The 52,339-nt window shown below is 66.9% G+C and carries 60 protein-coding genes (2 of these 60 running past the window's edge); 40 read left to right on the forward strand and 20 right to left on the reverse strand.

Annotated features, from left to right (window positions below; translation table 11 throughout):
- From ACSQ3N_RS12770 to ACSQ3N_RS12875, 22 genes are all read left to right on the forward strand, one after another.
- Positions 1-643, forward strand: partial view of a hydantoinase B/oxoprolinase family protein gene (locus ACSQ3N_RS12770; protein ID WP_436146417.1) — the final stretch only. 1,070 nt of this gene lie to the left of the window's left edge; 643 of the gene's 1,713 nt are visible here — the last part of the coding sequence; its start codon lies beyond the left edge, outside the window; it ends in the stop codon at positions 641-643.
- A complete protein-coding gene (locus ACSQ3N_RS12775) occupies positions 640-2,682 on the forward strand; it encodes a hydantoinase/oxoprolinase family protein (RefSeq protein ID WP_436146418.1) in 2,043 nt (680 codons plus the stop codon). The genes ACSQ3N_RS12770 and ACSQ3N_RS12775 overlap by 4 nt, the downstream gene beginning before the upstream one ends.
- Complete coding sequence (locus ACSQ3N_RS12780) at positions 2,679-3,317, forward strand: cysteine hydrolase family protein (protein WP_436146419.1); 639 nt, start codon at positions 2,679-2,681, stop codon at positions 3,315-3,317. Before ACSQ3N_RS12775 ends, ACSQ3N_RS12780 begins: the two co-directional genes overlap by 4 nt.
- A complete protein-coding gene (locus ACSQ3N_RS12785; RefSeq protein WP_436146420.1) occupies positions 3,314-4,720 on the forward strand; it encodes an FAD-dependent oxidoreductase in 1,407 nt (468 codons plus the stop codon). The genes ACSQ3N_RS12780 and ACSQ3N_RS12785 overlap by 4 nt, the downstream gene beginning before the upstream one ends.
- 5 nt (positions 4,721-4,725) lie before the next feature.
- Positions 4,726-5,589 carry an isocitrate lyase/PEP mutase family protein gene (locus ACSQ3N_RS12790; RefSeq protein WP_436146421.1) on the forward strand — a complete coding sequence of 288 codons (864 nt, stop codon included), beginning with the start codon at positions 4,726-4,728 and terminating at the stop codon, positions 5,587-5,589.
- A 94-nt stretch (positions 5,590-5,683) separates the two neighbouring features.
- The gene (gene msrA / locus ACSQ3N_RS12795) at positions 5,684-6,226 is read left to right on the forward strand and encodes a peptide-methionine (S)-S-oxide reductase MsrA (RefSeq protein ID WP_436146422.1); all 543 of its coding nucleotides are present in this window, start codon (positions 5,684-5,686) and stop codon (positions 6,224-6,226) included.
- 102 nt (positions 6,227-6,328) lie between these two features.
- Positions 6,329-6,592 carry a DUF1778 domain-containing protein gene (locus ACSQ3N_RS12800; protein WP_436146423.1) on the forward strand — a complete coding sequence of 88 codons (264 nt, stop codon included), beginning with the start codon at positions 6,329-6,331 and terminating at the stop codon, positions 6,590-6,592.
- Between the two features lie 14 nt (positions 6,593-6,606).
- Positions 6,607-7,086 carry a GNAT family N-acetyltransferase gene (locus tag ACSQ3N_RS12805; RefSeq protein ID WP_436147950.1) on the forward strand — a complete coding sequence of 160 codons (480 nt, stop codon included), beginning with the start codon at positions 6,607-6,609 and terminating at the stop codon, positions 7,084-7,086.
- A 214-nt stretch (positions 7,087-7,300) separates the two neighbouring features.
- The gene (locus tag ACSQ3N_RS12810) at positions 7,301-7,726 is read left to right on the forward strand and encodes a Fur family transcriptional regulator (RefSeq protein WP_436146424.1); all 426 of its coding nucleotides are present in this window, start codon (positions 7,301-7,303) and stop codon (positions 7,724-7,726) included.
- Positions 7,723-8,403, forward strand: coding sequence for an ABC transporter ATP-binding protein (locus ACSQ3N_RS12815; protein ID WP_436146425.1), 681 nt, complete (start codon positions 7,723-7,725; stop codon positions 8,401-8,403). Before ACSQ3N_RS12810 ends, ACSQ3N_RS12815 begins: the two co-directional genes overlap by 4 nt.
- Positions 8,400-9,635, forward strand: coding sequence for an ABC transporter permease (locus ACSQ3N_RS12820; RefSeq protein ID WP_436146426.1), 1,236 nt, complete (start codon positions 8,400-8,402; stop codon positions 9,633-9,635). The genes ACSQ3N_RS12815 and ACSQ3N_RS12820 overlap by 4 nt, the downstream gene beginning before the upstream one ends.
- Positions 9,636-9,692: 57 nt before the next feature.
- Positions 9,693-9,950 (forward strand): hypothetical protein, encoded by a 258-nt coding sequence (locus tag ACSQ3N_RS12825; protein WP_436146427.1) that lies wholly within the window; start codon positions 9,693-9,695, stop codon positions 9,948-9,950.
- Between the two features lie 219 nt (positions 9,951-10,169).
- Positions 10,170-10,766 carry a DUF3299 domain-containing protein gene (locus ACSQ3N_RS12830; RefSeq protein ID WP_436146428.1) on the forward strand — a complete coding sequence of 199 codons (597 nt, stop codon included), beginning with the start codon at positions 10,170-10,172 and terminating at the stop codon, positions 10,764-10,766.
- 78 nt (positions 10,767-10,844) lie between these two features.
- A complete protein-coding gene (locus tag ACSQ3N_RS12835; protein WP_436146429.1) occupies positions 10,845-11,396 on the forward strand; it encodes a hypothetical protein in 552 nt (183 codons plus the stop codon).
- A 321-nt stretch (positions 11,397-11,717) separates the two neighbouring features.
- On the forward strand, positions 11,718-13,856 hold the full coding sequence (locus tag ACSQ3N_RS12840) for a TonB-dependent receptor domain-containing protein (protein ID WP_436146430.1): 2,139 nt from the start codon (positions 11,718-11,720) through the stop codon (positions 13,854-13,856).
- 873 nt (positions 13,857-14,729) lie between these two features.
- Positions 14,730-15,092, forward strand: coding sequence for a hypothetical protein (locus ACSQ3N_RS12845; RefSeq protein WP_056412345.1), 363 nt, complete (start codon positions 14,730-14,732; stop codon positions 15,090-15,092).
- Between the two features lie 302 nt (positions 15,093-15,394).
- On the forward strand, positions 15,395-15,898 hold the full coding sequence (locus ACSQ3N_RS12850) for a sigma-70 family RNA polymerase sigma factor (protein WP_436126675.1): 504 nt from the start codon (positions 15,395-15,397) through the stop codon (positions 15,896-15,898).
- Positions 15,885-16,907, forward strand: coding sequence for a FecR family protein (locus tag ACSQ3N_RS12855; protein WP_436126676.1), 1,023 nt, complete (start codon positions 15,885-15,887; stop codon positions 16,905-16,907). Before ACSQ3N_RS12850 ends, ACSQ3N_RS12855 begins: the two co-directional genes overlap by 14 nt.
- A 97-nt stretch (positions 16,908-17,004) precedes the next feature.
- Complete coding sequence (locus ACSQ3N_RS12860) at positions 17,005-17,433, forward strand: STN domain-containing protein (protein WP_436146431.1); 429 nt, start codon at positions 17,005-17,007, stop codon at positions 17,431-17,433.
- Positions 17,430-19,460, forward strand: coding sequence for a TonB-dependent siderophore receptor (locus ACSQ3N_RS12865; protein WP_436147951.1), 2,031 nt, complete (start codon positions 17,430-17,432; stop codon positions 19,458-19,460). The genes ACSQ3N_RS12860 and ACSQ3N_RS12865 overlap by 4 nt, the downstream gene beginning before the upstream one ends.
- 14 nt (positions 19,461-19,474) lie before the next feature.
- Positions 19,475-20,716: a PepSY-associated TM helix domain-containing protein gene (locus tag ACSQ3N_RS12870; RefSeq protein WP_436146432.1), complete on the forward strand. Its 1,242-nt coding sequence runs from the start codon at positions 19,475-19,477 to the stop codon at positions 20,714-20,716.
- 154 nt (positions 20,717-20,870) lie between these two features.
- The gene (locus ACSQ3N_RS12875; RefSeq protein WP_436146433.1) at positions 20,871-22,295 is read left to right on the forward strand and encodes a hypothetical protein; all 1,425 of its coding nucleotides are present in this window, start codon (positions 20,871-20,873) and stop codon (positions 22,293-22,295) included.
- Between the two features lie 76 nt (positions 22,296-22,371).
- On the opposite strand, the gene ACSQ3N_RS12880 is transcribed toward ACSQ3N_RS12875, so the two are convergent.
- Positions 22,372-22,707: a GNAT family N-acetyltransferase gene (locus ACSQ3N_RS12880; protein ID WP_436146434.1), complete on the reverse strand. Its 336-nt coding sequence runs from the start codon at positions 22,705-22,707 to the stop codon at positions 22,372-22,374.
- Here ACSQ3N_RS12880 and ACSQ3N_RS12885 point away from each other — a divergent pair.
- From ACSQ3N_RS12885 to ACSQ3N_RS12910, 6 genes are all read left to right on the forward strand, one after another.
- On the forward strand, positions 22,677-23,096 hold the full coding sequence (locus ACSQ3N_RS12885; RefSeq protein ID WP_436146435.1) for an MAPEG family protein: 420 nt from the start codon (positions 22,677-22,679) through the stop codon (positions 23,094-23,096). The genes ACSQ3N_RS12880 and ACSQ3N_RS12885 overlap by 31 nt on opposite strands.
- Entirely contained in the window at positions 23,093-23,413 is a 321-nt protein-coding gene (locus tag ACSQ3N_RS12890) for a hypothetical protein (RefSeq protein WP_436146436.1), read from the forward strand. The genes ACSQ3N_RS12885 and ACSQ3N_RS12890 overlap by 4 nt, the downstream gene beginning before the upstream one ends.
- 145 nt (positions 23,414-23,558) lie before the next feature.
- Positions 23,559-24,260: a response regulator transcription factor gene (locus tag ACSQ3N_RS12895; RefSeq protein WP_056412063.1), complete on the forward strand. Its 702-nt coding sequence runs from the start codon at positions 23,559-23,561 to the stop codon at positions 24,258-24,260.
- On the forward strand, positions 24,257-25,744 hold the full coding sequence (locus tag ACSQ3N_RS12900) for a sensor histidine kinase (RefSeq protein ID WP_436146437.1): 1,488 nt from the start codon (positions 24,257-24,259) through the stop codon (positions 25,742-25,744). Before ACSQ3N_RS12895 ends, ACSQ3N_RS12900 begins: the two co-directional genes overlap by 4 nt.
- Positions 25,745-25,757: 13 nt before the next feature.
- Positions 25,758-26,864 carry an ABC transporter ATP-binding protein gene (locus ACSQ3N_RS12905; protein ID WP_436146438.1) on the forward strand — a complete coding sequence of 369 codons (1,107 nt, stop codon included), beginning with the start codon at positions 25,758-25,760 and terminating at the stop codon, positions 26,862-26,864.
- A 31-nt stretch (positions 26,865-26,895) separates the two neighbouring features.
- The gene (locus tag ACSQ3N_RS12910) at positions 26,896-27,582 is read left to right on the forward strand and encodes an HAD family hydrolase (RefSeq protein WP_436146439.1); all 687 of its coding nucleotides are present in this window, start codon (positions 26,896-26,898) and stop codon (positions 27,580-27,582) included.
- A 386-nt stretch (positions 27,583-27,968) separates the two neighbouring features.
- Here the strand turns inward: ACSQ3N_RS12910 and ACSQ3N_RS12915 are convergent, their stop codons facing one another.
- Entirely contained in the window at positions 27,969-28,511 is a 543-nt protein-coding gene (locus ACSQ3N_RS12915) for a DUF1697 domain-containing protein (RefSeq protein WP_436146440.1), read from the reverse strand.
- 307 nt (positions 28,512-28,818) lie between these two features.
- Here ACSQ3N_RS12915 and ACSQ3N_RS12920 point away from each other — a divergent pair, with 307 nt between their 5' ends.
- Complete coding sequence (locus tag ACSQ3N_RS12920; protein WP_056166555.1) at positions 28,819-29,775, forward strand: AEC family transporter; 957 nt, start codon at positions 28,819-28,821, stop codon at positions 29,773-29,775.
- Between the two features lie 66 nt (positions 29,776-29,841).
- Here ACSQ3N_RS12920 and ACSQ3N_RS12925 read toward each other — a convergent pair whose 3' ends face one another.
- Both ACSQ3N_RS12925 and pdxH read right to left on the reverse strand, forming a co-directional pair.
- A complete protein-coding gene (locus ACSQ3N_RS12925) occupies positions 29,842-30,402 on the reverse strand; it encodes a hypothetical protein (protein WP_056166268.1) in 561 nt (186 codons plus the stop codon).
- A 260-nt stretch (positions 30,403-30,662) separates the two neighbouring features.
- Entirely contained in the window at positions 30,663-31,304 is a 642-nt protein-coding gene (pdxH, locus tag ACSQ3N_RS12930; protein ID WP_056166266.1) for a pyridoxamine 5'-phosphate oxidase, read from the reverse strand.
- Positions 31,305-31,419: 115 nt separating this feature from the next.
- Here pdxH and ACSQ3N_RS12935 point away from each other — a divergent pair, with 115 nt between their 5' ends.
- The 3 genes from ACSQ3N_RS12935 to ACSQ3N_RS12945 all read left to right on the forward strand — a co-directional run bounded on the left by ACSQ3N_RS12935 (position 31,420) and on the right by ACSQ3N_RS12945 (position 34,955).
- Positions 31,420-31,992 carry a TetR/AcrR family transcriptional regulator gene (locus ACSQ3N_RS12935; RefSeq protein ID WP_056166258.1) on the forward strand — a complete coding sequence of 191 codons (573 nt, stop codon included), beginning with the start codon at positions 31,420-31,422 and terminating at the stop codon, positions 31,990-31,992.
- A gap of 189 nt (positions 31,993-32,181) precedes the next feature.
- Positions 32,182-32,643, forward strand: a complete 462-nt coding sequence (locus ACSQ3N_RS12940; protein WP_056166251.1) for a (2Fe-2S)-binding protein — start codon at positions 32,182-32,184, stop codon at positions 32,641-32,643.
- Between the two features lie 23 nt (positions 32,644-32,666).
- Positions 32,667-34,955, forward strand: a complete 2,289-nt coding sequence (locus ACSQ3N_RS12945) for a molybdopterin cofactor-binding domain-containing protein (RefSeq protein WP_436146441.1) — start codon at positions 32,667-32,669, stop codon at positions 34,953-34,955.
- Positions 34,956-35,129: 174 nt separating this feature from the next.
- On the opposite strand, the gene ACSQ3N_RS12950 is transcribed toward ACSQ3N_RS12945, so the two are convergent.
- Complete coding sequence (locus ACSQ3N_RS12950) at positions 35,130-38,117, reverse strand: TIGR03032 family protein (protein ID WP_436146442.1); 2,988 nt, start codon at positions 38,115-38,117, stop codon at positions 35,130-35,132.
- A gap of 85 nt (positions 38,118-38,202) precedes the next feature.
- Between ACSQ3N_RS12950 and ACSQ3N_RS12955 the strand changes: the two genes are divergently transcribed.
- Positions 38,203-39,750, forward strand: a complete 1,548-nt coding sequence (locus ACSQ3N_RS12955; protein WP_436146443.1) for an IPTL-CTERM sorting domain-containing protein — start codon at positions 38,203-38,205, stop codon at positions 39,748-39,750.
- Between the two features lie 224 nt (positions 39,751-39,974).
- Positions 39,975-40,529, forward strand: coding sequence for a nucleotidyltransferase family protein (locus tag ACSQ3N_RS12960; protein WP_056166226.1), 555 nt, complete (start codon positions 39,975-39,977; stop codon positions 40,527-40,529).
- A gap of 134 nt (positions 40,530-40,663) precedes the next feature.
- Here the strand turns inward: ACSQ3N_RS12960 and ACSQ3N_RS12965 are convergent, their stop codons facing one another.
- Positions 40,664-41,191 (reverse strand): superoxide dismutase family protein, encoded by a 528-nt coding sequence (locus ACSQ3N_RS12965; RefSeq protein ID WP_056166223.1) that lies wholly within the window; start codon positions 41,189-41,191, stop codon positions 40,664-40,666.
- A gap of 125 nt (positions 41,192-41,316) precedes the next feature.
- Complete coding sequence (locus ACSQ3N_RS12970; RefSeq protein WP_056166218.1) at positions 41,317-41,910, reverse strand: gamma-glutamylcyclotransferase; 594 nt, start codon at positions 41,908-41,910, stop codon at positions 41,317-41,319.
- A 129-nt stretch (positions 41,911-42,039) separates the two neighbouring features.
- On the opposite strand from ACSQ3N_RS12970, the gene ACSQ3N_RS12975 reads away from it, so the two are divergent.
- Positions 42,040-42,591, forward strand: a complete 552-nt coding sequence (locus ACSQ3N_RS12975; protein WP_056166216.1) for an OmpA family protein — start codon at positions 42,040-42,042, stop codon at positions 42,589-42,591.
- 151 nt (positions 42,592-42,742) lie between these two features.
- Here ACSQ3N_RS12975 and gloA read toward each other — a convergent pair whose 3' ends face one another.
- The gene (gene gloA / locus ACSQ3N_RS12980; protein ID WP_056166212.1) at positions 42,743-43,156 is read right to left on the reverse strand and encodes a lactoylglutathione lyase; all 414 of its coding nucleotides are present in this window, start codon (positions 43,154-43,156) and stop codon (positions 42,743-42,745) included.
- Positions 43,153-43,704, reverse strand: coding sequence for a PaaI family thioesterase (locus tag ACSQ3N_RS12985; RefSeq protein WP_082516846.1), 552 nt, complete (start codon positions 43,702-43,704; stop codon positions 43,153-43,155). Before ACSQ3N_RS12985 ends, gloA begins: the two co-directional genes overlap by 4 nt.
- An 82-nt stretch (positions 43,705-43,786) precedes the next feature.
- On the opposite strand from ACSQ3N_RS12985, the gene ACSQ3N_RS12990 reads away from it, so the two are divergent.
- Genes ACSQ3N_RS12990 through ACSQ3N_RS13005 form a run of 4 tightly spaced genes read left to right on the forward strand, consistent with a single transcriptional unit; the run spans position 43,787 to position 47,543 of the window.
- Positions 43,787-44,269, forward strand: a complete 483-nt coding sequence (locus ACSQ3N_RS12990) for a MarR family winged helix-turn-helix transcriptional regulator (RefSeq protein WP_056166208.1) — start codon at positions 43,787-43,789, stop codon at positions 44,267-44,269.
- Positions 44,259-45,539, forward strand: coding sequence for an MFS transporter (locus ACSQ3N_RS12995; protein ID WP_436146444.1), 1,281 nt, complete (start codon positions 44,259-44,261; stop codon positions 45,537-45,539). The genes ACSQ3N_RS12990 and ACSQ3N_RS12995 overlap by 11 nt, the downstream gene beginning before the upstream one ends.
- 55 nt (positions 45,540-45,594) lie before the next feature.
- Positions 45,595-46,113, forward strand: coding sequence for a MaoC family dehydratase (locus ACSQ3N_RS13000; protein ID WP_436146445.1), 519 nt, complete (start codon positions 45,595-45,597; stop codon positions 46,111-46,113).
- A complete protein-coding gene (locus tag ACSQ3N_RS13005; RefSeq protein ID WP_436146446.1) occupies positions 46,110-47,543 on the forward strand; it encodes an MATE family efflux transporter in 1,434 nt (477 codons plus the stop codon). The genes ACSQ3N_RS13000 and ACSQ3N_RS13005 overlap by 4 nt, the downstream gene beginning before the upstream one ends.
- A gap of 136 nt (positions 47,544-47,679) precedes the next feature.
- On the opposite strand, the gene ACSQ3N_RS13010 is transcribed toward ACSQ3N_RS13005, so the two are convergent.
- Entirely contained in the window at positions 47,680-48,483 is an 804-nt protein-coding gene (locus ACSQ3N_RS13010; protein WP_056166198.1) for an SDR family NAD(P)-dependent oxidoreductase, read from the reverse strand.
- A 232-nt stretch (positions 48,484-48,715) separates the two neighbouring features.
- Here ACSQ3N_RS13010 and ACSQ3N_RS13015 point away from each other — a divergent pair, with 232 nt between their 5' ends.
- Positions 48,716-49,078 carry a hypothetical protein gene (locus tag ACSQ3N_RS13015; protein WP_436146447.1) on the forward strand — a complete coding sequence of 121 codons (363 nt, stop codon included), beginning with the start codon at positions 48,716-48,718 and terminating at the stop codon, positions 49,076-49,078.
- Between the two features lie 77 nt (positions 49,079-49,155).
- Here ACSQ3N_RS13015 and ACSQ3N_RS13020 read toward each other — a convergent pair whose 3' ends face one another.
- The 10 genes in view from ACSQ3N_RS13020 to ACSQ3N_RS13065 are tightly spaced (at most 4 nt apart) and all read right to left on the reverse strand, a layout consistent with a single transcriptional unit that may run on beyond the window.
- Positions 49,156-49,314, reverse strand: coding sequence for a hypothetical protein (locus ACSQ3N_RS13020; RefSeq protein ID WP_436146448.1), 159 nt, complete (start codon positions 49,312-49,314; stop codon positions 49,156-49,158).
- The gene (locus ACSQ3N_RS13025) at positions 49,311-49,451 is read right to left on the reverse strand and encodes a hypothetical protein (protein WP_436146449.1); all 141 of its coding nucleotides are present in this window, start codon (positions 49,449-49,451) and stop codon (positions 49,311-49,313) included. Before ACSQ3N_RS13025 ends, ACSQ3N_RS13020 begins: the two co-directional genes overlap by 4 nt.
- Positions 49,448-49,876 (reverse strand): DUF1353 domain-containing protein, encoded by a 429-nt coding sequence (locus ACSQ3N_RS13030; protein WP_436146450.1) that lies wholly within the window; start codon positions 49,874-49,876, stop codon positions 49,448-49,450. The genes ACSQ3N_RS13025 and ACSQ3N_RS13030 overlap by 4 nt, the downstream gene beginning before the upstream one ends.
- Entirely contained in the window at positions 49,873-50,019 is a 147-nt protein-coding gene (locus ACSQ3N_RS13035; RefSeq protein WP_436146451.1) for a hypothetical protein, read from the reverse strand. The genes ACSQ3N_RS13030 and ACSQ3N_RS13035 overlap by 4 nt, the downstream gene beginning before the upstream one ends.
- 4 nt (positions 50,020-50,023) lie before the next feature.
- Positions 50,024-50,434: a hypothetical protein gene (locus ACSQ3N_RS13040; protein WP_436146452.1), complete on the reverse strand. Its 411-nt coding sequence runs from the start codon at positions 50,432-50,434 to the stop codon at positions 50,024-50,026.
- Complete coding sequence (locus tag ACSQ3N_RS13045; protein ID WP_436146453.1) at positions 50,431-50,850, reverse strand: hypothetical protein; 420 nt, start codon at positions 50,848-50,850, stop codon at positions 50,431-50,433. Before ACSQ3N_RS13045 ends, ACSQ3N_RS13040 begins: the two co-directional genes overlap by 4 nt.
- On the reverse strand, positions 50,850-51,251 hold the full coding sequence (locus ACSQ3N_RS13050) for a hypothetical protein (RefSeq protein WP_436146454.1): 402 nt from the start codon (positions 51,249-51,251) through the stop codon (positions 50,850-50,852). Before ACSQ3N_RS13050 ends, ACSQ3N_RS13045 begins: the two co-directional genes overlap by 1 nt.
- Positions 51,252-51,253: 2 nt before the next feature.
- Entirely contained in the window at positions 51,254-51,940 is a 687-nt protein-coding gene (locus ACSQ3N_RS13055; protein WP_436146455.1) for a glycoside hydrolase family 24 protein, read from the reverse strand.
- The gene (locus ACSQ3N_RS13060; protein ID WP_436146456.1) at positions 51,937-52,275 is read right to left on the reverse strand and encodes a hypothetical protein; all 339 of its coding nucleotides are present in this window, start codon (positions 52,273-52,275) and stop codon (positions 51,937-51,939) included. Before ACSQ3N_RS13060 ends, ACSQ3N_RS13055 begins: the two co-directional genes overlap by 4 nt.
- 2 nt (positions 52,276-52,277) lie before the next feature.
- Positions 52,278-52,339, reverse strand: the 3' end of a protein-coding gene (locus ACSQ3N_RS13065) for a hypothetical protein (RefSeq protein WP_436146457.1). 520 nt of this gene lie beyond the right edge of the window; only the last 62 of its 582 coding nucleotides appear in the window; the start codon falls outside the window, past its right edge; the stop codon is at positions 52,278-52,280.

Below are 52,339 nucleotides of genomic sequence, written 5' to 3' on the forward strand. Positions count from 1 at the left end.
CAGCGCCACGGCCCTGGCCGCGCCCGAGCGCGCCATGGCCCAGGCCTACGGCACCATCAATGCGCTGTCCATCGCCGGACACCGCACCGATGCCGCGCGCAAAGGCCAGCGCTGGGTGATGTTCAGCTTCTTCGGCGGCGGCCACGGCGGGCATTCCGATGGCGACGGCATGAGCCACGGCAATGCACCCATCTCCACGGCGACCATCCCGCCGCTCGAAATCCTGGAGGCTGCCTACCCCGTGCGCTTCACACAGTGGGCGCTGCGCCCCGGCTCGGGCGGCGACGGCCAGCACCGCGGTGGCCTGGGCGCCATCTACGAGATCGAGCTGCTGGAGCAGGACGCCGAAGTCTTCATCTTCGGCGAGCGCGGCAAGGCCGCACCGCAGGGCATCGCCGGAGGCCGAGAGGCCGCGATGAACGTCTTCAGCTACGAGAACGCGGGCGAGTGGAAGACGCCGCCCATGCGCTCCAAGATGATCGGCATCCAGCTGAAAAAAGGCGAGCGTGTGCGGCTGGAAACACCCGGCGGCGGCGGTTACGGCGCCCCGTCGGCGCGGGCCGCAGCAGCGCGCCACAGCGACGAGGCGATGGGTTATGTGGTGGCGGACAACAGCGCAGCAGCAATGAAAGGCGCAGCATGAGCGGCAAGGCTTCCTTTGTGGTGGGTGTGGACGTGGGTGGCACCTTCACCGATCTCTTTGTGTTGGACGAGTCCGACGGCAGTGCCCGTATCGTCAAGGTGCCCTCGACCCGAGGCGAAGAGGCGCGCGGCTTCATGAACGGCGTGGCGCGGGTGGCGGATTCGGCCTCGGCCATCGCCACCATCGTGCACGGCACCACCGTGGGCACCAATGCGCTGCTGGAGCGCAAGGTGGCTCGCACCGGCATCATCACCACGCGCGGCTTTCGCGATGTGCTGGAGATGCGCCGCCGCGACCGCCCGCAGACCTGGGGCCTGCGCGGCAGCTTCGAGCCCATCGTGCCGCGCGACCTGCGCCTGGAGGTGGACGAGCGCGTGCTGGCCGATGGATCGGTGCACACCCCGGTCGATCTGGACCAGGTGAAAGCCCAGGCCCAGGCCTTGCTGGACGCAGGCTGCGAGGCGGTCTGCGTGTTCTTCATCAACACCTATGCCAACCCGGCCAACGAGCAGGCGGCCGTGGCCGCCGTGCGCAGCCTGTGGCCCAACCCGCACGTGACCGCGGCCAGCGAGGTGCTGCCGGAGATCCGCGAGTTCGAGCGCTGCTCCACCGCCACGCTGAATGCCGCCCTGCAGCCTGTGGTGGGCAGCTACCTGGAGCGGCTGGAGGGCGACCTGCGCACCCAAGGCTTTGGCGGCGAGCTGCTCATCGTGCAGAGCAATGGCGGCGTGATGTCGCGCCAGACGGCGTGCGACGTGCCGGTGCGCACCGCACTGTCGGGCCCGGCGGCGGGCGTGATCGCCTGCGCGGCCATTGCGCGGGCGGCGGGATTCCCCGATGCGATCACCGGCGACATGGGCGGCACCTCGTTCGACGTGTCGCTGGTGGCGGGTGGCGAGGCGGCCCTGGCCGCGCAGACCGCCATCGAGTTCGGCATGGTCGTGCGCTCGCCCATGATCCAGATCGAGACCATCGGCGCGGGCGGCGGCTCCATCGCGTCGGTGGACGCCAGCGGCATGCTGCAGGTAGGCCCCGAGTCGGCCGGCAGCATCCCCGGCCCGGCCTGCTATGGGCGCGGCAATACCCGCCCGACGGTGACCGATGCCAACGTGCTGCTGGGCCGCATCGCGGCCGACCGGCCACTGGGCGGCGGGTTGCTGGCCGCCATGGATTCGGCCAAGTCGCGCGACGCCATCGACACCCACGTGGCTCAGCCCCTGGGCCTGGATGTGATGGCCGCAGCCGAGGCCATCCTGACGGTAGCCAACGCCAAGATGGCCGGCGCCGTGCGGGTGGTGTCCATCGAGCGCGGGCACGACCCGCGCCAGTTCGCCTACATGCCGTTCGGCGGTGGCGGCGCGCTGCATGTGTGCGCCATGATGCGCGAGGTGGGCGTGGGCACCGGCATCGTGCCGCGCTACCCCGGCGTCACGTCGGCGCTGGGCTGCGTGATGGCCGACATGCGCCACGATGCGGTGCAGACCCTGAACAAACCCCTGGCCGAGCTGGACGTGGCCGACCTGCGCCAGCGCGTGCAGGCCCTGTCGGCCGCCTGCCAGCAGCGCCTGGACTCGGCGGGCGTGCAGTTCGTGCAGGTGCAGGAAATCATTGCGCTGGACATGCTCTATGCCGGCCAGACGCACACCGTGCAGGTGCCGCTGGCGGCGCAGGCACTGAGCCGCGAAGGCATCCAGGCCGCTTTCGAGGCCGCCTACCGCGCTGCCTTCGGCCGGGTGCTCGACGGCATCGCCGTGCGGGTGATGAACCTGCGCTACGCCCGCGTGGGCGTGCGGCCCAAATTCGACCTGACGGTGCTGGCACCGCAATCGATCACACTGAACCCCTCCCTGGGCGTGCAGCGCGTGTTCCACGCCGGCCAGTGGTGGGACGCGGCGCGCCACGCGCGGCTGGACCTGCCGGTGGGCACCCGCATCGACGGCCCCGCCATCCTGGAGCAGCCCGACACCACGGTGTGGCTGGAGCCGGGCTTTCATGCCACGGTGGACACGCTGGGCAACCTGCTGGTGCGTGCAGCATGAGCAGCAGCGACACACCGTTGTCCCCGCTGAACCTGCGCCGCACGGCCCTGGTCATCATCGACCTGCAGGACGACTTCCTCGCACCCGAGGGCGCCTATGCCCGGGGCGGTGCGGTGAGCGCTGCCGCCCAGGCCCTGCCGCCGCGCGTGGCCGCCGTGGCCCAGGCGCTGAAGGCCGCGGGCGGCATGGTGGTGGGCAGCCAGTTCACCCTGTGGCCCGATGCCCAGGGCGAACCCATGATATCGCCCCACCTCAAGACCCTGCGCCCGTTCCTGCGCCGCGGCGACTTCGCGCCGGGCAGCGCGGGCCAGGCCATGGTGTCCGACATTGCGCCCTGGGTCGACGTGGCGGTGTGCAAGGTGGCGTATTCGGCTTTCTTCAACACCCAGCTCGACTGGGTGCTGCGCCGCGCGGGCATCGACACCGTGGCGGTGTGCGGCATCGTCACCAACGGCGGCGTGGCCAGCACGGTGCGCGACGCCCACATGCGCGACTACCGCACCCTGGTGCTGTCCGACGGTTGTGCCGCCTTCCGCCGGGAGGTGCACGACACCGCGCTGGCGGACATGGCTACCGTGGCGCAGGTGCTGACCTGCAACGACTTCACCGCCGCATTGGCTGCAGGCACGCCATGAGCAGCACGCTGCCGACCATCCGCCGCGCCGACAGCATGCCGGCGGCCGCGCAGGACAACCATGTGCCTGTCGCCATCGTGGGCGGTGGCGCCTGCGGCCTGACCGCGGCGCTGATGCTGCACGACCTGGGTGTGGACTGCGCCGTGCTGGAGCGCGACGGCACTCCCACGGGCTCATCAGCGCTGTCCTCAGGCTTCATCCCGGCACCGGGCACGCGCGTGCAGCGGGACCTGGGCATTGCCGACAGCCCCGAACGTTTTGCCGCCGACATCACCGCCAAGGCCAAGGGCAGGGCAGCGCCGCAACTGGTGCAGGCCTACGCCCGCGCCATCGGCCCCGCGCTCGATGCGCTGCAGGACCGCCATGGCCTGGAGTGGCAGGTGCTCGATGGATTCTTGTACCCGGGCCACAGCGTGCGCCGCATGCACGCGGTGCCCGAGAAGACCGGCGTGGGCCTGATGGGCCGGCTGGCCAACGCGGTGGCGGCCGCCGACATTCCCCTGGTCACCGATGCCGCCGTGCGCGAGCTGTGGGCCGACGACACCGGCCTGCTGCTGGGCGTGGGCTACGAGCGGCCGGACGACACGCTGGAGCACCTGTCGTGCGATGCGGTCATCCTGGCCTGCAACGGCTTCGGCGGCAATGCCGCCATGGTGCGCGAACTGTTGCCCGAAATGCGCGACGCCCTGTTCGCCGGCCACACCGGCAACGACGGCAGCGCCATCGCGTGGGGCCGCGCACTGGGCGCGCGCCTGGCGGACCTGGGTGGCTACCAGGGCCACGGCTCTTGGGCCATACCGCAGGGCGCGCTGATCTCGTGGGCGCTGATGATGGAAGGCGGCATGCAGGTCAACACGCAGGGCCGTCGCTTTCATGACGAGACACAGGGCTACTCCGAGGCCTCGGTGCATGTGCTGGCCCAGCCGGGCGGCGTGGCCTGGAACGTGTTCGACGCGCCCATTCTGGCCCTGGCGCGCGGCTTTCCGGACTTCGTGGACGCCGAAGCCGCGGGCGCAGTGAAGCACTGCGACAGCGTGCAGGCGCTGGCGGCGTTGATAAGCTGCGACGACACCGCGCTGGCGGCCACGCTGGCAGGGCAGGGCCCGTACCCCCGCCCGGGCACGCGAGCGCTGCAGGCGCCGTTTTGCGCCGTCAAGGTCACCGGCGCGTTGTTCCATACCCAGGGCGGGCTCGACATCGACGCGCAGTGCCGCGTGCTCGACACCCAGGGCCGCCCGTTTCCCAACCTGCTGGCGGCAGGCGGCGCGGCGCGTGGTGTCTCGGGCGATGCTGTCTGGGGTTACCTGTCGGGCAACGGCCTGCTGAGCGCCGTGGCCGGCGGCTACCTGGCGGCCTACACCGCCGCCCATCTGCTTCGTCCCCCTACGGGTTCCAACCCATGACCGCCATGACTGCCATGACCCTGCACGAACGGCTGCAGCAGCCGAACATCCTTCTGGCCCCAGGCATCTACGACGCGCTGAGCGCCCTGGTGGCCGAGCAGGCCGGCTTCGAGGCGCTGTACCTCTCCGGCGCCTCCATCGCCTACACACGGCTGGGCCGCTCCGACGTGGGCCTGACCACCTACACCGAGGTGGAAGACACCCTGGCGCGCATCACCGAGCGTGTGCGCAAGCCCGTCATCGTGGATGCCGACACCGGTTTTGGCAACGCGCTGAACGTGCAGCGCACAGTGCGCGGCTTCGAGCGCGCGGGCGCGGCCATGGTGCAGATCGAGGACCAGGGCTTTCCCAAACGCTGCGGCCATCTGGACGGCAAGACCGTGGTGCCCGCCGCCGAGATGTGCGGCAAGCTGCGCGCCGCGCTCGACGCCCGCCGCGACGCCAGCACCCTGATCCTGGCGCGCACGGACGCGCTGGCGGTCGAAGGCATCGAGGCCGCGTTCGACCGGGCCGAGCGGTACCTGGAGTGCGGCGTGGATGCGCTCTTCATCGAAGCCCTGCGCACGCCCGAACAGATGGACGCCGCCTGCCAGCGCTTTGCCCACCGCATCCCCCTGCTGGCCAACATGGTCGAAGGCGGCAAGACCCCGGTGCAAAGCGCGCAGGAGCTGGGCGAGCGCGGTTTTCGGATCGCTATCTTCCCAGGGGGAACGGCACGGGCGGTGGCCCACACTCTGCAGGGCTACTACGCCAGCCTGCACACCCACCAGACCACGGCGCCGTTCAAGGACCAGATGCTCGATTTCGACGGCCTCAACGCGCTGATCGGCACGCCCGAGCTGATGGAGCAGGGCCGGCGCTACGAATGACGAACAGGCGGGCCGGCCCAATGCCCCCGCCCGCACTGCGTTACCCGGTGCCGCGTACCATGCCCATGAAACCATTCATTGCATGGAGACCCACATGGCACAGAACCTTCAAACCATCACCCTGGGCGGCGGCTGCTTCTGGTGCACCGAGGCCGTGTTCGACCGCGTGCGCGGCATCACCGACGTGGAAAGCGGCTACACCAACGGCCAGACGGTCAACCCCACCTACGAGCAGATCTGCCAGGGCGACACCGGCCACGCCGAGGTGGTGCGGCTGACGTACGACGCCGATGAGATCAGTCTGGAAGAAGTGCTGGAAATCTTCTTCCACACCCACGACCCGACCACCCTCAACCGCCAGGGCAACGACGTGGGCACGCAGTACCGCAGCGGCATCTACTTTGACAAGCCCGACGATGGCGAGGCAGCCAACGCCATGATCCGCCAGATGTCGCAGGACAAGCTGTTCGGCGCGCCCATCACCACCGAGGTCAAGCCGCTGCAGAACTACAGCACGGCCGAGGCCTACCACCAGGACTACTTTGCGCGGAACCCGAATGCGGGCTACTGCGCGTTTGTGGTGGGGCCGAAGGTGGAGAAGTTCAGGAAGACGTTTGCGCGGTACTTGAAGGGTTGAGCTGGGACTGCGGTAGTGCAATGATGCGCTGGCGTATGTATTGACAACGGATATACATTGATCTAAAGTTTGTGTATCTATTGCATACACACAGGAGTTGCCATGCGCGACGCTGCCATCAATCTCAGGGCGCTGCCCGAGCAACGTGACTTGATCGACCATGCGGCCAGTCTGCTCGGCAAAAACCGCTCCGATTTCATGCTGGAAGCGGCTTGTGACCGAGCGGAGGCTGTGGTGCTCGATCAGGTGTTCTTCAGCCTGGATACAGACAAGTTCAAGCAGTTCACGGCCCTGCTGGACGCCCCCCGTACCTCCAACGAAGGTTTGGAACGACTCATGGCTGTCAAGGCTCCCTGGACCGCGTAAGCAGCATGAGCGGCATGGGTTTGCAGTGCAGTGCGCCACAGCCTCTGGCCACCCACCATCAACTCGACGGTTTTGCCTGCGGAGAGCCTACGCTCGATGACTGGCTCAAGCGCCGCGCTCTGGCCAATCAATTGAGCGGGGCAAGCCGCACGTTTGTGGTGGCAGACGCTGACGGGCGTGTCGTGGGTTACTACGCCATGGCGGCAGGCGCTGTGTCGCACCAGATGGCGACCAGCGGCGTGCGCCGCAATATGCCGGACCCCATTCCTGTGATGGTGCTGGCGCGGCTTGCGGTCGCCCGGCCGGCCCAGGGTCTTCAGTTGGGGGGCGCACTGCTGCAGGATGCCGTGCACAGGGCCGTGGCGGTGTCGCAAAACGCCGGCGTTCGCGCCGTTCTCGTCCACGCTTTGCATGACAATGCCAAGCGGTTTTACGAGCACTACGGGTTCAGGGAATCTCCCCTGCATCCCATGACGCTGATGCTGCGCATCTAGCCACTCGCCCCGGGCGCCTGAAGCGCTGCGACCTGCGCGGCTGATGCGCATGTTGCAAAGTGCCCTTGCAGTTCCTGGGTACACCCAGGTTCAGCGACGAACACGGCAGGCATAATGCAACCCGATTGCGTTATCAACTCCGCTTGCCCTATTGCTGTCCATGCCTGCCACGTCTTCACGTCCATCCAGCCCGACTTGGTCGTTGCCTTCGGGCATGCGTGCGACCCGTGCCACACGCGCACTGGCTGCGCTGTACACAGCCCGCCCAGACGCAGCCTTCTCCGAACCCGAAGTGGAGGCCGCCCTCGCCACTGCCGGCGTCCCGGTCAACAAAGTCACCGTCTATCGCATGCTCGACCGTTTTGCCGCGGCCGGGCTGCTGCACAAGCAGGTGGATGCCTCCCGCGTGACGCGGTATGCGCTCGCACCCCAAGGCGAGGAGGGCGCCGCGCCGCGCTTTGAATGCGACGACTGCCACCGCCAGTTCCGCCTGTCGCAGGGGTCTGCCAAGGTGCAGACAGCGTTGAAGCAGGTGCTGCAGGCGCTGGCCACCGCAGGGCACGAGAGCCTGGCGGTGGACATTGCCGTGCGGGGCCGCTGCGCGGGCTGCGCGCACCCTGCTGGGGGCGCGGCGGCATGATCCGGACCCGAGGCCTTGCCTACACCTACCCCACGGGCGATGCGCCGCTGCGCTTTCCGGATGTGGACCTGAACCAGGGCGGCACGCTGCTGCTGCGGGGCCGCTCGGGCACGGGCAAGTCCACCTGGCTGTCGCTCATTGCCGGCCTGCGCGGCGCGAGCGGCGGTGACCTGTTCGTGGGCGGCCTGCAGCTGGGCACGCAGCGCGGCGCGGAGCTCGATGCCTGGCGCGCGCGCCGCATCGGGTTCTTGCCACAAAAGCTGCACCTGTCCAGCGCACTCACCGTGGCGGACAACCTGGGCCTGGTCTACTTTGCAGCCGGGCTGCCGCGCGACGACTCTGCAATAGCCCGCGCGCTGGCGCAACTGGGTGTGGCCGAGCTGGCCGCGCGCAAGCCGCACCAGATCTCGGGCGGGCAGGCGCAGCGCGTGGCGCTGGCGCGGGCGGTGCTGCTGGCGCCCGAGCTACTGCTGGCCGACGAACCCACCGCCAGCCTGGACGACGAAGCCGCCGCCGATGCACTGGCCCTGCTGCAGCACAGCGCCGCCGCGTATGGCGCCAGCCTGGTCATCGCCACGCACGACCAGCGCGTGGTGCAGGCACTGGCCGGCGCGCAGCAGCTGGATTTGAATGAAACAGCGGCCTACCGCGCTCTGGACGGGCGCAACCAGCTATGAAAAACATAGTAAAGCTCGCATCCCTGTCCTGGCGCTACCTGTGGTCCCGGCCGCTGGCCGCCGTGCTCAACCTGCTGGTGCTCACGCTGGGCCTGGCCGCCATCACGCTGGTGGTGCTGGTGGCCACGCAGCTCGACAAGGCTTTCGAGCGGGACCTGGACGGCATCGACCTGGTGGTTGGCGCCAAGGGCAGCCCGCTGCAACTGATCCTGGCGGGCGTGTTCCACATCGACGTGCCCACGGGCAACATCCCGCTGCAAGAGGTGCAGGCGCTGCAAAAGAACCCGCTCGTGGCGCAGGTCATCCCGCTGAGCCTGGGCGACAGCTACCAGGGCTACCGCATCGTGGGCACCACCCCCGACTATGTATCGCACTACAGCGCCACGCTGGCAAAAGGCGCCCTGTGGCAGCAGCCCATGGACGCCGTGCTGGGCGCCAGCGTGGCGCGCGGCATTGTCAAGCCCGACCACGGCGGTGCGCCGCTGGTGGGCGCCACCTTCATCGGCAGCCACGGCCTGGGCGGGGGAGGGCACGCCCACGGCGACCATCCCTACCGCGTGAGCGGAGTGCTGGCGCCTTGCGGCTGCGTGCTCGACCGCCTTGTGCTGACCAGCACCGAATCCGTCTGGATGGTGCACGAGACCGCCACGGCCACCGAGCCCGAGGACCTGGAGATATTGAAGGAAGAGCGCGAAGTGACCGTGGCACTGCTGCGCTACCGCACGCCCCTGGCCGCCGTCACGCTGCCGCGCCAGATCAATGCCGACACCGCCTTGCAGGCCGCCGCGCCCGCCATCGAGGTGACGCGCCTGCTGCGCCTTTTGGGTGTAGGGGCCGACGTATTGCGCGCCTTTGGCGGCGTGCTGCTGGCCGTGGCGGCGCTCAGCGTGTTCATCGCGTTGTGGAACGCGGTGCGCGAGCGCCGCGCCGACCTGGCCATGCTGCGCATGCTGGGCGCCCCCCCGGGCCGCGTGGCCGGGCTGGTGCTGTGGGAGGCGCTGTGGCTGGCCGCCATGGCGTCGGCCCTGGGCTTGCTGATGGGCCACACCTTGGCGCACACGCTGGGCTGGGTGCTGCAGTCTCAAGGCCTGCTGCCGGTGAGCGGCCTGGTGTGGCTGCCGGCCGAGGCGGGCGTGCCGCTGCTGGCCGGTGCGGTGGCGGCGCTGGCGGCGCTGTTGCCAGCCATGCAGGCCTACCGCACCGAGGTGGCGGACCTGCTGAGCCAGCCCTGAGCTTCCTGTTCTTCATTTCACTTCAATCTTCACTCCTCATCTTTCGAAAGGTTCTCCATGAAAAAGCTGTTCACCACCGTGGCCCTGGTGCCCTTGATGCTGCTGGCCGGTGCCGTGGCCCATGCGCAGGGCGCGCATTCCGACAAGGAAACCAAGGCCGATGTGGAGCGCCACCGCGCCATGGCCGCCGCGCACGAGGCCGCGGCCAAGTGCCTGGAGTCTGGCAAAGACCACGACACCTGCCAGAAGGAACTCCAGACCGCATGCAAGGGTCTGGGGATTGGCAAGTATTGCGGCATGCGCCACAGTCATTAAGGCTCCCCCTGAGGCGCTGCGCGCCTTCCCCCCTGAGGGGGACGCCCCCGGTGGCCCGGCGGAGCCGGTTCCACGGGGGCGCTGGGATTGGGGCGCGCCGGTTTTGCAGGGCGCGGGCGCAACGGAGTTCAGGTGGAATCGGCCCGTTTGTCGACGGCGCTGTTACACATATGGAATAGCTGGCCCTGTGCGCACGGGGCGTTTACGGAGGGGATTTTTATGCACCATCGTTGGTTGCCTCGGTTTGTGACCGGGCGCTCTATCGCTCTGCCTTTGGCGCTGGCGTTGGGTCTCGGTGTTTCTGGTACCGCGCTGGCACAAGCCAAGCCTTCCGCAGCGCCTGTGCTCAGTTCGCCGTTGCCAGCCGGCGCGGGTGGGGCGCCGGTGGCGGGTGTGCCGTCGGGCTCGGGGGCGGGGTATCACAGCCCGAACAGCCCGATCGCGCCGCTGCCCCAGCGCACGGATGTGATTCCTTGGTCGGTGCTGACCGACCTGACCAAGAAGACTACCAAGGATGGCATCCTGCCCGTGTTCAGCGATGCGCAAAAGGGCATGGACAAGACCACGCAGCGCATCCAGGGCTTCATGATGCCGCTGGATGCCAAGGCCACGCAGACGCATTTTCTGCTCACTTCGGTGCCGCTGACCTGCTCGTTCTGCCTTCCGGGGGGGCCCGAGAGCATGGTCGAGGTGAAGGCGAAGACCCCCGTGCGCTATTCGATGGAGCCCGTGGTGGTCGAGGGCAAGTTCACCGTGCTCCACAATGACCAGTACGGCCTGTATTACCGCGTGGTGGAGGCCGTGCCGGTGAAATAATCGCGGGTGGCGGGCGTTCCGCGCCGTGCGCCTCGCCTCACTGGCTGATTCCCTTTCGTTTTTGCACTGCATCTTGTCGTGACTTTTCCATCCCGCCCACGCCGGCACCTGCCATCGCCTGCCCACCGCAGCGCGGGGCAGGGCGCGCCTTGGCACATGCCGGGCGGTGTGGGCGGGTGGGCGGGCCGCCTGCAGACCCAAGCCCTGGTGCGGCTGGCGCTGGCGTGGCTGCTGCTGGCCCTGGTGGTGGTGCCAACGCTGGGGCGGCTGCACCAGGTGGCGCACGGCGGCGCGCTGGATCGGGTGCATGCCGGGCGGGTGCTGGCGCACAGTGCAGCCCTGGCGTCTTCGCTGCCCGTGGCATCGGCAGCGACAGCCCCTGGCACGGCAAATGCCGCGCCGCTGCCCGCGGCGTCCCACAGCCACGGGCTCTGGTCGCTGTTCCTGGGGCAGCACGCGCCCGTGGATTGCCTTTTGCTCGACCAGCTTGCGCTGGGCGATGCCCTGCACAGTGCCACCCTGGCGCTGCCCGACGCGGTGCCTGCGCACGCACCGCCTGCCGACCATGCGCTGCGCACCGCCGCTTCGCACGTCGCGCTGTTCCAGGCGCGCGGCCCGCCTTCGGCTTGATAAGCACCACGCCCCTGGGCTCATTGGCGTCTGGCCCCGTCCAGTGCCTGCCTGAGCCTTGTCGCCTGACAGCACTGCACCGCACTTGATCGGATTGGATCGCCGTGCAGCCGTTGGCGCGGCCACGGGCCTGTCGTTCACTGCGGCGATCGGTGCTTTAGCCTCCCATTTACTCCTGATTTCATAGCTGCTGGCGCTTGACCATCAAGCGCTGGAGGCCATTTTTATTCATGGCTCTACGCCCCATGGCGTAAAGCCGCGCGCCGCACGCCTGGCCCTGCCATCGCGGTGCGCACCTGCCCGTTGCAAGCAAGCACCACCATGACACACACCTTCCTCGCCCCCCGTTTTGCCGCCCACCGCAGCCGCCCAGCCCTTCGTCCCGTGGCCTTCGCGGCCATGCTGGCGCTGTCGGGCACCGGCATCGCGCATGCGCAGGCCTCATCTGCTGCGGCCCCATCGGCGCCGGTGTCGGCCGATACCGCGCCCAGCCTGCCGTCCGTCACCGTGTCTGCCAGCGGCCTGCAACTGGGCGCCACGGAGATGACCACGCCTGCGACCGTCTTGGAAGGCGACGAGCTCGTGCGCCGCCGCGAGGCCACGCTGGGCGAGACGCTCAACAGCGAGCCCGGCATCACCAGCAGCCACTTCGGCGCGGGCGCCAGCCGCCCCATCATCCGCGGCATGGACGGCCCGCGCGTCAAGGTGCTGTCGGATGGGGCCGAGCTGCACGACGCCTCCACCATCAGCCCCGACCACGCCGTGGTGTCCGAGCCCTTGCTGGCCACGCAGATCGAAGTGCTGCGCGGCCCGTCGGCCCTGGTCTACGGCAACGGTGCGGTGGGCGGCGTGGTCAACGTGCTCGACGGCAAGATCCCCACCGCCGTGCCGGAGAAGGGCTACGAAGGCAGCGCCGAGCTGCGCGCCAACACCGGCGCGCGCGAAGGGGCAGGGGCCTTTTCGCTCACGGGTGGTACCGGCAACCTGGCCGTGCACGTGGAAGGCGTGTCGCGCGACGCCAGCGACTACCGCGTGGGCAAGGGCTGGGCGCCCAATGGCGAGCCCAGCCGCAAGGTGCTGGGCAGCTTCAACCGCACCGACACCGGCAGCGTCGGCCTGTCGTGGGTGGGCGACCGCGGCTACCTGGGCGCGGCCTACACCCGCCAGACTGCCAAGTACGGCCTGCCAGGGCACAACCACAGCTTCGAGGGGTGCCACACCCACGGCGACCACCTGCACTGCGGTGCCCATGCCGACGAAGGTGAGGAGGGCCACGACCATGACCATGGCGCGGAGGCCGGTGACGTGCCGGTGGTGGACCTGCGCAGCGAACGCTTCGACATCCGCGGTGAGCTGCGCAACCCCTTTGCCGGCTTCTCGGCGCTGCGCCTGCGCGCCGGCGTCACCGACTATGTGCACGACGAGGTCGAGGACGGCGCCATCAGCACCACCTTCAAGAACAAGGCCTACGACACCCGCATCGAGCTGCAGCACGAGCCCATCGCCGGCTTCAAGGGACTGATCGGCCTGCAGACCTCGCAGCGCAAGTTCAGCGCCGAGGGCGAAGAGGCGTATGTGGAGCCCACCATCACCCGCAAGCTCGGCTTCTTCGCGCTGGAGGAATACCGCCTGGGCGACTGGCGCTTCGAAGCCGCCCTGCGGCACGACCGCCAGACGGCCGAGGCGCAGACCAGCGGCATCGAGCGCAGCCACAACGGCACGTCCGCGTCGCTGGGTGCGGTGTGGAAGTTCACGCCTGGCTACCAGGTGGGCACCTCGTTCACCCGCGCCAGCCGGGCTCCGTCGGCCGAAGAGCTGTACGCCCAGGGCCTGCACATGGCCACCAGCACGTACGAGCGCGGCAACCCCGACCTGCGCTCCGAGATCTCGCAGAACATCGACGTCAGCCTGAAGAAGACCAGCGGCGACACCACCTTCGGCGTGAGCGTGTTCCGTAACCGCATCAGCAACTACATCTACGGCCGCACGCTGGACGAGGTCGATGGCCTGCAACTGCTGCAGTACAGCCAGGCCGACGCCACCTTCACCGGCATCGAAGGCCAGGTGCGCCAGCGCCTGAACCGCCACTTCGGCATCACCCTGTTCGGCGACACCGTGCGCGCGCGCCTGGCCGGCGGCGGCCTGCTGCCGCGCATCCCCGCCACCCGCGCCGGCCTGCGCCTGGACGGCAACTGGAACGCCTGGGAAGGCCAGGTCGAATGGGTGCAGGTGGCCCGCCAGGGTCGTGTGGCGGAGTTCGAAACCGCCACGCCCGGGTACGGCATGTTGAATGTGGGCGTGAGCTACAGCGGCCAGTTCAGCGGCGGCACACCGTGGCAGGCGTATGTGAAGGCGAACAACCTGACCGACCGCCTGGCGTATGCGCACACCTCGTTCATCAAGAACGCGGCGCCGCTGATGGGGCGCAACGTGACGGTGGGGGTGAAGGTGGCGTTTTGATGGACGGGCCCGGGCGCCATGCGGGTTGGCAGCCCGCGCCCGGGCCGTGTTGACCAGGAATGGACGGGAAGTCTCGCCAGTTCATTCCAATTGTTAACAAAATTCAATTGTTTGCAATAACTGGATACAAGTCATAAAATCCTCGGTGAAAACCCTGGTTTGAGACCCAGCACCTGATCAAAAACCGATCGTCCCCACGGCGTCCCGCGCCGGGCGATGGCGATCGGGCCACCCGGACACCCACCCGCGCCGCTGGCGAAGCTTCGTGGGTGTTTGTCCGCCGACATCCGGCACTGCCACATGGGGCGAGTGGATAGGTCCCCGTCCACCAACCCCGATGTCCAGATCAGCCACTTTCCCTCTTTATTACCGAGCCGACCGTCGATGCCCGTACCCGAAATTGCCGTCCTGGACCTGACTTCACGCATTGGCGGCTACGCGCTGGCCCAGCTCGGTGTGACCGGCACCACCGGCCACGGCGCCTGGGAAAAGATGCCACTGGGCGGTGTGGCGGGGTCTCCGGAGGTCAGCTGGTACCGGCCTGCCAACGTGCCGGATCTGTCCCAGCTGCCAGCCCAGCCCGACGCCGTGGCCATCCTGGTGGGCCCCGGCGCCTTCACCATGCTGCCGTCGGTGCTGGCGCTGCAGCCGCTGCTGGACGCGCGGGCGGTGTGGTTCTTCCTGCTGCCCAACGCCGTGATGGAAGACATGGAGATCGCCAAGTTCCTGCGCACCCACCCGCGTGCAGGGGTTCACAAATACCAGTTGCCCAACAGCGACCCGCAGACGCTGTGGTTCGTGCTGATGGAGCAGGTGGGCAAGGTCAAGACGGTCAATGATTATTTCAACGAAGAGAAAAAAGGCACAGACGGTATGAGTTCGAATCTGAAGAGTTCCATGGACGCAGCCATGACGATCGACGGCGCACTGGCCGTGGCGCTGGTGGACTACCGCAGCGGCATGTGCCTGGCGCAGGCCGGCAGCGGCATGAACCTGGACCTTGCCGCCGCGGGCAACACGCAGGTCGTGCAGGCCAAGCTCAAGACCATGGAATCCCTGGGCATCCGCCGCGGCATCGAAGACATCCTGATCACGCTGGCCGAGCAATACCACCTGATCCGCCTGATCCCCAACAACGAAGGCCTGTTCCTGTACCTGGTGCTGGACCGCAGCAAGGGCAACCTGGCCCTGGCCCGCTACCGGCTGACCGACCTGGAGCGGTCGCTGAAGGTTTGAGACAGCAGAGCAAGCGGCTGTCGTCCGCTCTTTCGACCTTGAATGCGGGTATCAGTCAAGAGCGGCGGCTGAGGTGACTGCGCAGACAGGCGCACTCTGGAAATTCTTGGCGGGGTGGTCGGCCTCATGCTCAAAGCGAGAAGGCCGGTTAAAAGGTTTGAGTAGCCGATGACCCTGGAGTATCTCCGGTGTACCCCAGGTCTGTGCCTCAGCACAGAGCGCCCTTCGGCACACGAAGCATTGCGATCTACAATAAGAACAATTCTTATTCTCAAACATCACTTCGCGCCTCCGAGGTCACCGTGTCCGCCAACGCCATCGGTATTCAAGATCAAATCCAGACGCTCTATGTGGATCACCATAGCTGGCTGCAGGGCTGGTTGCGCAAGAAACTGGGCTGTTCTCATGGCGCTGCGGATTTGACGCACGACACCTTCGTGCGGCTGATCACCTCCCGCGTACCAGCTCAACTGGATGAACCCCGTGCCTACCTGACAACCGTTGCACGCAACGTGCTGCTGAACCACCAGCGACGCCAGCGGCTGGAGCACGCATGGCTGGCCGAACTGGCCCTGGTTCCACCAGCACTCACGCCCTCCGTCGAAGACCGGGCCATCGCGCTGGAGACCCTCATGGCCATTGACGCGTTGCTGGACGGAGTGTCCGTCAAGGCGAGGAGGGCCTTTTTGCTGAGCCAACTTGACGGCATGACTTACGCCGAAATCGCGCTCGAAGTCGGCGTGTCCGTCAGCAGGGTGCGGCAGTACATGGCAGACGTTTTGAAGCGGTGCTATGCCGCGCTCTGATGCAGCCGACCTCCATCGGCCACCGAGCCAGGGTCTGGTTTCTGGGCTGAGCACCCCGGACGCCTCGGACCCGATCGCCGCGCAGGCCGTCACGTGGGCCGTGCAGTTGCGCTCGGGCGATGCAAGCGCTGCGGACCGTATGGCTTTCGACCACTGGCGGCATGCAGATCCCCGCCACGAAGCGGCTGCGGCGCACCTGGAGCGCGCACTCGGGACGATCGGGAACCTGCCTGCCGGGCTTGTGCCACGCCAGGCCATGCGTAAGAGCTTGCTCGCCAAGCCTGCAAGGCGCCAGGCGCTGCGCAACACCCTGGGTTTGGTCATTGCAGGGGCGGGCGGTGGCCTGCTGTGGTCTCATGGGCGCCGCCCCCTGTCGGCATTGGGTACAGACTTTTCGACTGGCACCGCAGAGCGCCGCGTCTACGCCCTGCAAGACGGCAGCCGCTTGTGGCTGAACGCCCGCAGCGTCGTGGACCATGTTTTCGATGGCACAAGCCGGCATTTGCACTTGCGGACCGGAGAGCTGATCGTCGAGGTTGCCCGGGACCCCCTCGGACGGCCTTTTGTTGTCCATACAGAGCAAGGGCATGCGCAGGCACTGGGTACCAGGTTTCTCGTGCGCCAGGATGCCGAAAGCAGCCTGGTCGCTGTGCTGCACTCCAGCGTGCATGTCTCATCCCTGGCGGGCATGTCCTTGACACTGCATGAAGGCGAGAGTGCCCGGCTTACTGCACACGGCGTCCAACCTGAAAAGCTGAGCCCCAGCGCTGCTGCTGCGTGGGAAGACGGCTTCATCGAGGTGCACGACCGCCCGTTGCAGGAGGTGGTGGATTCGCTGCGGCCCTACCACCCTGGCATGCTGCGCGTCTCGCCGCAGGCAGCACGGTTGCGCGTGACGGGCAGCTTTCCCCTGGAAGATGTCAACCGCACTCTCGATGCTCTTGTGCAGGCCTTGCCCATCACCATCCAGCGCCGCATGGGCTGGTGGGTGACCATTGACGTGACCTGATTCTTTTCCACGTCGCCCTGTCACTTTTCTACGGTCGGGGTTCATGGTTGGTGAGTACCTCACTTTTCAGCCATCTACATCCCTCCGGAGAAACTGCATGCATCCCTGGAAAAGCCTCGCCTCGCCCAAAAGGCCCCTGCACCCGTTGGCACTGGCTGCCTTGCTCGCGGCAAGCGCCGTGCCGGTGATGCCGGCAAGGGCCCAGCCGACGAGCGCAAACTCGGCAGCCGACACCGGCGCGCTAGCCAGCTACAACCTGCCGGCCGCCGCTCTGGACGCCACCCTCACAGGCATTGCGCGCAAGGCCGGCAAGGTCATCGCCATGAACCCCGCACTGGTCCAGGGTCTGCGCAGTGCGCCTGTGCAGGGCAGCCTTACCTTGGAACAAGCGTTCAGCCAGGCGCTGGCGGGGACCGGGCTGGAGGCCACACTCGGTGCCAACGGCAGCTATCTTTTGAGAAGAACACCTGCGGTCTCATCCAGATCCGACGAGGGGCCTTGGCGCAAAAGGGATTGCCCACTGTGACGGTCACGGCGCAAGCCGAGCAGGAGTCCCCGACCGGGCCCGTTGCCGGTTATGTCGCACAACGCAGTGCGACTGGGACCAAGACCGATACGCCCCTTATCGAGACGCCGCAATCCATCTCGGTGGTGACTGCCGAGCAGATGCAGGTGCAGAAGGCATACACGCTTCAGGATGCGCTGGGCTACACCGCAGGGGTGGCCACGCATGTGGTGAACTCCGACCCGCGCAGCGCAGACTCCATGCTGCTGCGGGGTTTCGAGGCGGTCCCTGAGTCCGGCAACTTCTACCGTGACGGCATGCGCTACATGGCCACGATCTTCGGCGGTAAGCAGGAACCCTATGGCCTGGAGCGCCTGGAGGTCGTCAAAGGCGCCTCATCCGTCCTGTACGGCACCGTTGCGCCGGGCGGCCTCGTGAACTCGGTGAGCAAACGCCCCACATTGACCCCGCTGCGCGAAGTGAATCTGGAGTACGGTAGCTTCAACCGCAAGCAGATCTCCGCCGACTTCGGGGGGCCCCTGGACGACAACGGAGTCTGGTCCTACCGGCTGACCGCCTTGGTGCGCGACAGCGACACACCAGTGGATTACACCCGTGACGACAAGACCTATATCGCGCCGGCGCTGACCTGGCGCCCTTCCAACGACACGTCGTTGACTTTGCTGGCGAACTACCAACGCATGCGCACCAGCAGTGCCGGTGCATTGCCAGCCGAAGGTACGCTGCTGCCCAACCCCCTGGGCAAGCTTCCCCGGGACCGTTTCCTGGGCGAGGCGGGCCGCAATGATTTCAACAACGACACGAGCAGCATCGGCTGGCAGTTCGACCACGCTTTCTCGGACAGCTTGAAGTTGCACCACGGTTTCCGGTACCTGAAGAACGACCTCTTCAACCAGTACGACCTGGGCTTCGAGCCCGCCGACCACCGCACACGCAACCGCCTGGGCTGGACCTTCGACGACCGTGCCACCGTGACGACCACCGACACCCACCTGGAAAACACGGTCACCACCGGCGCCGTCCGCCATACCATCCTCACCGGCTTCGACTACAGCCGCGACACTTACAACAGCGACCGCCGCCTCGAATCACTGGCGCCCATCGACATCTTCCAGCCGGTCTACGGCAAGCCCGCACAGTCGTTCATCCGCAACGAAAATCCCCGGCGCAAGAACGAGCGCTATGGCATCTATGTGCAGGACCAGATGAAGATCGCCGAGCGCTGGGTGGCCGTCATCGGCGGCCGCCAGGACTGGGTGCGCAGCCAGGAAAAGGACCTGAGCCAGGACCCTGTCGGCGACCGCCGCAAGGACGATGCCTTCACCGGCCGCGCCGGTGTGGTGTACCTCGCGGACAACGGCATCGCGCCGTATGCCAGTTTCAGCCAGTCGTTCGAGCCTGTGAGCGGGTCGGACCGTGGCGGCAGCCGCTTCAAGCCCACGACGGGAGAGCAGTACGAAATCGGGGTGCGCTACCAGCCCAAGGACGGCAATATCATGCTGAGCGCTGCCGTCTATGACTTGCGGCGCCAGAACATCACGACGCCCGACCCGGTGGACAGCAGCTTCTCCGTGCAGACCGGCGAAGTGCGCTCCCGCGGCTTCGAGCTGGAGGCCAAGGCTGCGCTCACACGCAATTTGAACCTGATCGCAGCCTACAGCTACACCGATGCTCGCGTCACCCAGAGCAACAGGCCAGCGGAGGTGGGTACGCGATTCCGTGCGCCGTTCGAACTACTGTCCCTGTGGGCGGACTACGGACTGGGCGAATGGAGCCTGCCAGGATGGAGCATCGGTGGCGGCGTGCGCCACACCTCCCACAACCCGGGCTCCTTCAACGGCGGCAAGGCAACCCCGGGCTTTACGCTGTTCGACCTGCGTGTCGCCTACGAGCACGGCCCGATGAGCTATGCCTTGAACATCAAGAACCTGGCGGACAAGACGTACATCTCGGGTGAGTGCTACTTCTACGGCTGCCGCTATGGAGACCCGCGCACCGTGACTGCCACGGTCAGCTACCGGTTCTGACGCACGCAGCCAGGATGCGCCCTGCGCTCGTGCGCCTGCACCGGTGGATCGGATTGGCCACCGCCCTGTTCCTGGGCGTGGCCGGCATCACCGGTAGCCTGCTGGCCTTCAAGGATGAGCTGGAGGGATTGATCAACCCCCGGCTTTTCATCGTCGCTGCCATCCCCAGCGCCGCGATGATCGACCCGCTGGCGCTGCGCGATCAGGTGCAGGCCCACTTTCCGCAAGCACGGGTCGACCAAGTGCCTTTCCCGCGCCCTGGCGCGTCGGCACGGTTTTTCTTGTGGCCCCGACCGGAGGCTGCCGAGGCCAGTCTGCCCGAGCTGAAGGTGGATGAGGTGTTCTTCGACCCCTATACCGGCGCGTACCTGGGCGGCCGCAAATGGGGCCAACTCCTTGATGGCGGCGTCTGGCGGCGCGAGAACATCGTGCCCTTCATCTGGCGCTTGCACGAGGCGCTGGCACTGCCCCATCCTTGGGGCAAGCTGTTCATGGGCGTGGTCGCGCTCCTGTGGACGCTCGACTGCTTCGTAGGCGTTGCGCTGACCTTGCCCAGTCGGTCGCCTTTCTTCGCACGGTGGAAGCCCGCCTGGACCCTGAAGCCCGGCGCCTCCACCTTCCGACGCATCTTCGACCTTCATCGCGCCTTCGGTCTCTGGTGCTGGCTGCTGCTGCTCGTCTTTGCGTGGTCGAGCGTGATGCTCAACCTGAGGACCGCGGTGTACCAGCCGCTGATGTCCCAGGTCTTACGGTTTGAAGACACCGAGCTCCGCCCGCTGGCCCAACCCGACTACCACCCGCGATTGTCCTGGCGCGAGGCGCACACCATCGGCCAGGCTTTGCTGCAAGGCGAGGCTGCACGGCGCGGCTTTCAGATCCACGCGCAAGACAGCCTCTGGTACCGGCCCGCACTGGGTGCGTACCTCTATCGGTCCCACACCGCACGCGACATCCGCTCGCACGGCGCGGCATCGGATGTCTGGATCGACGCAGACACGGGCAAGATGATCGCGATCCACCTGGAGCGCGACGCTGCCATGGGCAACCTCGTCTCCGAATGGCTGCGCGCGCTTCACACGGGGCGGGTTTTCGATCCCGTCTATCGCGTCATCGTCGCCGCGCTGGGCGTCGGCGTGGCGATACTGTCTGCCACCGGTGTGTGGATATGGTGGAAGAAGAGGGCTGCGCGGACAAAAGCGCAAGTTGCAACACAGCTCAATGCGCCTGGTGCCGAAGAACTATCCAAACAGCGGTGATGGTCGTCCTTTGGGAATGCGGCATCAACTACTTGCGATCGGCCTGACACAGCTATTCGTTCACCACGGCTAACTGCTAAAGAGCCAGTTCGAGCCATGTCGGTTGGCCGTTCACTAAGCACTACACTACTTTTCCCCCAGCGCCCAGCACGCCATGACTGCCTACACCTGCCACTGGATCGAAACGGCCCCCCAGCGCAAGAACAGCGCGCCGTTGCTCATCCAGCTCACGCTCCATCCCAACGGCTATGACGGACAAGCGTATTGGAAGCGGCAGGAGGCGCGCACGTCGGCCGAGCGTTTCAAGATGGTGGAAGACCTCGCCTTTCCCGCAGACGGCGGACCGCAGGCGGTGCTGCAGCGGTTCATCGCCCTGCGCGCCACGTTGGCGGACGCCGGTTTTCAGGAGGTAGTGGCACCGGGAACGGTGTACGGGCCTGCAAGCATTGCCGGCCACCGGCCCAAGACCAGCGACGAGTGCCTGATGGAACTGGCAGCGCTGCACACCGAATGCGGCGATAACAATATTGCTCTGGAACTGCTGCAGCAATGCCGGGACAGCGAGGGTGCGTGGTTCTGGCATACGGCAGCGCAGCGTGCGCATGCCAATCGCGCACGCGCGAACCCGGGCCCGGGTGCCGATGACGACTGGGCCGCTGCGCTGAACCACTGCGTTGCCATCATCACCAGTGCCGAGGAACAAAACACCGGCCCGTTTTACATGCACACCGGCAGCAGCAGCTATTACTTCGGCGACAGCTATGGGGGCGCACCGGCGCAACTCGCCGCTGCCGCGCAGACGATGACCGAGTACGCTCTGTGCATTGCCAACGAGCCCGAGCAGGCACTGCAGGCCATTGCCTTGGCCGACAGCACCAGCAGTGGCACAACCCCGATACAGCAGTTTCGTGTGACAGCTCTGCTCCAGCTGGGACGCACCGCCGAGGCTCACGCGTGCCACCGCAAATGGAGCTTGCGCATGCCTGAGGTGCTGGGCGACCCCGTCTACCAGAACTACATCCAGCGCGAGACCGCGAAGGCGAACGACGCGGAGCGCCAACGCATCAGTGCACTGCGATTCGAATATGCCCAAGGAGAGGGCGCCACAGCGGCAGAGCTCGATCTGCTGCGCGAGCACTTTCCTGCCGTCGTGCAAAGCACTGCGTGCGCCGCATACCTGCACTGGATCAGCGCCCCCGACCAATCGCACCAACTGACGGTGGTGGATGGCGAGTACCGCCAGTCCTACCAGCTGTTCAGCATCCCGCAGGCGGTGGAGAAGCACGCAGAAATCATGGATTGGCTCGGCCTGCACGACGACAGCTCGCCCGAGTTGGCCGCCGAGATCCGGCAGGCCATCGCCGACGACGGGATCGACCCTCTGAGTATGCTGCCCATCGTGGGCGACGAGAACTCGAGCGACTGCTTCTTGCTGCGCACCGCGGGGCCGGACGTCGGTGCCGTGTACTTCTGGTCGCACGAAGAATCTGCCCTTTTCAATCCCATCGTGGCAGGCGCAGAGCAGTTGTTCGCGTGGCTGCGCGCACAGGCAGAGTCGGGGTACACGTTTTCTTTGTGACCAACGTGGCTGGTCGATGTCCATGACGCTGAGGCGCCGTGACTGCGCTGCAGCAGGACGTCTCTTCGCCAGTGACCTATGAACCTTCACCTCGCTGCTGTGCAGACACCAGAACCGACCGCGATGCAACCTGCCCGTAGGCATACTTGGCATAGAGGCCATACGACATGACCTCGGGACCGGGCGCAAGGCAGGCCTGGCGGGTGCCCAGCGCACGCGCCTTGTCCTCCAGCGCGCGCATGATGGCATGGCACAGGGCCCGACGCCTGTGTTCAGGCACGCAAAATACGTCAGAGATCAACGCACAATCCGGGTTGCCAGGCCAGGCGCCCGTCCATATCCATCCACGTCCACCCGTTGCCTGCCCGGCGCCAGTCCACCATGCCCAACATACTGCTCTACCCCATGGCATTGCACGTCGCACTGGCCGCTCTCCTGTATGCCCTGCTCACTGCAGTGCGCGCCCCCACAGTGTGGGGTATCGGCCGCAATCCCGATGGCTCCAACCCGTGGGCGGCCATGGAGCGGCGGGTGAGCGCCAATTTGTCCAACCAGTTCGAATGGCCGCTGTTCTTCTACGTGGTGTGCCTGCTGCTGTGGCAACTGCAGGCCGTGGATACCGTGCAGGTCGCGCTGGCCTGGACATTCATCGCAGGCCGCGTGGCGCACAGCCTGGTGCAGGTGTTCACGTCCAATGTGCGGTTGCGTGGCGTCGTTTTCATGGTCAATTTTCTGGCCGTGCTGGGCATGTGGGGCTGGCTGGTCGTGGGGCAGTGGGGATGGGCGGGGCGGGTGGGATGACTCACACCGAGCTTCACGAACTGTTGGCGGGCCACTTCGGGCTGGTGCCCGAGCCCATCGACAAAGGCGTATCGCGCACGTACTTCATCCGCGAGGTGCAGTGGCATCCGCAGCGCAGCACCCGGGTGCTGCGCGTGCTGGCGGGCACTGCGGCGCAGGCTGCGCGCATCCAGCTGTGTGCCTCGTCAGACAACAACAACACCGTGCTGATCACGGCGCCGTTCAGTGCCGAGCGCTTGCGCGGGCTGCTGGCGCAGGAAGTCGCTCTGGTCGAGGCGCGGCTCGCCACCGCGGGCGCGGCAGGGTCGTTGCGGTGAGCCAGGCAGGGACAGCCAGCGCGTCGCCTGTCACGACAGCAGGCCTGCCGTCGCACTGCATCCACCCGCTTTCGACTTGCTTTCACCCACCCTTGGTGAAAGCACAATGGCAGCCCCTGTGCGCACGCGGCATGATCCCCTGCTTATGAAACTCCTCCTGGTCGAAGACGATTTTGATCTGGCCGGCGCCCTGAGCCGCAGCCTGGCGGCGCGCGGCTTCGAGGTGCTGTGCTGTGCGGACGGCAAGGAGGCGCTGGCGGCCGCCCGCCGCACCGTGTTCGACGTGATCACGCTCGATTTGTCGCTGCCCGGGCTGGACGGCCTGGAGGTGCTGCGCCGCTTGCGCGACGGCGGCAGCACCACGCCCGTGCTGGCGCTCACGGCCCGCGCGGCGGTGACGGACCGGATCGCGGGGCTGGAGGCGGGCGCCGACGACTACCTGGCCAAGCCGTTCGACCTGGACGAGCTGGTGGCGCGCCTGCGGGCGCTGACGCGGCGGGTGGGGCGCGACGGGCAGTTGCGCTGCGGCACGCTGTACCGCGAGCCCGGCAGCGGAGTCTTCTACAACGACGCACTGCCGCTGGATTTGTCGCAGCGCGAGGCCGAGCTGCTGCGGCTGCTGATGTCCCGCGTGGACCGGGTGGTGAGCAAGGAAGAGCTGCGCACACAGGTGTTTGCCGACACGGGCGAGCAGCAGGTGCAGGCCGACGCGGTGGAGGTGGTCGTGCACCGCCTGCGCAAGAAGCTGGTGGGCACCAATGCCGAGATCGTGACCCTGCGCGGCGTGGGCTACCTGCTGTGCGACGGCGACAGCATGGCCGCGCAAAAGGGCGGGGCGCCCCGGTGACGCCCAGGCGGCGTCGGTGGGGTGCGTGGCACGGGCCGCGGCGCTGGCAGCCGCGCGGCGGCTCGCTGCTGCGGCTGCTGGTGGTGTGGCCGCTGGCGGCGCTGTGGGGCCTGGTGGCGCTGTTCACTGGCGCACATGCGGTGCAGCAGATGCGCACCAATGCCGACTGGCAGGACAACACCCTGCGCGTGGCCCTGCTGGCCTGGCCGGCGGGGCAAGGCACCGACAACGACAATGACAACGACGCCGATACCGGTGCGCCAGCCTACGCCACGCCATCCGTCCGGCCGCAGTGGTTGCGCGAGACCCGGCTGGGCGGCGAGCGCCTGGCGGGCAGCGCGGCGGTGCCGCCCTTGCTGTCGGTGCACGAACTCGGCGCGCCCGGGCAGGTGCACTTCTACCTGGCGGAGATCGACGGCCAACTGGCCCGCGTGGGCGCCACGCTGTACCAGCCCGCAGGGGTTGCCGCCGGCGGCGAGCCCGTCGTGCGGCAGGTGGCGCGCCGCTGGAACGAGCGCCTGCCCACCGTGGGGCAGATGCTGGACAACCCGGTCTTGCGCGCCGTCTACGCCCTGGCGCTGGCGATGAGTGCCGTGTCGGTGGCGCTGGCGCATGTGGCATCCGCCTGGCTGCGCCGCGCGGATGCGTCGCTGGAGCGGCCGGCGGGCGCGGCCGTGGCGCCGTACGAAGGGCCGTCGGAACTGGCGCCTGCCGTGGTGCACCTGCGCACGCTGCAGGCGGGGCAGAGCCGCTGGATCGACGAGCAGCGGCGCTTTCTGGCCGACGCCACGCACCAGCTGCGCACCCCCATGGCGGTGCTGCGCACGCAGCTGCAGTCGGCCATCCATGGCGACGTGTTGCCGGCCGACGCCTTGCAGCAGATGCTGCACACGGTGGACAGGGCCTCGGGCCTGGCCAACCAGTTGCTCAGCCTGAGCAAGGTGGAGCAGCTCAAGCGCATGGGCGAGCTGCCCTGCGTGGACCTGAACGCCGTGGCGCGCGAGGCGGTGATGGAGCTGGCACCGCTGATCGCCGCCAAACGCCTGGACTTTGCGCTGGAGGGGCCTGACCTCTCAGTGCCCGGTGACGCCGCCTTGCTGGGCGAGCTGATGCGCAACCTGCTGGCCAACGCCATTCACCACACACCGGCGCACGGCCGGCTGGGCGTGCTGCTGCGCGACAGCACCGGCTGGCGCGAAATGCTGGTGTGGGACGAAGGCCCCGGCATCGAGGACGGGGTGCGCCAGCGCCTGTTCCAGCCGTTTTCTGCGGGCAAGGGCGGCGTGGGCCTGGGCCTGTCGATCTGCAAGCAGATCGCCGAGTCGATGGGCGCCGAGGTCACCCTGTTCAACCGGCAGGACGCGGGGCGGGTGGTGGGCGTGGATGCACTCGTGACCTGGGGGCCGTCGGCCGCGCCGGGGGACACGGGCGCCACGCTGGCCCCGGGCGGCCTGCCCGCAGCGCCAGGCGCCGCGCCTGCCTGAGGAAACCACCGCTATGACCCTGTCTTCATTCCCACCGCCCCTGGCGTCCCACGGCATCGAGTTCCAGGGCGTGTGCAAGCGCTTTGGCCCCGCCGACCGCGACCCGTTGGTGGTGGACCACATCAGCTTTGCCGTGCCCCGGGGCACGCTCACCACCATCCTCGGGCCGTCGGGCTGCGGCAAGACCACCACGCTGCGCATGATCGCCGGGCTGGAGTCGCCCACGGCCGGGCGCATTTTCATCGACGGCCACGACGTGACCACCCTGGGCCCGGCCCAGCGCAATGTGAGCCTGGTGTTCCAGAGCTATGCGCTGTTTCCGCACATGAACGTGATCGACAACGTGTGCTATGGCCTGCGCATGTCGGGCCTGGGCAAGGCCCAGGTGCGCGAGAAGGCGCGCGCCATGCTGGACACCGTGGGCCTGCACGGGCTGGACCAGCGCCGGCCCGCGGAGCTGTCGGGCGGCCAGCAGCAGCGGGTGGCGCTGGCCCGGGCGCTGGCGCTGGAGCCGGCGGTGCTGCTGTTCGACGAGCCGCTGTCCAACCTGGACGCCCGCCTGCGCCGCGCGATGCGCGAAGAGATCCGCACGCTGCAGCAGCGGCTGTCGCTCACCGTGGCGTACGTGACGCACGACCAGAGCGAGGCCCTGGCGGTCAGCGACCAGATCATCGTGATGAACAGGGGCGCCATCGCCCAGCGCGGCGCGCCCAGCGAGCTGTACGAGCAGCCCGCGTCGGAGTTCGTGGCCGGCTTCATGGGCGAGGCCATGCTGTTCGAGGGCACCAACCAAGCCAGCCAGCGAAGCCATGCGGATGGCGGCGCCCCGGGCCATGCCGACCTGGGCCCGCTGCGCGTGCCGTCTCCGCCCTCGCTGCCGTCCGGCCCCGTGAAGATCGCCGTGCGGCCCGAGGCCTGGATCATCGGCCCGGCCACCACGGCGGGCCTGGCCGCCCGGCTGACCAAGCGCACCTACCTGGGCAGCATCATGGAATACACGTTTGCCAGCGCGCTGGGCGAGATCTTCGTCGTCTCGCCCCTGGTCAAGGCACCGCTGGATGTGGGCGCGCCGGTGAGCCTGACGCTGGCGGACCACGGCGTGTCCGTGGTGGCTGGCTAGACCCGGATGAACTGCAACAACGAACCCCGCAATGACTGAGCCCATCCCCCTCGTGCCCGCCCACCGCAAGCCCTGCACCGTGGCGATTTTTGATCTGGACAACTGCCTGCTGGACGCCCGCGCCATGGGCACGCTGTTCGAGTCGGCCTTCGTGGCCATCCGTCAGGCCAACCAGGGCACCCTGTCGCCCGAGGTGCTCGAAGAAGCCATTGGCGAGTGCTGGTACACGGCCTTCGACCTGGTGGCCGAGCGCTTCGGCTTCAGCGCCGCGATGCGCGACGCGGGCTGGCAGGAGTTTTGCCGCATGGAGATGCGCCCGCCGCTGTCGGGCTACGCCGACATCGGCCAGTTGCCCGGCTTGCCGGTGCGCAAGTACCTGGTGACCAGCGGGTTTCGGCGGCTGCAGCAGAGCAAGATCGACGCGCTGGGCATTGCGCCGTGGTTCGAGCGCGTGGTGATCGACGCCATCGACGAGCCCGGGCCGCACGGCAAGGGCCGCATCTTTGCGGACATCCTGGCCCAGGAAGGGTGTGCACCCCGGCAGGTGCTGGTGGTGGGCGACAACCCGCTGTCCGAGCTGGGCGCGGGGCGCGCGCTGGGCATGGTGACGGTGCAGACCGTGCGGCCCGGCGTCAGCCCCTGGGACGGGGCCGACCACCAGGTCATGGGCCTGGAAGGGGTGGCGCTGCTGCTGTCGGCGGCGCCAACCGCGCAGTAACGGCTGGGCGCTGCGGGACGGGCCGCGCTGGCCGCAGCGTCAGCAGCGTCAGCAGATGGCCGAGAGCGAGTCCACGATGTGCTGCTGGCGCCGGGTCAGCGCCGCGTAGCCTTCGCGGATCAGCCGCTTCACGGCCGCGTGGATCTCAAGTTCTGTGTACAGCATGGAGCCCTCCGGATGTCGTGGTGTAGCCCGGCTCCACTGCCCCTCACCAACGGGGGCAGGGAAGGGCGCCCTGTGCGCGCTGGCCTGTGGTGCTGCCGGTACGGCCACCCAGAGGTGGGCCCCCGGCAAGCGCCCAGTCAGCCCCGCCAGCTTGCCAGTCTGCGCGCTGGGCAAACGGCCAAGGAGACAGGCAAACCCCGGGCAGTTCGTTCCACGGGCAGTCACGCATGGCGCTCCAGCAGCCGGCACAGCGTGCCCCAGGTGCGGGTGGTGGCGGGCAGGCCGAAGAGCTTTTCGGCCCACACGTTCGGGCTGCCCATCGTCAGGCCGTGCGCGTGGCTCACCGACAGCAACGCGGTGTCGGTGTACAGCAGCACCTGCACATCGCCGCGGGCGTTGCTCTGCGGCAAACCTGGCACCACCTGCGCGTCGTCGTGCAGAAAGGTCACGTAGAAGTCGTACACGGGCGGGCTCTTGCTCAGGCCGGTAAACGGGTCGCGGGAGCGCAGGGACAGCAGGCCGGGCATGTCGCGCAGAAAGACGGGCTCGTCGAACCCGCGCTCGTGCACCAGCATCGCCTGCACCGCCCGCAGGACCTGGCGTGCGGGCCGCACACCGCGTGCGGTGAAGGCCACCGTGCCGTTGGTCTGGAACGATGCGGCCTCGCCCGCGCCGGCCCGCGTGAAGATGCTCTCGAGTTCAGCGCGCGACGGCGCGGCGCCGTGGCCCAGGTTGAGGTTGCGAAAGAAGGCGGCGAACTTCATGTCGATGCACGCTGTGGCGGATGCTGGCTGGCACTATAGGGCGCTCCAAAGCGTGTTGCACCTGTGGCGCCGGCCCCTTCAGCGGGCGGCGCATGCTGGCCTGTGGGTGGATGCATGCCCGGGTGAATGCCAAAAACTGAAGAAAAATGGCACCCACCGCTTGATGGGATTGCGGGAGCAGCTATTCAATTCATAGCAAAGGCTGTGGTGCACCTGCGGCAGAGGCCACAATACCGGCCGCGGCCACCATAGGCCGCGCTGTCGTCCACCCCTTTGCCGGCCGCCCCAGCGCGCCGTGCCGCCCACCGTGAACTCGCCCGTCGTCACCTCGCTGCTCCCCGTCATCCTGTTCATCGTCATCGGCTTCTACACGGGGCGGCGCGGGTGGATACGGGCCGAGGCCGTGAAAGACCTGGCCAACCTCGTGTTCATGGTGCTCACCCCTGCGCTGCTGTTTCGCACCATGAGCTCGGTGCATGTGCAGGACCTGGACTTCGGCCCCATCGCCATCTACTTCGCGGCGGCGATGCTCGTCTTTGGCGTGACCATGGCGGTGCTGGGCTTCTCCAGCCTGGCGGCGGCGCGCGCGCTGGCCAACACCTTCAGCAACACCATCATGATCGGCGTGCCGCTGGTAAGCCTGGTGTTTGGCGAGGCCGGGCTGGTGACGCTGTTCACCCTGATCTCGGTGCACGCGCTCATCCTGCTGACCGCCGCCACCGTGGTGTTCGAGCTGGCCTCTGCGCGCGAGCATGCGGGCCGCGCCGGGGGCACGCAGCAGGCCATGTGGCGCACCGTGCTGCAGGCGGTGCGCAACGGCATCGTGCACCCGGTGCCGCTGCCCATCATCGCGGGCCTGCTGTTTGCGCAGACGGGCCTCGCCATCCCGGCCGTGGTGGACAAGCCCATGCTGCTGCTGGGCCAGGCGCTCGGGCCCATCTCGCTGCTGCTGGTGGGGGTGACGCTGGCGTTCACCAAGGTGGGCCACCATTTCAAGGCGGCCCTGCGCATCGCGGTGGTCAAGTGCGTGGTGCACCCGCTGGTGCTGGTGGCGCTGGCCTGGGCACTGGGCCTGTCGGGCATGCCGCTGGCGGTGATGATCGTGGCAGCGTCGCTGCCGGTGGGGGCCAACGTGTTCCTGTTCGCACAGCGCTACCAGGTGGCCGAGGACGAGGTGACTGCCAGCGTGGCGGTGTCCACGGCGCTGGCGCTCATCACCATGCCGGTGGTGATCCTCGGGGTGACGAAGTTCTTCGCCGTGTAAGGCGCGGCCGGCGCAATGGCTACCTGTAGGCAGCAAGGCAAACCGGCCGGGCCGGTGCGTTGCGCCTTACCGGGCCGCGTAGGGCAGCGACGAGTGGTGCACCACGATGCGCAGCTGGCCCGCATCGTCCTTGGCGAAGCTCCAGGTCTTGTCCACCGTGGTCACCGTGCCGTCGGGCCCGGTGAAGCGCACGTTGCCCATGGTCATGGCCACGTCGCCAGAGATGTAGACCGCAGCATTGTCGACATCGCACTTCTTCCAGCCCTTGAGCGCAAAGCCGGTGTCGTTGGGGTAGCTGGGGTTGCCGCCCACAAAGTACGCCAGCGCACCGGCGCGGTCGGTGCGGAAGGTCTGCGGCGCCACGGTGAGCGTGGGCTTGAACAGTACGGCGCCGAACTGGTAGCCGTAGGCGCTGTCGATCACCTTGGCCGCGAGCGCAGTGGCGGCAGCGACGCCGTCGCGCTGGTGGACGGCACTGATGTCGAGCAGCGCCTTGCACCAGTTCTGCTGCGCGGTCAGCACTTCGGCCTCATTGATCGCGTGGTTGACCACGGGTGTCTTGGCGTGGGCTTGCAAAGAAGCGGCGGTGACGAGGAAAGCGGCCAGTGCCAGGCGGTTGATTTTCATGGAAGTTCAATGGTTGTGAGTTGTTGACGCCGACTGCGAAGTCAGCGGTTCCCATTGAACCGGGCAGGGGTGGACAGAACGTGATGCGCCCATGAACCGCGACGAAGCGGGACATGAACGGAAGATGAACAGGGCCCCCACCGCCCTTGGGCTCCCGTGCGCTCCTGTGTGCTCCTGTGTGCTCCTGTGTGCTCCTGTGTGCTCCTGTGTGCTCCTGTGTGCGCCCTTGGCGCGCCCCGGGTGGGGCGGCCAGGCCTCGCTCAGGGTGCGAGGCGCTCCCGCACCCACTCGCCCTGGTCCAGGCGGTAGCGCAGGCGGTCGTGCAGGCGGCTCTTGCGGCCCTGCCAGAACTCCCATTGCTCGGGCTTGAGGCGGTAGCCGCCCCAGTGCGGCGGGCGCGGCGGCTTGAGCAGGAACTGCGCGCCGTACTTGGCCGCATTGGCCACCAGCACGCTGCGGCCTGCGATCACCTGGCTCTGCGGGCTGGCCCAGGCGCCGATGCGGGAGTCGAGCGGGCGGCTGTGAAAATACGCGTCGCTTTCCTCGTCGCTCACTTTCTCCACCGTGCCTTCGATGCGCACCACGCGCTCGAGCTCCACCCAATGGAACTGCAGCGCGGCGAACGGGTTGCCGCCGATCTGGCGGCCCTTGCGGCTGTCGTAGTTGGTGAACCAGACGATGCCGCGCTCGTCGTAGCCCTTGATGAGCACGATGCGGGTGCTGGGGCGCAGGTCGCTGCCCACGGTGGCCAGCGTCATGGCGTTGGGCTCGGGGATCTCGGCCTTGATGGCCTCTTGCAGCCACTGGTCGAACTGCTGCAGCGGCGCGGCGTGCGAGGCGTCTTCGTTGAGTTCTGCGCGCTCGTAGCTCTTGCGCAGGTCGGCGATGGAGTGCGTGGTCATGGCAGCGATTGTGCATCGCCCGTACCATCACGCCTTGCGCTACGGCAGGCGTTTGCGCCGGGCTCGGCACCCGCTGGTTGTGGCCGAATGATTATTCGCTTATAGTCGCCCCGCCATGAAACCCAAGGACGATGAGAAACAGCGCGCCATTGCGCAGGCCACCTTCGACCTGGTGGCCCGCACGGGCCTGAGCGGCCTGACCATGGCCGAGATCGCGCGGGCGGCGGGCATTGCCACCAGCACGCTCTACGTGTACCACCCGTCCAAGGACGAACTCATCAGCCAGCTCTACCAGGACGCCAAGACCGTGACGGCCACGCGCCTCATGGAGGGCGTGCTGCCCGACATGCCCTACCGCGCCCGCGTGCGCCGCAGCTGGTGCAACCTGCTGCGCCACCGGCTGGACCAGTATGCCGAGGTGGTGTTCCAGGAGCAGTACTACAACTCGCCCTGGTTCACCGACGGCAACCGCGAATTCTCCACGCGGCTGATGGCCGGTTTTTTTGCGCTGATGGCCGAAGGGCAGCAGCAAGAGATCCTCAAGGCCGTGCCGGTGCCGCTGCTCACGGCCAGCTTTGTCGGCTCGGTGCGCGAGACGGCCAGTCTGATCCGATCGAAGACGCTGCCCGACGACGACGCCGTGCACCAGATGGCGTTTGGCCTGTGCTGGGATGCGCTCAAGGCATGAAGGCCCTGGCCGCCCGTGAATGCAATGCGCGACACCGCCCCGCCAGCCTGACCGCCAGCACAAACTCAGAATTTCGGATTTAATCGAATAAACATTCTCTTAAAAAAACGAGAAAACCAAGCGGCGATACAGCCGCACCTGATTGCGCCGTCTTTTGCAGGCGCTGACCTTCACCCCTGGAGTCCCACGATGCCCACCCTGAACATCAATGGCAAAGACACGCCCGTCGACGCCGACGAATCCACCCCCATCCTCTGGGCCCTGCGCGACACGCTGGGCATGACCGGCACCAAGTTCGGCTGCGGCCAAGCCTTGTGCGGTGCGTGCACGGTGCACCTGAACGGCGCGCCGATCCGCTCGTGCATCACGCCGATCTCGGCGGCGGCGGGGCAGAAGATCACCACCATCGAGGCCGTCACGGAGAGCGACAAGGTGGGCAAGGCCGTGCACGCGGCCTGGGTCAAGCACGACGTGGCCCAGTGCGGCTACTGCCAGAGCGGCCAGATCATGAGCGCCACCGCACTGCTCAAGGGCAAGAAGAAACCGAGCGACGCCGACATCGACTCCGCCATGGCCGGCAACGTATGCCGCTGCGGAACCTATGTGCGCATCCGCGCCGCCATCCACGACGCCGCCAAGACGCTGGCCTGACCCAAGCACCGAAGGAGAACACCATGCATTTCGACCCTCAAGTGGTAGAGGCAGCGCGCAGCAGCATGCCCAAGAACCTTCTGGCGCTCATGGACAGGGCGCAAGGCGCTACTGATTCAGGAGCAGACGACGCCATCGACGGTGCCGGCGGCTTTGCACGCCGCACCTTCCTCAAAGTCACCGCAGCCTCTGGGTTTGCGCTGGGCGCGTTCCCGCTGGCGGCCGCCGCGCAGGGTGCGGCCGCTGCGGCACCCGCCGGTCTCAAGCCTTTCGAGCAGCCCTCGGCCTTTGTGCGCATCGACGCCGATGGCACCGTCACCGTCACCATCAACCGCCTGGACTTCGGCCAGGGCGTGCAGACCGGCCTGCCCATGATCCTGGCCGAAGAGCTGGACGCGGACTGGTCCAAGGTGCGCAGCGTGCATGGAGACGCCAACCCCGCCTATGTGGACCCGGCTTTCGGCATGCATATCACCGGCGGCTCCGGCTCCATCAAGAACTCGTACACCCAGTACCGCGAACTGGGCGCGCGCACCCGGGCCATGCTGGTCGGCGCCGCTGCCGCGCAGTGGGGTGTGGACGCATCGGCACTGCGCACCAGCAACGGCTTTGTGGTCGGCCCCGGCGGCAAGAAGCTGGGCTACGGCGCGCTGGCCGAGGCCGCGATGAAGCAGCCCGTGCCCGAGAAAGTGGTGCTCAAGGACCCCAAGCAGTTCCGCCTGATCGGCAAGCCCACGGGCCGGCTCGACGCCAAGGCCAAGTCGAGCGGCCGGCAGGACTACGGCATCGACGTGCGCCTGCCCGGCATGCTCACCGCCGTGGTGGCGCGCCCACCGGTGTTCGGCGCCAAGCTCAAGACGCTGGACGACTCGGCGGCCAAGGCCGTCAAGGGCGTCAAAGCCGTGCTGCGCGTGCCCACCGACCGGGGCGGCGAAGGCGTGGCGGTGGTGGCTGACGGCTACTGGGCCGCCAAGCAGGGGCGCGATGCCCTGAAGGCTGAATGGGACAACAGCGGCGTAAAGCCCACCGACTCCGCGCAGCAACTGGCGCAGTACCGCGAGCTGGCCGCCAAGCCCGGCCTGGTCGCCATGCAGGCAGACACGGGGCCGCTGGCCAGCGCACCGCACAAGATCAACGCCGAGTTCGTCTTTCCGTACCTGGCGCACGCGCCCATGGAGCCGCTGAACTGCACCGTCAAGCTCGACGGCGACAAGGCCGAACTCTGGATGGGCACGCAGATGCCGGGCCTGGACGCCATGGCCGCTGCCAAGACGCTGGGCCTTGAGCCGCAGAACGTCAAGGTCCACACCCAGATGGCCGGTGGCGGCTTCGGCCGCCGCGCCATCCCCACCAGCGACTACGTGGTGGAAGCCTGCGGCGTGGCCAAGGCCGCGCGCACGGCGGGCATCACCGCCCCGGTGCGCACGCTGTGGAGCCGCGAGGACGACATCAAGGGCGGCTACTACCGCCCCATGCACGTGCACCGCGCCGAGATCGGCTTCGACGCGCAGGGCAAGATCCTGGCGTGGGACCACACCATCGTCGGGCAGTCCATCACCAAGGGCTCACCGTTCGAGGCCTTCATGGTCAAGAACGGCATCGACGCCACCGCCATCGAGGGCATGAAAGAGCCCTACAACGTGCCCATGAAGCTGTCGGTGCACCACCCCGAGGTGAACGTGCCCGTGCTGTGGTGGCGCAGCGTGGGCTCCACCCACACCGCCTACGCGATGGAGACACTGATCGACGAAGTGGCCCGCACCACCCAGCAAGACCCGGTGGCCTACCGCCTGGCGCTGATGGGCGACAAGCACCCGCGCCACAAGGCGGCGCTGCAGCTGGCCGTGGCGCAGTCGGGCTACGGCAAGAGGAAGCTCGCGGCGGGCCGCGCCTGGGGCGTGGCGGTGCACGAGTCGTTCCAGTCGGTCGTGGCCTATGTGGTCGAGGCGTCGGTCAAAGACGGTACGCCCAAGCTGCACAGCGTGACGGCCGGCGTGCACTGCAACCTGGTGGTGAATCCGAAAAGCGTGGAAGCGCAGGTGCAGGGCGGGGCGCTGATGGGCCTGTCGATGTGCCTGCCGGGCGCGGCCATCACCCTCAAGGATGGCGTGGTGGAGCAGAGCAACTTCGGCGACTTCGCCGTGCCGCGCATCACCGACATGCCCCAGGTGGCCGTGCACATCTTGCCCAGTGCCGAGCCGCCCACGGGCATGGGCGAGCCAGGCCTGCCACCGCTGGCGCCGGCGTTCGCCAACGCGGTAGCGCGGTTGACCGGGAAGACACCGAGGGCCTTGCCGTTTCAGTTGGCGTGAGAGGGCCCAAGCGCCGGGCCGGGAGCGAATAGGCGGCCGAGTCTTTCGGGCGTCAGGTGGCCGCGCGCCCGGCGCGCCACCCTTTGTCCAAGGTGCGCACGCTGGACAGACGGAGGGACACACCGCCGCCCCCGCGGCTGGATTCAGCCGCCTGCCCCGTGCGCGTTCGCCATCTCAGTCCCTCGCCACATCCTTCATGGCCTCGTCCGACAGGACGAACGAGCCGCCAATGACATCGGCATCGGGCTCCAGCACCTCGGGGTAGCGCAGGTCGGGCAGTATCTGGATGTCGAAGATCTCCTGCACGATGCCCTCGAAACGGATAAAGCCCACCCTATTGCCGGTGTTCAGGTCAATGACCCAAACGCCACAGCTACGCTCTTCAGGCTTGAGGCGCTGGCTCAAGGCAATGCCGTCGAACACGCTCTCGCGCACCTGCGACAGTCCCACGAAGGCCAACGAACCATGCATGGCCAGGCCGCGGGTAAAGCCGGGCATGTGGGCGACGGTTTGTGTTTTTCCGGTGGCCGGATCGAACGTGATGAGCGTGCCTTTGGCGCTCTCGAGCAACCACCATTGGCCGTTGTGCCAGCGCGGGGAGTGCGGCATGCCAAGGCTTTGGGTGACGATTTCGTTGCTGGCGATGTCCATGACGATGCCGCCTTGGGCTTTGTGGTGCCGCCAGCCTTCAGGGGTGTTGGTGCTGCCCAGGGCCGTGACCAAGGTGGGGGTGCCGTCGCGCATCCCCAGGCCATTGAGGTGGCATCGGTCTTCGGCCGCCAGCGCGGTGACAAACGATGGTCGCCAGCGCGGCACAAAGCTGTGGTCGCGGTCGAGCGTGCACAGCGCCGAAAACCGGGTGTTGACCACCCATAGTTCACCACCCGCATCAAAAGCCAGCTCATGCACTCTGATGTCGCCAGTGACGTGCATGTTGCGCGGTATGAAGCAGCCGTCGTGCTTGTTGGGGTGCAGACGGGAGGCGACGTCGGGCATGTTTCGGTAGTCCCAGACGGCTTGCAGCGTGCCGATGGCCAAGCGGTTGCCGTCGTAGGCCATGCCCATGGGACTGGGAAAGTAGGTCAGGTGGGTGTTGAGCTTCGGGCCATCTGCACGCAGGGTGATGAGGCGGCCGCTTTGGTAGGTGGTCACCAGCAGCGATGCGCCCAACTCATTGAGCAGTTGCGGCAAGGATGTGGTGTGAACGCTGCGAAAGTCCTGGTGGTCGTGCGGCTGGGCGGGGGCGGCGCTGGGGGTGGGCGTTGGCATGGGGTGGACGGTGGCCGGGTGGGGGCCGGCGGCAGGCATGGGAGCGGGAGCGACGGGCGCCACCGGAGTAGGGGGGCGGCGCAGGGGCTCGTGGGCAAACAGTGCCCGGGCGCGCTCGGCAGTGGCCGAGACCAGGTGCATCAGAGGCTCGATTTCGGCGGCGTTGGCTCGCCATTTGTCGGGGTTGGCTGGCGTGAGGGTATGCCGCGAAGGCGGCAGCGGTGCGGTCAAGTTGCGATCCCACGGCAAGCCAACGAACTGGCTGAGCCTGCGCACTTCTTGCTCCGGGTGAGCCACCAGTTGGTCGTAGCTGGCCACGCACCAGCTGTCGGGTGGCAGCGTCTGCAGGTCATCCAGCACGGTGCGGGTAATGGACTCCCATTGGCGCACGGCAACCTCTGCCGTGGACATGCCAGTCATGTCACGCCATCCTTGTACCAAAGCCAGCGACCAAGGTGTGCCGCGCCAGCCAGGCAAGTCGTAGGTGACAAAGTGCCCGGAGCGCCAGGCATCCAGCATGCTGCTGATGGTGGCGCGTTCATCGCGGTACAGGTAAATGAACATGGCATCCGGAAACATGGCGCGCAAAAAAGGAATGCGCAGGCTGTTTTTCGGGGTTTTTTCCAGAAACCGAAAGCTATCCCGGTCCGCCGTGGGCCGCCCTTCGCGGTCATGGGTAGCGGTGGCAAATCGGGATGCAAGCTCCTGCATCACCTCGGGGGTGGCATCTGCGCTGCCCAGTTGGTTGGAGTGCCATTGGTGGGCGGCGGGATGCAGCGCCTCGATGCCCTCGATCAGTGCATGGCTCTCACCGCCGATGGAGAACACGTCCTTCGCCTGGCTCAGCGTCTCAAACAGCAGCGACGACCCTGAGCGCGGAGAAGAAACGATGAAAACGGGCCGGTCGAATCGCGTCTGGGCGCCGCGCACCGACGGCACCACCCGCTCGGCCAGATCGGTGTTGAGGGCGGGTGCCAATAATATCTGCTGCACCGCGAACGCGCCGTCCACCCCGTTGGAAAGCGTCACGCTGCTGCGCAGTCGGCCCATCCTGTCGCCGGTACTTTCCAGCAGATCGGCATAGGCGCGCCAACCCGAAGGGGCTGACTGGTGCCGGTCCCAGAGCTGCCGCCATTGGTCGAAAAAACCGGCCACTTCGGCACGCAGGGCTTCGCCCGAATTGGTGCTGGGCAGCACGGCCTGGATGTTTGCAAACAGCGTTTGCTGCTCTGCAGGCGACATCACCACAGGAAAATTGTCCACCTCATGCCAAATTTTCGGCCGGGCGCCGGGCTCGAAGGCCACCGTGCGGACCGGGCCCATGGCTGGCGCTTGCGGATCCGTGGGGCGGCCGCCTTGCGCGAGCAGTGCCGACAGTGCCGCCGAACCCGTGGTGTCGATCACCAGGTGGATGCGCTGCAAGTGGGTGGGATTGATGACGTTGTGCTCGCGCCAGGTATCGAACACCCAGGCTTGACCGGCTGCCATGTGCAGCGCTTGGCCGCCGCAGATAAATTGCACCGCAGGATCGGTCACGATGGGCACATGCACGCGCATGTGCTGCTGCCAGTAGTAATTGACATCCACATGCAAGCTGGCTTCGGCCCGGCCATCAATGCGCATCAGGCGGGTGCGGCCGATGGGGGCTTGCAGTACCGACATCACTTGTTGCAGGTACGGGCAATCGTGCAGTTGCGGCGTGGGTTGCATCACCCCTTTGACACCGTTGTTCAGGGGGTCGCCCCCCACCGCCATCAGCGGCAAGGCCGCATTGCCGGCATGCCCTTCGGGGTGTGGCTGCCACGCTACTTCGGGCAGGGCGCGAATCTCGCTGGCCAAACGGGCCGCATCGAAGGCCAGGGGGAGTCGGATGAATTCTGTGTTCAGGCGCATAAGGGTCAGGCACCGGTTACTTTCGTGCCCATTGTTCGTAGAATCTGGCCAACAGCAAAGTTAGCATCACTAAGGGATGAGGGATATGGCGGTATACCTGACACAGGGTGGTGCATGGGATCGTAAGTCCGATGCAAAACGGACAGGAAAAAGCGCGGTACTGGCTGCGGGCGCGGCGCTCGCAGCCATGGGCGGGCACGCATCGGCAGCGGTCATCGAAGTGGATTCTCTGGCTGACGATGTCACGGCAGGCGACAACTTGTGCACGCTGCGCGAGGCGGTGAACAATGCCAACACCAACAGCGACACCACCGGGGGAGATTGCGTTGCAGGCGCGGGCACCGACACCATTGACCTGTCTGCGTTGACCGGCACCATCACATTGGGTGGTACCCATCTGCGTCTTACCGATTCGGTCACGGTGCAAGGACCCACGACAGGGACACTGAGCATCAATGGCAATAGCACTTCCCGCATTTTTTATGTCAGAAGTGCCGGTGTAAACGTCACCATCAGCCGTCTGACGCTGACGGCGGGTAGAAATAGCAGTGGCGCTGCTATTCGTTTTGAGCAATCGGGAAGCTTGACGATCGACCAGTCCGTCATCACGGGCAATGTGTCGACCAGCAAAGGTGGCGCGCTGTTTTTCAGATCCAATGCAGGTGGGGTCAACATCAGCAACACCAGGGTCAGCAATAACACCGCAACTTCTGGTGGCGCGGGATTGTTTTTGTATAACGTAGCTGGCTCCAGCAGCATCACCAGTTCCACGATTTCAGGAAATTCCGGCGGATCTCGGGGCGGCGGCATCTTTTTGTATAAAATTAATGCGCCATTGACGATCAGTGATACTACGATTTCAGGTAATAGCAACGCCAATGGTCGTGGTGGTGGCGTGTTCTTTTATAAATCGTCCGCACTTGGAACACTGACCGTTGATCGTTCGACGATCAGTGGTAACACTGCAGGCCAAGGGGGCGGCTTCTTTTTTTACAGAACCAACTCCACGTTGCGTCTGGAAAATACCACCATATCGGGTAACGCCGCCAATGCGGGAAAGGGTGGCGGCATTTATTTGAAGGGTTCTTTTGGCGGTAGCCAGTTGACCGACATACGTTCCTCCACGCTGGCATCCAACACGGCGAGCACATCGGGGGGTAATCTCGACGGAGGGAACAGCGCCAACACCATCAACATCACGAATTCCATATTTGCTGGTGGCACCGCGCCGACGGGCCCCGATATCAACACGGGAAACGCCACCATCAATATGAACTACTCGCTGCTGCAAAGCACATCGGCCGCTGTGGTGGTGGGTGGCAATAATATCGGTAACGTGGACCCCCAATTAGGATCGCTGGCCAACAATGGTGGCGCCACGCTCACACGCTTGATTGCCAGTACGAGCCCGGCACGCAATGCAGGCTCAAACACGTTCGTGACCGTGGCTTCAACCGACCAGCGAGGATTGACGCGCATCGTGGGCGGCACCATCGATATGGGTGCGGTGGAGATTCAACCCTTTGTACCAACCGATACTGCCAGCAAGATTCCTACTTTATCGCAATGGGCTTTGGTGCTGCTGGCGACCTTGCTGGCGTGGTTGGGCATCCGCCGTTATCCAAAGGTGTAAAAGGCCACTCGGGCGCATTGGCGGGCGGCGCTTACGGTGGCGTGCCTTGGGGACAGTTGAGGCAATCGAGCAGGCCATTGGGGCCGAAGCCTGAATTGACCAAGCGTGCGTAGATCACTGGCGCTCGCAAGCGATGGGCCATTCATTGCTGCGTTGCTTCGCATTTTCTGCCGTACGGGAAACTGGCGAGAACATCTTTTTCGATCCCACAGGCAATTGCGTCCATGCGACACCACCTTCCCACGGTCCTGATCCTCGCCTCCGGCCGGGGCGAACGGTTTACCGCATCGGGCGGCGCGGTACACAAGCTGCGCGCGCCCTTGGGCAGCACTACCGTGCTGGAGCACACCCTGGCTGCCGTGCGGGCCAGTGGTTTGCCTTGGCATGTGGAGGACGAGGGCCACCCCGGCATGGGCGATTCGATTGCAGCGGCGGTGCGCGCGACGGCAACGGCGCCGGGTTGGCTGGTACTGCCCGGAGATTTGCCGCTGGTGCTCCCCGAAACGCTAAGTTCCATCGCCGCCGTCTTGGCGGACTGCGCCGTGGCGGTGCCGGTGCACCAGGGCAACCGCGGCCACCCCGTGGGTTTTGCCGCCGAATGCCTGTCTGGACTGCTGGCCCTGGCGGGAGAGCAGGGCGCTGCCAGCGTGGTGCTCCATCAGGCGCAGCAAGAAAGAGTGCGTTGGCTGGAAGTGGAAGACGTAGGCACGGTGACGGACATCGACACCGTGCAGGATCTGGCGCGCGCCGAAGGCCTGCTGGCGGCGCGCCGGACCTGAGGGCTCCCCAAAAAGCAAACCCGCCGGCCGATGCATTGGGGCGGGTTATGGCCAGCGCAACGGCGGGCAAAAGCTTTGCAGGCAGGCAGGCGGGCGGATCGGTGCGGCTCCAGCGCCCTGCCTGCGTGCGACCGTTACTTGGCCGCGATCACGGCACAGGCCAAGCGGGGGCCGGCGTTGCCCGTGGGCTGGGTCTTGTAGTCGTCGGGGTCGCGGTGCACGATCAGGCCCTTGCCCACGATGTCGTTGGCGGTGCTGCCCACGCGGATGGTGCGCGACTCGAAGCTGAAGGTGGCCACGCCGTTGGCGTCGGCATTGAGGCTGGGCAGGTCGCCCGTGTGGTGCTCGCCCGCGCCGTGGTGGCCGTGGGGCTTGCCGCCAGGGTTGAAGTGGCCGCCGGCGCTCATGCCGTCGCCGCTGGAGCAGTCGCCTTTTTCATGGATGTGAAAGCCGTGCTCGGCACCCGCCTTGAGGCCACGGATTTCGCCGGACACCTTCACCACATCGCCGGCTTGCACGAACTTCACCGTACCGGTGGTGGTGCTGCCGCGCGTGGGCTCCAGCGTGGCGCTGGCCGTGGGGCCGGAGGAATAACCGGCGCAGCCCATCAGGGCGGCAGCGGCGATGAGGGACAGAACTCCGGCTGAACGAACATTTTTCATGGGTCAGGCTCCTTGGCTGAGGGGTGAGAGACCGCCGCATTGTGCACCCGCCGCGCCGCGCCGCGCCGCGCCGCAGGACACGGCGCCGTCCGCACATGCTGCCGAGGCACCCGATGCCAAAGCGTCTAAGCCTCTTTGCGGGCCAGTGCAATCAACTTGGCCAAGGCGCGGTCATGGATACCGTGCCTGCGCAGCTCGTCGTACGTGGCCTGGGCGTAGTCCCGCGTGGTGCCAAAACGCCCGCAGGCCTGCTCGAAGATGCGGCAGTACTCTTCGTCAGGCAGCTCGCCCGTGTGGTTGGGGCTTTTGCGCGACAGGGTGAAGGCCAGCGCCTGCACGGTGCCCTGCGGTGTGCGGCAGGGCAGCCAGCGCGGGTCGTACACGGCGGTGACCATCTCGCGCTGCCACAGGTTGATGAGCACCTGCCGCGCCTGCGCCTTGTCCACCCGGAACACCATGCCCCGGCAGCTGCCGCCGGACAGCATGCCGAACACCAGCCCTGGGCACTCGGGCGTGCCGCGGTTGATGCGGCTCCACATCTTGAGCGCCCGGTGCCAGCCGTGCACGGTGGCCGGGCGGCGCTCGGTGAAATCGAAGTCGGGCCGCCAGATCAGCGAGCCATAGCCGAACACCCACAGGTCGGTGTCGCCGCCCCACTCATCCAGTGCACGCTCCAGCATGGGAGCCGGGTCGCGAAGGGGCGCGGGAAGATTCGTCATGGGAGCACTTTACAATTGAAGGCTTTGGTGCGGCATGCCAGGGTCTTGTACCCGCCACAGACAGTGCAGCGGCATGGGCACACCGGACCTTTTTCAACATCAATCAACATCACGACTGCGGGAGTTTTCATGTCCAGTTCCGACGACGATAGCCAAGAACGTTTTGCTTTGGGTTTCCTGTTTGCGCTCATCGCGCTGGTGATCTCTGCCGTGGTCGGCACCGTGGTGGTCAAGCGCGTGGGCGCTGCCGGTGCCGCCAAGCCGGTGGCGGTGGCAGCAGCAACCTCGGCTGCACCTGCCGCACCCGCTGTTGCAAGCAACGCGCCAGCGGCCCTGGTCGCTGACGATGCGGCCAGCGTGCGGGTGGACAACGGCGTGGTGAAGTTCTACTTTGCCAGCGCCAAGGCCGACCTGGCTGTCGGCGCCAACGAAGCGCTGGCCGACGTGGTCAAGGGCGTGGCCGAGGGCAAGAAGGCCGTCGTGTCGGGCTTTCACGACGCCACGGGCGACGCCGCGCTGAACGCCGAACTGGCCAAGCAACGCGCCTTTGCGGTGCGTGATGCCCTCAAGGGCCTGGGCGTGGCCGACGACAAGATCGAGCTGAAGAAGCCCGAAGAAACCACGGCCAGCGGCAACAACGCCGAAGCCCGCCGCGTGGAAGTGGCCCTGAGCGCGCAGTAATTCAGCGGCGGTCCACCGCCGACCCAATGAAAAGCCCGGCAATGCCGGGCTTTTTTACGGGCGCTCAATGGGCCACTGAATTGAATAAAAACTGGCTCTACCGCCTGTCTGGCAAGCGCTGCCAGCTATTAGTTCAATAGCAACCGCCAATTCATCGCAGACCACCGCCTGCCGAACCCTCGGCCCTTTGTATCAATTCAATTTTGTACCCGTCCGGGTCCGTGACGAAGGCGATGACCGTGGTGCCGCCCTTCACGGGGCCCGCTTCGCGCGTCACGTTGCCGCTGGCTGCCTTGATCTTCTCGCAGGCCGCATAAGCGTCTGGCACGCCCAGGGCAATGTGGCCGTAGGCCGTGCCCAGGTCGTAGCTCTCGGTGCCCCAGTTGTAGGTCAGCTCGATCTCGGCCTGGCCGGGGTTGCCGCCGTCAAAGCCCAGAAAGGCCAGCGAGTATTTGTACTCGGGGTTTTCGGACTGGCGCAGCAGTTGCATGCCCAGCACCTGGGTGTAGAAGTCAATCGAGCGTTGAAGGTTGCCAACGCGCAGCATCGTGTGGAGGAATCTCATGCCTTCGATTGTGCCGGCAGATCAAAGACCAAGCAGGTGGTGGTGGCGTGGGCGTACAGCGTGCCGTCCGGGCCCACCAGGCGGGCTTCGGCCGTGGCCAGTTGGCGGCCGCAGTGGATCACCCGGCCTTCGGCGCGCACGCGCTGCACTTTGGGCGTGAGGGCCTTGACCAGGTTCACGCCCAGCTCGGCGGTGGTGTAGCCGCGGCCGGGCAGCATGCGGGTGTGCACGGCGCAGCCCAGGGCCGAGTCCAGCAGGGTGGCAAACCAGCCGCCGTGCACGGTGCCCATGGGGTTCAGGTGGGCCGGCCCCGGCGTGCCCTGGAAGACGGCCAGCCCTTCGTCCACCTCCATCAACTGGAAGTCCAGCGTGCGGGCGATGGGCGGGTAGGGCAGCTCTCCGCGCAGCATGGCCTGCATCATCTGCAAACCCGTCAAGCCCGCCACCTGGTCGGGGCGCGAGACGCCCGGTCCCACGCCGGCCTCCAGCCGGGCGGCGATGTCGCGTTCCTGGGCGAGCCATTGTTCAAGCTGGTTGTTCTGCGTCATAGGTACGGTGCCTTGGATGGGAGTGGGGTGAAAGCCAAACGAATAACTTGCATATGCAATTATTGCAGATACAATTTATAGCATGCAAGCTGAAATCACTCCACCCGAAGCTGTCGCCGGTGCGCTCCCCCAGGGCTGCACTAACTTCAAACTGCGCCAGCTGATGCGGCGGGTGGCGCAGCACTACGACACCGAGATGGCGCGGTGCGGCCTCAAGACCACGCAGTATTCGCTGCTGTCGCATGTGCTCAAGCTGGGGCCGATTCGCCCGGGGGATCTGGCCGCGGCGATGAAGATGGACGCCTCGACGCTAACCCGCAACCTGCGCCCGCTGGTCGATGTCGGCTGGGTCACGCTCGAAGCTGGGGCCGATGCACGCAGCCGGCTGGTGCACATCACCGATGCCGGCCGCGACAAGCGTGCCGAGGCCCAGCGCCACTGGAAGGCCGCGCAACTGGCGCTCAACGACACCCTGGGGGCAGGGCGGGTGAACGCGCTGCACGCCTTGGTCGACGATTCCCTGGCCCTGCTGGCCAGTGCCCAGGAGCCCGGCGATGACCAATGACACCCGTAACACCGCCCCCGCAGGGTCCGCACGCGCTGCTGCGCCCGCGCTGCCCTTGTCCCTGTGGCTGGTGCTGCTGGCCGCAGCGGGCGCCTTTGCACTGACCATGGGCACGCGCCAGACGATGGGCCTGTTCCTGTCGGCGCTCAACACCTCCACCGCGCTGGGGATTGGCAGCATCAGCCTGGCGTTTGCGTTCGGCCAACTGTGGTGGGGGCTGACCCAGCCCTTTGCGGGTGCGGTGGCCGACCGCGTCGGTACCGGCCGCGTGATCCTGCTGGGCGTGGCACTGGTGGCGCTGGGCACTTTCATCACGCCCTACATGACCACAACCGCCGGCCTTATCTTCGCCATTGGCGTGCTGGCCGCGGGCGGGGCAGGGATGGCGGGGCCGTCGGTGCTGATGGCCGCCACATCGCGCCTGGTGCCGGCCCACAAGCGTGGCCTGGCCACCGGCATCGTGAACGCGGGCGGCTCGTTCGGCCAGTTCGTCATGGCGCCGATTGCCATCACCCTGACGGCCGCGGTGGGCTGGGCCAGCGCCATGCAGTGGCTGGGTGTGCTGGTGCTGCTGGCGCTGCCAGCGGTGTGGGTACTCAAGGGCAATTCCAACGCGCTCGCGGCACAGGCCGCTGCCGCGTCGGGCCAAAAGGCCCTGACCGCCCGCCAGGCCGTAGCCCAGGCGCTGGCCACCCCGAGCTACCGCTACCTGGCCATCGGGTTCTTGGTGTGCGGCTTTCACGTGGCTTTCCTGGCCACGCACCTCCCCGGGGTGATTGCGGCGTGCGGATTGCCGCCGCAAGTGGGCGGCTGGGCCTTGGCCGTGATCGGCCTCTTCAACATCGTGGGCAGCCTGGCCATGGGCTGGGCCGTGGGGCGCTGGCGCATGAAGTCGCTGCTGTCGCTGCTGTACGCCGTGCGCGGCCTGGCGGTGCTGGTGTTTCTGTTCGCGCCCAAGACAACGCCGGTGGTCCTGATTTTTGCGGCGGTGATGGGCGTGACCTTCCTCTCCACCGTGCCGCCCACGGCGGGCCTGGTCGCCAAGATGTTCGGCACCGCCAACATGGCGATGCTGTTTGGCGTGGTGATGCTGTCGCACCAGATCGGCGGTTTTTTGGGCGCGTACCTGGGCGGCAGCGTGTTCCAGGCCACCGGCAGCTACGACTGGGTCTGGTACATCGACATCGCCCTGGCTGCAGGTGCCGCGCTGGTGAACCTGCCCATCCGCGAGGCCCCGCTGGCGCGCAGCCCTGCAGCTGCTGCGGCCTGAGCCAAGCCGAGCCAAGCCACTTCATCCGTTGATCCTTAGCTGAAAGCAAACTGCCATGACAACCACCCTGGCGGCAGCCGCCGCATTGCCCGACCCAGCCCCACCCCAACCGCTTTACCTGGACGACCTGGCCGTGGGCGACCGCTTCACCAGCGGTGAACACGCCATGGACGAGGCGCAGATCAAGGCGTTTGCGGCCCAGTTCGACCCACAGCCTTTTCACCTGGACGAGGCCGCGGGCCGCGCCACGCTGTTCGGCGGCCTGGCCGCCAGCGGCTGGCACACAGCGGCCATCACCATGCGCTTGCAGGTGACCACGGGCCTGCCGATTGCCGGCGGCATCATCGGCGCCGGGGCAGAAATCAGCTGGCCGCGACCCACCCGCGCCACTGACGTGCTGCACGTGGTGAGCGAGGTGCTGGAGATCCAGCCGTCCCGATCCAAGCCCGACCGCGGCATGGTCACCGTGCGCAGCGAAACCCGCAACCAGCAGGGCGATGTGCTCCAGCTGTCCACCGTGCGCATCGTGGTGCCGCGCAGGCAGGTGGCAGTGACCCCGGGGGCGGCTTCATGAGCAGCGCAGCCACGGCGCCAGCCGCGCCCGCGCCGCTCGACGTACGCACCCGCATGCTGCTGGAGGCGCCCATTGCGCCCACCTTGCTGCGCCTGGCCATGCCCAATGTGCTGGTGATGCTGGCGCAGGCGGGTGTGGGTCTGATCGAAACCTATTTCGTGGGTCAACTGGGCACCGATGCGCTGGCGGGCATGGCGCTGGTATTCCCGGTGGTCATGCTGATGCAGATGACGTCGGCAGGCGCCATGGGCGGGGGCATTGCGTCGGCCATTGCGCGAGCGCTGGGGGCGCGCCGGCGTGACGATGCCGATGCGCTGGTGCTGCACGCGCTGGCCATTGCGGCGGTGTTTGCGCTGGTGTTCACCGTGGCGGTGGTGGGAGGAGGGCGCTGGCTGTACACCCGCATGGGCGGCACCGGCGGCGCGCTGGAGGCGGCCCTGATCTACTCCAACTGGGTTTTTGCGGGGGCGTTTCTGGTCTGGCTGTTCAACACGCTCTCGGCCGTGATCCGCGGCACCGGCAACATGGCGGTGCCTGCCTACGTCACCGTGCTGGGTGCGTTCGTGCTGGTGCCGCTGTCGCCGCTGCTCATCTTTGGCTGGGGCCCGGTGCCGGGCCTGGGCATTGCGGGCGGCGCCATCGCGCTGATGGCGTATTACGCCGTGGGCAGCGCTGTGCTGGCGGCGTACTTGTGGTCGCCGCGCAGTCTGCTGCGGCCGTCGTTGGCGCAGATCCGGTTTCGTTGGGTGCTGTTCAAGGACATCTTGCGGGTGGGCCTGGTGGGTACGGTATCTACCGTGGCCACCAACCTGGCGATCGGCGTGACGACGGCGCTGGTGGGCGGTTTCGGCACCGCAGCCATCGCGGGCTATGGCACCGCGTCGCGGCTCGAGTATTTGCTGGTGCCGCTGGTGTTCGGCCTGGGCGCACCGCTGGTGGCCATGGTCGGCACCTGCATCGGCGCGGGCCAGCGCGAGCGGGCCCTGCGCGCCACCTGGATCGGCGCTGCCATCGCGTTTGCCATGGCCGAGGCCATCGGACTGTGGGCCGCCGCCTTCCCGGGCACGTGGTTGCGGCTATTCAACAGTGACCCGGCCATGCTGGAGGCCGGTGCGCTGTACCTGCGCACGGTGGGCCCGGTGTACGGATTCTTCGGGCTGGGCCTGGTGCTGTACTTTGCCTCGCAAGGGGCAGGGCGCCTGTTGTGGCCGGTCATCGGCAACATCGCCCGGCTGGTAGTGGCGGTCACGGGTGGCTGGCTGGCCTTGCGCTGGGGCGGCGGGTTGACCGCCGTGTTCGCCGCGCAGGGCGTGGCGCTGGTGCTCTATGGGCTGATCAATGCCTGGGCCATTGCAGGCGGCGCCTGGTTCGGCCGGGTGGGTTGGCCGCGCAGCATGGCGGGCCTGCTCAGCCGCGTGCCGCAGGCCTGAGTCGATTTGAACAGGGCTGCGCAGGGTTGTGCAGGGGCGGGGTTGTGCTGAATTGGCTAAAAACAGGCCCTACCGCGCACTAGGCTTGCGCTAGCAGCTATTGATTTGATAGCTGCTGGCGTTGCGGCTCGTAGCGTTAAACCGGAACGGTGTAGTTGAGCGTCATCCGCCCGCCATCCACCGTCACGATCTCACCCGTGACATAGCTCGCCGCGTCACTGGCCAGCCACGCCACCACATCGGCAATTTCCGACGGCTCGCCCAGCCGCTTCATGGGCGTGCGGCTCAGGATCTTGTTCTTGGCGTCATCGCTGGTCAGCACGGCCTTGGCAGCCAGCTCGGTAGCGATGGTGCCAGGCGCGACGGCGTTCACGCGGATGTTCTTGTCCGCCAGTGCCAGGGCCATGACCCGGGTCAGCTGGTTCACGCCGCCCTTGCTCACGTTGTAGCTGGAAATGCTGGGAATGGTCAGCACGCCGTTCACCGAGCTCATGTTGACGATGGACCCGCCGCCGGATGCCACCATGGCCCGCGCCACGGCTTGGCCCACCAGGAAGGAGCCCTTGAGGTTGACGCGCAGCACAGCGTCGAAATCCGCCTCGGTCACATCGAGAAAGTCCGCAGCCCTGAAGATGCCGGCGTTGTTCACCAGCACGTCGATGCGCCCGTGGGCGGCCAGCACCTGTGCCACCAGGGCGTCCACCTGGGATTTTTCGCCCACATCGCAGTGCACGTACAGCACACCCAGTTCCTGCGCCAGCGCCGCGCCACGAACATCGTCCACATCCACAATGACCGGCTTGGCGCCTTCGGCCGCGAACCGCCGCACGCAAGCCTCGCCAATGCCTTGCGCGCCGCCCGTGACGATGCAGACACGGCCCTGGTGGCCGAAGTGAATTTTGGATGGGTGTGCAGGAGCGGGCTGGGAAGTTATGGTCATGGCTTGATGGTAGCGGTGATGGCACGAGTCCAGACAGTTGGCGGTGAAGTCAGATGCATCATGTTTTACTTTATACGATGTATATTATGTTAAATGGTAAGCGTCGCCGTGTACGCTCTGCAATTGATAGCGCCATGCGCGCACTGTGCGGCGGCTCCAGCACAAACAGCCTGGTTTTCGCCTGACTTTTCCCTGCATTGGATTGTTACCGCGCGGTAACGATGGCATTCACATGTTTCGAACCCCCCGCGCGTCCGGACTTCCGCCACTGCAGTTCATGCTGGACGATCTACCGGCCACACGCGCCCAGATCGCAAAGCACCTGAACATATCGCCCGTGACCCTGGCGCGCTACGTGGCCGCCGAGGGCGCACCACGCGCCGTGATGATTGCGCTGTTCTGGGAAACCCAGTGGGGCCGCGCCACGGCCGACTGCGAGGCGGTCAACTGGGCGGCCCACGCCCACCGGGAAAACGCCTGGCTCAAACGTGAAAATGCCGCCCTGAGGCGGCAAATTGAATCCCTTGAAGAACTGATAGCCCAGGGCGTCGACACCGCTGCCAACGCCCCGATATACGCTATCGGCGCTTCTTGAACTGGCCCTTCTTGGGGCCGGACTTGTGGCGAGGGGGCATGCGACGTCGTGCCATGGCTGGATCTCCTATCGGTGTTTCAGGTGTGGGCGCCTGGTTCCCCCCAAGCCTCCCGGATGTACGAGCGCACGGAGGGGAATTGGCGCATCAAGAAGGCGGCCAGCAACGCGCCGCCCAGCAAGATCAGGGTTTCGCGGCCCAGTTCGGCCGGCGTGGGGATGATGGCTTTGATGTTCACTGTTTCACTCCCAGGCGATCCAGCATCAGCTCCATCTGGGTTTCGATCCGAGTGATCCGAGATTCGGTGCGCAGGATGTGCGCGGCCATCGGCAGCATCAGCAAGTTGAGCCACGGCAGGGCGTCGGCAATAGTCATGGGAGCAGTCCCTCCTGTTGTATTTGGATTGCCACGGCGGGCGGTTGTTCCGGGCCTGCAGCGGCCCACGAGCTGGCACCCCCTGCCCTTACCCCCAGCCACATCAAATAGGCCCGCCACGCGCTCACGCCGCAGGCCTGTGCGGCCTCACGAAAGATCGCGTCAGCGGTCGCCCGGTCCACCTGGTGCGTGGTGTACAGCCAGTCATGCAGTACGGCGGCCGCGTGGGCCAGTCCACCGGCAAGGAAGAACGCCACCGGCAATCTGGGCACGCTGGCCAGGTCGGTCACGAACCCCTCAGGCACCTCAAACCGCCCGAAGCGTTCAGACCAGTACGCCAGGACCGCCAGCAACAGCCAAGTACCCCGGCCGTCACGGCTTGTGTCGTCAACACGCTCCAGGCGCAGCGGCGTGAGGAACTTCACTTCTTGCTCGCGTCTTGGTGCACGACCTGGCTGCGCGTCACGGCGTCGGCGTTGTAGCTGGCCGTGGCGGTCCACGAGACATGCAGGCCGCCGCAGCCCACGAGGGCGGCAGCGGCAACGATGGCGATCAGGGGGTTTTTCATGGGGTCACCTGTAGATGGACATGGCGCCCACGGGGGCGATGTAGGCGCTGGGGTTGTTGTAGCGGGGGCCGTTAGGCCCTTGCGGGGTCACGTCCCAGCCGGGGGGCACGTAGAAGGCATGGTTGGTGCCCGTGTTTTCTGGGCGCGGCTCCGGATTGATCACGTCGTACAGCCAGGAGCCGATGCTGTTGGAGCCGTCCGGCCAGAATGCGCCGTTGGCGGTCTGATAGATCACGTTTTCGTTGTTCGTCGGGCTGAGCGCCCAGGCGCCATCCTTCACAGCGCCCCAGGCCTGCCCTGCAGCATCGCCAGCGACGCCGGACACCTTGCGCACCGCCCACACCGCCACGGCCACCCCCGCCAGGAGCATCACGCCCTTGACGATCAGGTCACCGGAGACAGGGGCGACTTTCACAGGAACGCGCCCACGATCTGGGCGTCCGTGCGCCCGCCGCGCTGCTCAGGGGTGAGGTGCGCGAACGCGTAGCCGTCAGCCACGGGCTTGCCGTTGGACTGCAGCCAGCCCGAGCCTCCCCAGGACACGGTGCCGTCAACGATGGGTTGCATGGTCCAAGGCGTGGTGGCCGCGATGGGCGCAGCCGCTGGCTTCGGTGGCGGCGGCGCTGCGCTGATGGCGCTGGCGTCGGCCACGGCGGGTTTGTTGGGCGCGTTGACCACGATGGGCTGCGATGCCCACGCGCTGCCGCCGCCCAGGGCGCCGACGAGCGACGACGACCCGGCCAGCGTGGCCTGATCACCCGACTTGCGCAGGTACAGCAGCAGGCCGATACCGGCCACCGCCGCAACGCCCATGAGCAGCTTGCGGTCCATCAGGCCATCCCGTAATTCTGGTCGAAGTAGTCGAACGCCGAGGTGTTCACCGGGTTCACCGGGATGCCATCAGCACCCCCCGCCACGTAGGCGCTGGGGTTGTTGTAGCGCGGGCCGTCCGGACCCTGCGGCGTCACGTCCCACTGGGTTTGTGAACGACCGTCGTACGTGCCCAGCAGGGGCACCGAGCCCGAGCCGCCGCCGAAGCCCTTGAAGAGCTGGGAGAGCGCATTGGCCCCGGCGCCGATCAGGGAGACCTTTTCTTGCGTGGTGGTGGTGGGCGGGCGGCCCATGTAGGCCGGTTGCGCAATCGCGCGGCGCGTCATCAGGTAATAGGCGCCGATGCCGAGCACCAGCAGCAGCGCGAGGTTATTGGGTCCGGGGGAGGATGCAGTGCTCATGTTCAGGCCTCAGTGGTGGTACCGCCCGCGCCAGCGTACGCCTGCAGCAGTGCGGTGAGTTTTCGTTCGGGTTGGTTGTAGCCAGCGCCTGGCAGGCTGGCCCACACCTTGGCAACTTTGCCGATGGCGCGCACCGTGCGCCCGGCCTGCACGTCGCCCAGGGCGCCGCGCTCGCGGATCAGCTCCACAGCCGCCGCGTCCTGACTGGCCGGGCCGAAGTCCGGCAGGTTCAACTTGCCCTGCAGCCCGTCCCAGGTGCGAGCCAGGATCTGGTACCGGCCGGCCGCACTGCTGCTGGTGGTGCGAAACGGCACATAGATGCGCGGATGGTCCGCGAAGCCTTCGAACTGGCCGCCCGCGAACAGGGTGTTGTAGCCGCCGCCCGGGTAGCCCGCGGTGCCTTCGGCGTAGGCGATCATGTCCAGAAAGGCGCGCACGTTAGCGGCGGCCACGTCGGGCGCAACGTTGGACGGTGCATATGTGCTGGGCGACAGGTTCACGATCACATCCTCAAAAAACGTTGTGGTCTGGTCGGGCTCGCTCGCCCCCCATTCGGGCACGAGGTCGGCCCATCCATCGGGCAACGTGCCGCCCCATTCCGGCGCGCCCTGCCCCGCCTGGCGCCGCGCCAGATCGACGGCCACCAGCACCACGACCGCGCCCGCCAGCAGGTACAGCGCGCGGGTCATTCATAGAACTCCCAGACGCCGCCCATGTCAGTCAGCAGGGTGCCGGACGCATTGAAAACCGCCGAGTACACCGCCGCAACAGCGGCCGTTGACGCGGTTCCGAGCTTTCCAACAGGCGCATCCGAACCCGCAGAACTGCTTGGCGAAAACCGCACCATGTAGCCCGTGCCGGACATTGCGGAGGTGAACGTGACCGTGTAGCTGCCCGTGGCGCTGCGCGCCGTGCTGGTGACGTTGAAGCCAGCAACGAACGCGCCCGCCGAGGTCATCCGAACCCACGCCTTGAGCACCGCGCCAGGGATGCCGGTACCGCCCGAGCCTTGAGAAACTGGCATGGTCAGCCTTCCACCGTGGTCACGTTGGCGTTGCTGGCGATATCGCCGATCGCGCGGATTTCTT

The sequence above is a fragment of the Acidovorax sp. LjRoot194 genome (assembly GCF_964253015.1).
Classification (GTDB): domain Bacteria; phylum Pseudomonadota; class Gammaproteobacteria; order Burkholderiales; family Burkholderiaceae_C; genus Acidovorax.

Bases quoted from the DNA above. Each gene is read 5' to 3' on its own strand.
- ACSQ3N_RS12775 (WP_436146418.1), top strand. From the start codon at position 640: ATGAGCGGCAAGGCTTCCTTTGTGGTGGGTGTGGACGTGGGTGGCACC.
- ACSQ3N_RS12780 (WP_436146419.1), top strand. From the start codon at position 2,679: ATGAGCAGCAGCGACACACCGTTGTCCCCGCTGAACCTGCGCCGCACG.
- ACSQ3N_RS12785 (WP_436146420.1), top strand. From the start codon at position 3,314: ATGAGCAGCACGCTGCCGACCATCCGCCGCGCCGACAGCATGCCGGCG.
- ACSQ3N_RS12790 (WP_436146421.1), top strand. From the start codon at position 4,726: ATGACTGCCATGACCCTGCACGAACGGCTGCAGCAGCCGAACATCCTT.
- msrA (WP_436146422.1), top strand. From the start codon at position 5,684: ATGGCACAGAACCTTCAAACCATCACCCTGGGCGGCGGCTGCTTCTGG.
- ACSQ3N_RS12800 (WP_436146423.1), top strand. From the start codon at position 6,329: ATGCGCGACGCTGCCATCAATCTCAGGGCGCTGCCCGAGCAACGTGAC.
- ACSQ3N_RS12805 (WP_436147950.1), top strand. From the start codon at position 6,607: ATGGGTTTGCAGTGCAGTGCGCCACAGCCTCTGGCCACCCACCATCAA.
- ACSQ3N_RS12810 (WP_436146424.1), top strand. From the start codon at position 7,301: ATGCGTGCGACCCGTGCCACACGCGCACTGGCTGCGCTGTACACAGCC.
- ACSQ3N_RS12815 (WP_436146425.1), top strand. From the start codon at position 7,723: ATGATCCGGACCCGAGGCCTTGCCTACACCTACCCCACGGGCGATGCG.
- ACSQ3N_RS12820 (WP_436146426.1), top strand. From the start codon at position 8,400: ATGAAAAACATAGTAAAGCTCGCATCCCTGTCCTGGCGCTACCTGTGG.
- ACSQ3N_RS12825 (WP_436146427.1), top strand. From the start codon at position 9,693: ATGAAAAAGCTGTTCACCACCGTGGCCCTGGTGCCCTTGATGCTGCTG.
- ACSQ3N_RS12830 (WP_436146428.1), top strand. From the start codon at position 10,170: ATGCACCATCGTTGGTTGCCTCGGTTTGTGACCGGGCGCTCTATCGCT.
- ACSQ3N_RS12840 (WP_436146430.1), top strand. From the start codon at position 11,718: ATGACACACACCTTCCTCGCCCCCCGTTTTGCCGCCCACCGCAGCCGC.
- ACSQ3N_RS12845 (WP_056412345.1), top strand. From the start codon at position 14,730: ATGAGTTCGAATCTGAAGAGTTCCATGGACGCAGCCATGACGATCGAC.
- ACSQ3N_RS12855 (WP_436126676.1), top strand. From the start codon at position 15,885: ATGCCGCGCTCTGATGCAGCCGACCTCCATCGGCCACCGAGCCAGGGT.
- ACSQ3N_RS12860 (WP_436146431.1), top strand. From the start codon at position 17,005: ATGCATCCCTGGAAAAGCCTCGCCTCGCCCAAAAGGCCCCTGCACCCG.
- ACSQ3N_RS12870 (WP_436146432.1), top strand. From the start codon at position 19,475: ATGCGCCCTGCGCTCGTGCGCCTGCACCGGTGGATCGGATTGGCCACC.
- ACSQ3N_RS12875 (WP_436146433.1), top strand. From the start codon at position 20,871: ATGACTGCCTACACCTGCCACTGGATCGAAACGGCCCCCCAGCGCAAG.
- ACSQ3N_RS12885 (WP_436146435.1), top strand. From the start codon at position 22,677: ATGCCCAACATACTGCTCTACCCCATGGCATTGCACGTCGCACTGGCC.
- ACSQ3N_RS12880 (WP_436146434.1), bottom strand. From the start codon at position 22,707: ATGCCATGGGGTAGAGCAGTATGTTGGGCATGGTGGACTGGCGCCGGG.
- ACSQ3N_RS12890 (WP_436146436.1), top strand. From the start codon at position 23,093: ATGACTCACACCGAGCTTCACGAACTGTTGGCGGGCCACTTCGGGCTG.
- ACSQ3N_RS12895 (WP_056412063.1), top strand. From the start codon at position 23,559: ATGAAACTCCTCCTGGTCGAAGACGATTTTGATCTGGCCGGCGCCCTG.
- ACSQ3N_RS12905 (WP_436146438.1), top strand. From the start codon at position 25,758: ATGACCCTGTCTTCATTCCCACCGCCCCTGGCGTCCCACGGCATCGAG.
- ACSQ3N_RS12910 (WP_436146439.1), top strand. From the start codon at position 26,896: ATGACTGAGCCCATCCCCCTCGTGCCCGCCCACCGCAAGCCCTGCACC.
- ACSQ3N_RS12915 (WP_436146440.1), bottom strand. From the start codon at position 28,511: ATGAAGTTCGCCGCCTTCTTTCGCAACCTCAACCTGGGCCACGGCGCC.
- ACSQ3N_RS12925 (WP_056166268.1), bottom strand. From the start codon at position 30,402: ATGAAAATCAACCGCCTGGCACTGGCCGCTTTCCTCGTCACCGCCGCT.
- pdxH (WP_056166266.1), bottom strand. From the start codon at position 31,304: ATGACCACGCACTCCATCGCCGACCTGCGCAAGAGCTACGAGCGCGCA.
- ACSQ3N_RS12935 (WP_056166258.1), top strand. From the start codon at position 31,420: ATGAAACCCAAGGACGATGAGAAACAGCGCGCCATTGCGCAGGCCACC.
- ACSQ3N_RS12940 (WP_056166251.1), top strand. From the start codon at position 32,182: ATGCCCACCCTGAACATCAATGGCAAAGACACGCCCGTCGACGCCGAC.
- ACSQ3N_RS12945 (WP_436146441.1), top strand. From the start codon at position 32,667: ATGCATTTCGACCCTCAAGTGGTAGAGGCAGCGCGCAGCAGCATGCCC.
- ACSQ3N_RS12950 (WP_436146442.1), bottom strand. From the start codon at position 38,117: ATGCGCCTGAACACAGAATTCATCCGACTCCCCCTGGCCTTCGATGCG.
- ACSQ3N_RS12955 (WP_436146443.1), top strand. From the start codon at position 38,203: ATGGCGGTATACCTGACACAGGGTGGTGCATGGGATCGTAAGTCCGAT.
- ACSQ3N_RS12960 (WP_056166226.1), top strand. From the start codon at position 39,975: ATGCGACACCACCTTCCCACGGTCCTGATCCTCGCCTCCGGCCGGGGC.
- ACSQ3N_RS12965 (WP_056166223.1), bottom strand. From the start codon at position 41,191: ATGAAAAATGTTCGTTCAGCCGGAGTTCTGTCCCTCATCGCCGCTGCC.
- ACSQ3N_RS12970 (WP_056166218.1), bottom strand. From the start codon at position 41,910: ATGACGAATCTTCCCGCGCCCCTTCGCGACCCGGCTCCCATGCTGGAG.
- ACSQ3N_RS12975 (WP_056166216.1), top strand. From the start codon at position 42,040: ATGTCCAGTTCCGACGACGATAGCCAAGAACGTTTTGCTTTGGGTTTC.
- gloA (WP_056166212.1), bottom strand. From the start codon at position 43,156: ATGAGATTCCTCCACACGATGCTGCGCGTTGGCAACCTTCAACGCTCG.
- ACSQ3N_RS12985 (WP_082516846.1), bottom strand. From the start codon at position 43,704: ATGACGCAGAACAACCAGCTTGAACAATGGCTCGCCCAGGAACGCGAC.
- ACSQ3N_RS12990 (WP_056166208.1), top strand. From the start codon at position 43,787: ATGCAAGCTGAAATCACTCCACCCGAAGCTGTCGCCGGTGCGCTCCCC.
- ACSQ3N_RS12995 (WP_436146444.1), top strand. From the start codon at position 44,259: ATGACCAATGACACCCGTAACACCGCCCCCGCAGGGTCCGCACGCGCT.
- ACSQ3N_RS13000 (WP_436146445.1), top strand. From the start codon at position 45,595: ATGACAACCACCCTGGCGGCAGCCGCCGCATTGCCCGACCCAGCCCCA.
- ACSQ3N_RS13005 (WP_436146446.1), top strand. From the start codon at position 46,110: ATGAGCAGCGCAGCCACGGCGCCAGCCGCGCCCGCGCCGCTCGACGTA.
- ACSQ3N_RS13010 (WP_056166198.1), bottom strand. From the start codon at position 48,483: ATGACCATAACTTCCCAGCCCGCTCCTGCACACCCATCCAAAATTCAC.
- ACSQ3N_RS13015 (WP_436146447.1), top strand. From the start codon at position 48,716: ATGTTTCGAACCCCCCGCGCGTCCGGACTTCCGCCACTGCAGTTCATG.
- ACSQ3N_RS13025 (WP_436146449.1), bottom strand. From the start codon at position 49,451: ATGACTATTGCCGACGCCCTGCCGTGGCTCAACTTGCTGATGCTGCCG.
- ACSQ3N_RS13035 (WP_436146451.1), bottom strand. From the start codon at position 50,019: ATGAAAAACCCCCTGATCGCCATCGTTGCCGCTGCCGCCCTCGTGGGC.
- ACSQ3N_RS13045 (WP_436146453.1), bottom strand. From the start codon at position 50,850: ATGGACCGCAAGCTGCTCATGGGCGTTGCGGCGGTGGCCGGTATCGGC.
- ACSQ3N_RS13050 (WP_436146454.1), bottom strand. From the start codon at position 51,251: ATGAGCACTGCATCCTCCCCCGGACCCAATAACCTCGCGCTGCTGCTG.
- ACSQ3N_RS13055 (WP_436146455.1), bottom strand. From the start codon at position 51,940: ATGACCCGCGCGCTGTACCTGCTGGCGGGCGCGGTCGTGGTGCTGGTG.
- ACSQ3N_RS13060 (WP_436146456.1), bottom strand. From the start codon at position 52,275: ATGCCAGTTTCTCAAGGCTCGGGCGGTACCGGCATCCCTGGCGCGGTG.